Origin of the sequence: Methylorubrum extorquens, assembly GCF_024169925.1 — a bacterium.
GTDB lineage: Bacteria > Pseudomonadota > Alphaproteobacteria > Rhizobiales > Beijerinckiaceae > Methylobacterium > Methylobacterium extorquens_A.
The window spans coordinates 440,001-496,107 of record NZ_JALJXF010000001.1 but is presented as its reverse complement, the minus strand read 5'-3'; the positions used below and the strand labels follow the sequence as shown (position 1 = coordinate 496,107).

50 protein-coding genes, 1 tRNA gene and 2 pseudogenes are annotated in these 56,107 nt (G+C 68.4%); 34 read left to right on the top strand and 19 right to left on the bottom strand.

The genetic code is table 11. From position 1 onward, the window contains the following. The first annotated feature begins 54 nt into the window (after window positions 1-54). The 5 genes from fabA (at window position 55) to J2W78_RS02410 (ending at window position 4,573) form a co-directional block, all read left to right on the top strand. Entirely contained in the window at window positions 55-594 is a 540-nt protein-coding gene (gene fabA / locus J2W78_RS02430) for a bifunctional 3-hydroxydecanoyl-ACP dehydratase/trans-2-decenoyl-ACP isomerase (RefSeq protein WP_003604006.1), read from the top strand. 173 nt (window positions 595-767) lie between these two features. Continuing rightward, a complete protein-coding gene (fabB, locus tag J2W78_RS02425; RefSeq protein ID WP_253367713.1) occupies window positions 768-1,994 on the top strand; it encodes a beta-ketoacyl-ACP synthase I in 1,227 nt (408 codons plus the stop codon). A gap of 461 nt (window positions 1,995-2,455) precedes the next feature. Then, entirely contained in the window at window positions 2,456-3,286 is an 831-nt protein-coding gene (fabI, locus tag J2W78_RS02420; RefSeq protein ID WP_253367712.1) for an enoyl-ACP reductase FabI, read from the top strand. A 67-nt stretch (window positions 3,287-3,353) separates the two neighbouring features. Then, window positions 3,354-4,115 carry a flagellar type III secretion system pore protein FliP gene (gene fliP / locus J2W78_RS02415; RefSeq protein ID WP_253367711.1) on the top strand — a complete coding sequence of 254 codons (762 nt, stop codon included), beginning with the start codon at window positions 3,354-3,356 and terminating at the stop codon, window positions 4,113-4,115. A 56-nt stretch (window positions 4,116-4,171) separates the two neighbouring features. Next, a complete protein-coding gene (locus J2W78_RS02410) occupies window positions 4,172-4,573 on the top strand; it encodes a DoxX family protein (RefSeq protein ID WP_253367710.1) in 402 nt (133 codons plus the stop codon). Window positions 4,574-4,576: 3 nt separating this feature from the next. Here the strand turns inward: J2W78_RS02410 and J2W78_RS02405 are convergent, their stop codons facing one another. The 3 genes from J2W78_RS02405 to J2W78_RS02395 all read right to left on the bottom strand — a co-directional run bounded on the left by J2W78_RS02405 (window position 4,577) and on the right by J2W78_RS02395 (window position 10,790). After that, entirely contained in the window at window positions 4,577-7,951 is a 3,375-nt protein-coding gene (locus J2W78_RS02405) for a hypothetical protein (protein WP_253367709.1), read from the bottom strand. A 115-nt stretch (window positions 7,952-8,066) separates the two neighbouring features. Continuing rightward, window positions 8,067-8,489 carry a hypothetical protein gene (locus J2W78_RS02400; RefSeq protein ID WP_253367708.1) on the bottom strand — a complete coding sequence of 141 codons (423 nt, stop codon included), beginning with the start codon at window positions 8,487-8,489 and terminating at the stop codon, window positions 8,067-8,069. A gap of 153 nt (window positions 8,490-8,642) precedes the next feature. Further along, window positions 8,643-10,790: a S9 family peptidase gene (locus tag J2W78_RS02395; RefSeq protein WP_253367707.1), complete on the bottom strand. Its 2,148-nt coding sequence runs from the start codon at window positions 10,788-10,790 to the stop codon at window positions 8,643-8,645. A 438-nt stretch (window positions 10,791-11,228) separates the two neighbouring features. Between J2W78_RS02395 and J2W78_RS02390 the strand changes: the two genes are divergently transcribed. From J2W78_RS02390 to J2W78_RS02380, 3 genes are all read left to right on the top strand, one after another. Beyond that, on the top strand, window positions 11,229-11,666 hold the full coding sequence (locus J2W78_RS02390) for a MucR family transcriptional regulator (RefSeq protein WP_253367706.1): 438 nt from the start codon (window positions 11,229-11,231) through the stop codon (window positions 11,664-11,666). Between the two features lie 148 nt (window positions 11,667-11,814). Next, entirely contained in the window at window positions 11,815-12,009 is a 195-nt protein-coding gene (locus tag J2W78_RS02385; protein ID WP_003606491.1) for a hypothetical protein, read from the top strand. Between the two features lie 118 nt (window positions 12,010-12,127). Continuing rightward, complete coding sequence (locus J2W78_RS02380; protein ID WP_253367705.1) at window positions 12,128-12,970, top strand: DUF6456 domain-containing protein; 843 nt, start codon at window positions 12,128-12,130, stop codon at window positions 12,968-12,970. A gap of 38 nt (window positions 12,971-13,008) precedes the next feature. Here J2W78_RS02380 and J2W78_RS02375 read toward each other — a convergent pair whose 3' ends face one another. The 3 genes from J2W78_RS02375 to J2W78_RS02365 all read right to left on the bottom strand — a co-directional run bounded on the left by J2W78_RS02375 (window position 13,009) and on the right by J2W78_RS02365 (window position 18,434). Continuing rightward, on the bottom strand, window positions 13,009-13,437 hold the full coding sequence (locus tag J2W78_RS02375) for a SufE family protein (RefSeq protein ID WP_253367704.1): 429 nt from the start codon (window positions 13,435-13,437) through the stop codon (window positions 13,009-13,011). A gap of 88 nt (window positions 13,438-13,525) precedes the next feature. After that, window positions 13,526-14,605: a sensor histidine kinase gene (locus tag J2W78_RS02370; RefSeq protein ID WP_253367703.1), complete on the bottom strand. Its 1,080-nt coding sequence runs from the start codon at window positions 14,603-14,605 to the stop codon at window positions 13,526-13,528. Between the two features lie 151 nt (window positions 14,606-14,756). Beyond that, entirely contained in the window at window positions 14,757-18,434 is a 3,678-nt protein-coding gene (locus tag J2W78_RS02365; protein ID WP_253367702.1) for a PAS domain S-box protein, read from the bottom strand. 677 nt (window positions 18,435-19,111) lie between these two features. On the opposite strand from J2W78_RS02365, the gene J2W78_RS02360 reads away from it, so the two are divergent. Together J2W78_RS02360 and J2W78_RS02355 are read left to right on the top strand one after the other, a co-directional pair. Further along, window positions 19,112-19,621 carry a hypothetical protein gene (locus J2W78_RS02360; RefSeq protein WP_253367701.1) on the top strand — a complete coding sequence of 170 codons (510 nt, stop codon included), beginning with the start codon at window positions 19,112-19,114 and terminating at the stop codon, window positions 19,619-19,621. Window positions 19,622-19,720: 99 nt separating this feature from the next. Continuing rightward, window positions 19,721-19,885, top strand: coding sequence for a hypothetical protein (locus J2W78_RS02355; protein ID WP_253367699.1), 165 nt, complete (start codon window positions 19,721-19,723; stop codon window positions 19,883-19,885). A 45-nt stretch (window positions 19,886-19,930) separates the two neighbouring features. Here the strand turns inward: J2W78_RS02355 and J2W78_RS02350 are convergent, their stop codons facing one another. Next, window positions 19,931-20,371 carry a VOC family protein gene (locus J2W78_RS02350; protein ID WP_253367698.1) on the bottom strand — a complete coding sequence of 147 codons (441 nt, stop codon included), beginning with the start codon at window positions 20,369-20,371 and terminating at the stop codon, window positions 19,931-19,933. Between the two features lie 393 nt (window positions 20,372-20,764). Here J2W78_RS02350 and J2W78_RS02345 point away from each other — a divergent pair, with 393 nt between their 5' ends. From J2W78_RS02345 to J2W78_RS02335, 3 genes are all read left to right on the top strand, one after another. Beyond that, window positions 20,765-21,673 carry a hypothetical protein gene (locus J2W78_RS02345; RefSeq protein WP_253367697.1) on the top strand — a complete coding sequence of 303 codons (909 nt, stop codon included), beginning with the start codon at window positions 20,765-20,767 and terminating at the stop codon, window positions 21,671-21,673. 79 nt (window positions 21,674-21,752) lie between these two features. Then, the gene (gene pepN / locus J2W78_RS02340) at window positions 21,753-24,389 is read left to right on the top strand and encodes an aminopeptidase N (RefSeq protein ID WP_253367696.1); all 2,637 of its coding nucleotides are present in this window, start codon (window positions 21,753-21,755) and stop codon (window positions 24,387-24,389) included. Between the two features lie 185 nt (window positions 24,390-24,574). After that, window positions 24,575-26,935, top strand: a complete 2,361-nt coding sequence (locus J2W78_RS02335; RefSeq protein WP_253367694.1) for a PAS domain-containing sensor histidine kinase — start codon at window positions 24,575-24,577, stop codon at window positions 26,933-26,935. A gap of 205 nt (window positions 26,936-27,140) precedes the next feature. Here J2W78_RS02335 and zwf read toward each other — a convergent pair whose 3' ends face one another. Both zwf and J2W78_RS02325 read right to left on the bottom strand, forming a co-directional pair. After that, on the bottom strand, window positions 27,141-28,619 hold the full coding sequence (gene zwf, locus J2W78_RS02330; protein WP_253367692.1) for a glucose-6-phosphate dehydrogenase: 1,479 nt from the start codon (window positions 28,617-28,619) through the stop codon (window positions 27,141-27,143). 265 nt (window positions 28,620-28,884) lie between these two features. Next, window positions 28,885-29,430 carry a PilZ domain-containing protein gene (locus J2W78_RS02325; RefSeq protein ID WP_253367690.1) on the bottom strand — a complete coding sequence of 182 codons (546 nt, stop codon included), beginning with the start codon at window positions 29,428-29,430 and terminating at the stop codon, window positions 28,885-28,887. A 275-nt stretch (window positions 29,431-29,705) separates the two neighbouring features. Here J2W78_RS02325 and J2W78_RS02320 point away from each other — a divergent pair, with 275 nt between their 5' ends. After that, complete coding sequence (locus tag J2W78_RS02320; RefSeq protein WP_253367688.1) at window positions 29,706-29,867, top strand: hypothetical protein; 162 nt, start codon at window positions 29,706-29,708, stop codon at window positions 29,865-29,867. 79 nt (window positions 29,868-29,946) lie between these two features. Here J2W78_RS02320 and cutA read toward each other — a convergent pair whose 3' ends face one another. Then, entirely contained in the window at window positions 29,947-30,270 is a 324-nt protein-coding gene (gene cutA / locus J2W78_RS02315; RefSeq protein WP_253367686.1) for a divalent-cation tolerance protein CutA, read from the bottom strand. Window positions 30,271-30,375: 105 nt separating this feature from the next. Between cutA and J2W78_RS02310 the strand changes: the two genes are divergently transcribed. Beyond that, window positions 30,376-31,146, top strand: a complete 771-nt coding sequence (locus tag J2W78_RS02310; protein WP_003604954.1) for an NAD kinase — start codon at window positions 30,376-30,378, stop codon at window positions 31,144-31,146. Window positions 31,147-31,202: 56 nt separating this feature from the next. Here the strand turns inward: J2W78_RS02310 and J2W78_RS02305 are convergent, their stop codons facing one another. Beyond that, entirely contained in the window at window positions 31,203-31,430 is a 228-nt protein-coding gene (locus J2W78_RS02305; RefSeq protein ID WP_253367684.1) for a DUF1674 domain-containing protein, read from the bottom strand. A gap of 89 nt (window positions 31,431-31,519) precedes the next feature. Here J2W78_RS02305 and J2W78_RS02300 point away from each other — a divergent pair, with 89 nt between their 5' ends. Further along, the gene (locus J2W78_RS02300; protein ID WP_253367682.1) at window positions 31,520-32,884 is read left to right on the top strand and encodes an RsmB/NOP family class I SAM-dependent RNA methyltransferase; all 1,365 of its coding nucleotides are present in this window, start codon (window positions 31,520-31,522) and stop codon (window positions 32,882-32,884) included. 203 nt (window positions 32,885-33,087) lie between these two features. Here J2W78_RS02300 and J2W78_RS02295 read toward each other — a convergent pair whose 3' ends face one another. After that, window positions 33,088-33,252: a hypothetical protein gene (locus tag J2W78_RS02295; protein WP_253367681.1), complete on the bottom strand. Its 165-nt coding sequence runs from the start codon at window positions 33,250-33,252 to the stop codon at window positions 33,088-33,090. Between the two features lie 346 nt (window positions 33,253-33,598). Here J2W78_RS02295 and J2W78_RS02290 point away from each other — a divergent pair, with 346 nt between their 5' ends. Both J2W78_RS02290 and J2W78_RS02285 read left to right on the top strand, forming a co-directional pair. Further along, window positions 33,599-34,633 (top strand): hypothetical protein, encoded by a 1,035-nt coding sequence (locus J2W78_RS02290; protein WP_253367680.1) that lies wholly within the window; start codon window positions 33,599-33,601, stop codon window positions 34,631-34,633. 365 nt (window positions 34,634-34,998) lie between these two features. Next, a complete protein-coding gene (locus tag J2W78_RS02285) occupies window positions 34,999-36,192 on the top strand; it encodes an aminotransferase class I/II-fold pyridoxal phosphate-dependent enzyme (protein ID WP_253367679.1) in 1,194 nt (397 codons plus the stop codon). Window positions 36,193-36,253: 61 nt separating this feature from the next. On the opposite strand, the gene J2W78_RS02280 is transcribed toward J2W78_RS02285, so the two are convergent. Next, window positions 36,254-36,583: a hypothetical protein gene (locus J2W78_RS02280; protein WP_253367678.1), complete on the bottom strand. Its 330-nt coding sequence runs from the start codon at window positions 36,581-36,583 to the stop codon at window positions 36,254-36,256. 346 nt (window positions 36,584-36,929) lie between these two features. Here J2W78_RS02280 and fabD point away from each other — a divergent pair, with 346 nt between their 5' ends. The 5 genes from fabD to mltG all read left to right on the top strand — a co-directional run bounded on the left by fabD (window position 36,930) and on the right by mltG (window position 42,237). Further along, the gene (fabD, locus tag J2W78_RS02275) at window positions 36,930-37,862 is read left to right on the top strand and encodes an ACP S-malonyltransferase (RefSeq protein WP_253367677.1); all 933 of its coding nucleotides are present in this window, start codon (window positions 36,930-36,932) and stop codon (window positions 37,860-37,862) included. Window positions 37,863-37,974: 112 nt separating this feature from the next. Next, complete coding sequence (gene fabG / locus J2W78_RS02270; protein ID WP_012252330.1) at window positions 37,975-38,715, top strand: 3-oxoacyl-[acyl-carrier-protein] reductase; 741 nt, start codon at window positions 37,975-37,977, stop codon at window positions 38,713-38,715. A 263-nt stretch (window positions 38,716-38,978) separates the two neighbouring features. Beyond that, window positions 38,979-39,215 (top strand): acyl carrier protein, encoded by a 237-nt coding sequence (locus J2W78_RS02265; RefSeq protein ID WP_003599981.1) that lies wholly within the window; start codon window positions 38,979-38,981, stop codon window positions 39,213-39,215. Between the two features lie 137 nt (window positions 39,216-39,352). Beyond that, window positions 39,353-40,615: a beta-ketoacyl-ACP synthase II gene (gene fabF / locus J2W78_RS02260; protein ID WP_253367675.1), complete on the top strand. Its 1,263-nt coding sequence runs from the start codon at window positions 39,353-39,355 to the stop codon at window positions 40,613-40,615. Window positions 40,616-40,833: 218 nt separating this feature from the next. Beyond that, window positions 40,834-42,237: an endolytic transglycosylase MltG gene (gene mltG, locus J2W78_RS02255; protein ID WP_253367673.1), complete on the top strand. Its 1,404-nt coding sequence runs from the start codon at window positions 40,834-40,836 to the stop codon at window positions 42,235-42,237. Window positions 42,238-42,279: 42 nt separating this feature from the next. Here mltG and J2W78_RS02250 read toward each other — a convergent pair. After that, a pseudogene (locus J2W78_RS02250) lies at window positions 42,280-42,677 on the bottom strand (HAD family hydrolase); the annotation flags it as partial. Window positions 42,678-42,792: 115 nt separating this feature from the next. Here J2W78_RS02250 and J2W78_RS02245 point away from each other — a divergent pair. Continuing rightward, a pseudogene (locus J2W78_RS02245) lies at window positions 42,793-43,008 on the top strand (hypothetical protein); the annotation flags it as partial. A gap of 121 nt (window positions 43,009-43,129) precedes the next feature. Continuing rightward, on the top strand, window positions 43,130-44,260 hold the full coding sequence (locus J2W78_RS02240; RefSeq protein ID WP_253367671.1) for an FAD-dependent monooxygenase: 1,131 nt from the start codon (window positions 43,130-43,132) through the stop codon (window positions 44,258-44,260). 77 nt (window positions 44,261-44,337) lie between these two features. Here J2W78_RS02240 and J2W78_RS02235 read toward each other — a convergent pair. From J2W78_RS02235 to J2W78_RS02225, 3 genes are all read right to left on the bottom strand, one after another. Continuing rightward, a tRNA-Gly gene (locus J2W78_RS02235) sits at window positions 44,338-44,411 on the bottom strand. Window positions 44,412-45,170: 759 nt separating this feature from the next. Continuing rightward, entirely contained in the window at window positions 45,171-45,425 is a 255-nt protein-coding gene (locus J2W78_RS02230; RefSeq protein ID WP_253367669.1) for a hypothetical protein, read from the bottom strand. A gap of 261 nt (window positions 45,426-45,686) precedes the next feature. After that, a complete protein-coding gene (locus J2W78_RS02225) occupies window positions 45,687-46,412 on the bottom strand; it encodes a sulfate transporter family protein (RefSeq protein WP_253367667.1) in 726 nt (241 codons plus the stop codon). Window positions 46,413-46,590: 178 nt separating this feature from the next. Between J2W78_RS02225 and J2W78_RS02220 the strand changes: the two genes are divergently transcribed. From J2W78_RS02220 to J2W78_RS02210, 3 genes are all read left to right on the top strand, one after another. Continuing rightward, a complete protein-coding gene (locus J2W78_RS02220) occupies window positions 46,591-47,556 on the top strand; it encodes a Kelch repeat-containing protein (RefSeq protein ID WP_253367665.1) in 966 nt (321 codons plus the stop codon). Window positions 47,557-47,662: 106 nt separating this feature from the next. Beyond that, a complete protein-coding gene (locus tag J2W78_RS02215; protein ID WP_253367663.1) occupies window positions 47,663-48,991 on the top strand; it encodes a flavin monoamine oxidase family protein in 1,329 nt (442 codons plus the stop codon). Window positions 48,992-49,097: 106 nt separating this feature from the next. Next, on the top strand, window positions 49,098-49,733 hold the full coding sequence (locus J2W78_RS02210) for a cyclic nucleotide-binding domain-containing protein (RefSeq protein WP_253367661.1): 636 nt from the start codon (window positions 49,098-49,100) through the stop codon (window positions 49,731-49,733). Window positions 49,734-49,736: 3 nt separating this feature from the next. On the opposite strand, the gene J2W78_RS02205 is transcribed toward J2W78_RS02210, so the two are convergent. Beyond that, the gene (locus tag J2W78_RS02205) at window positions 49,737-50,156 is read right to left on the bottom strand and encodes a cupin domain-containing protein (protein WP_253367659.1); all 420 of its coding nucleotides are present in this window, start codon (window positions 50,154-50,156) and stop codon (window positions 49,737-49,739) included. 120 nt (window positions 50,157-50,276) lie between these two features. Here J2W78_RS02205 and J2W78_RS02200 point away from each other — a divergent pair, with 120 nt between their 5' ends. Continuing rightward, window positions 50,277-50,567: a hypothetical protein gene (locus tag J2W78_RS02200; RefSeq protein WP_253367657.1), complete on the top strand. Its 291-nt coding sequence runs from the start codon at window positions 50,277-50,279 to the stop codon at window positions 50,565-50,567. A gap of 509 nt (window positions 50,568-51,076) precedes the next feature. Here J2W78_RS02200 and J2W78_RS02195 read toward each other — a convergent pair. After that, entirely contained in the window at window positions 51,077-51,367 is a 291-nt protein-coding gene (locus J2W78_RS02195; protein ID WP_253367655.1) for a hypothetical protein, read from the bottom strand. A gap of 277 nt (window positions 51,368-51,644) precedes the next feature. On the opposite strand from J2W78_RS02195, the gene J2W78_RS02190 reads away from it, so the two are divergent. The 5 genes from J2W78_RS02190 to J2W78_RS02170 all read left to right on the top strand — a co-directional run bounded on the left by J2W78_RS02190 (window position 51,645) and on the right by J2W78_RS02170 (window position 55,873). After that, complete coding sequence (locus J2W78_RS02190) at window positions 51,645-51,791, top strand: hypothetical protein (protein ID WP_253367654.1); 147 nt, start codon at window positions 51,645-51,647, stop codon at window positions 51,789-51,791. Window positions 51,792-52,021: 230 nt separating this feature from the next. After that, a complete protein-coding gene (locus tag J2W78_RS02185; RefSeq protein WP_253367653.1) occupies window positions 52,022-53,071 on the top strand; it encodes a sulfate ABC transporter substrate-binding protein in 1,050 nt (349 codons plus the stop codon). Window positions 53,072-53,075: 4 nt separating this feature from the next. After that, on the top strand, window positions 53,076-53,930 hold the full coding sequence (gene cysT, locus J2W78_RS02180; protein WP_253367651.1) for a sulfate ABC transporter permease subunit CysT: 855 nt from the start codon (window positions 53,076-53,078) through the stop codon (window positions 53,928-53,930). After that, entirely contained in the window at window positions 53,923-54,825 is a 903-nt protein-coding gene (cysW, locus tag J2W78_RS02175) for a sulfate ABC transporter permease subunit CysW (RefSeq protein WP_253367649.1), read from the top strand. The genes cysT and cysW overlap by 8 nt, the downstream gene beginning before the upstream one ends. Before the next feature lies 1 nt (window position 54,826). Next, entirely contained in the window at window positions 54,827-55,873 is a 1,047-nt protein-coding gene (locus J2W78_RS02170) for a sulfate/molybdate ABC transporter ATP-binding protein (protein ID WP_301288667.1), read from the top strand. The last annotated feature ends 234 nt before the right edge of the window (window positions 55,874-56,107 follow it).

The following is a 56,107-nucleotide window of genomic DNA, read 5'->3' as shown; positions in this document are numbered from 1 at the left end:
TCGTCCGTTCGCACGCATCGGACCCGTCCGTCACCGAGGACCCGTACGTCATCCATGGCCTCTCTCGACCAGCAATCCGACGGCGCTTCTCCGCAGCGCGCTTCGAGCTTCTCCTACGAGGATCTCCTGGCCTGCGGGCGCGGTGAGCTGTTCGGGGCGGGTAATGCCCAGCTTCCGCTTCCGCCGATGCTGATGTTCGACCGGATCACCTCGATCGGCACCGAGGGCGGCGCCCACGGCAAGGGTCACGTGCTGGCCGAGTTCGATATCCGGCCGGACCTCTGGTTCTTCCCCTGCCACTTCAAGGACGATCCGGTGATGCCCGGCTGCCTCGGGCTCGACGCCCTGTGGCAGCTCGTCGGCTTCCACCTCGGCTGGCTCGGCGCATTGGGCCGCGGCCGGGCGCTGGGCGTCGGCGAGGTGAAGTTCACCGATCAGGTGCTGCCGACCGTCAAGCAGGTCGTCTACGGCATCGACATCAAGCGCGTGCGTCAAGGCAAGCTCGTGCTCGGGATCGCCGACGGGTGGCTCGAGGCCGATGGCCGGCGCATCTACGAGGCGAACGACCTGCGCGTGGCGCTCTTCCGCGCCTGAAACCGGCTCAGCTGGCTCGATCCTGCCCCTCGGTTCGGAGGGTATTTTGCGCCGAACCGGCCGCCGGTTCGGCGCCGAGTGCGTGAAGCGCGGTTGAGATTGGCCGCGCATCATCCTAACTGACCCCCCGAGGAAACGCCGCACCAGCCGCGGCGTCAGCAGCACGAGCCATCATGCGGCGTGTCGTCATCAGCGGGATGGGCATCGTCTCGTCCATCGGCAACAATACCGGGGAGGTTCTGGACTCCCTGCGCGAGGCCCGTTCCGGGATCGCCCGCTCCGAGGCGCAGGCCGCACACGGCTTCCGCAGCCAAGTGGCGGGTGCGCCGACGATCGATCCCGAGGGCGTCGTCGATCGCCGCGCCATGCGCTTCCACGGCGGCGGCACCGCCTGGAACCACATCGCCATGGATCAGGCGATCCGCGATGCGGGCCTGGAGGAACGCGAGGTCTCCAACGACCGCACCGGCATCATCATGGGCTCGGGCGGTCCCTCGACCCGGACCATCGTCGAATCCGCCGCCATCGCCCGCGAGAAGGGGCCGAAGCGCGTCGGCCCGTTCGCGGTGCCAAAAGCGATGTCCTCGACCGCCTCGGCCACGCTGGCGACGTGGTTCAAGATCCGCGGCGTCAACTATTCGATCTCCTCGGCCTGCGCGACCTCGAATCACTGCATCGGCAACGCCGCCGAGATCATCCGCGGCGGCCGGCAGGACATCATCTTCGCGGGTGGCTGCGAGGAGCTGGACTGGACGCTCTCCGTCCTGTTCGACGCCATGGGTGCGATGTCCTCGCGCTACAACGAGACCCCGGCCCGCGCCTCGCGCGCCTATGACGTGAATCGTGACGGCTTCGTCATCGCGGGCGGCGCCGGCGTGCTGGTGCTGGAGGAGTACGAGCACGCCAAGGCCCGCGGCGCGCGGATCTACGGCGAGGTCGCCGGCTACGGCGCCACCTCCGACGGGCACGACATGGTTGCCCCCTCCGGCGAGGGCGCGGTGCGCTGCATGCGCCAAGCCATGGAAGACCTGAAGGGCGTCAAGATCGACTACATCAACCCGCACGCCACCTCGACGCCGGTCGGCGACGACAAGGAGATCGAGGCGATCCGCGCAGTGTTCGGTGCCGGCGACGCCTGCCCGCCGATCTCGGCCACCAAGTCGCTCACCGGGCATTCGCTGGGCGCGACCGGCGTGCAGGAGGCGATCTACGCGCTCCTGATGATGAACAACGGCTTCATCTGCGAGAGCGCGCATATCGAGGAACTCGACCCGGCCTTCGCCGATATGCCGATCCTGCGCCAGCGCCGGGACGGGGCCCAACTCGGGCACGTGATGTCGAACTCCTTCGGCTTCGGCGGCACCAACGCGACGCTCGTGCTCAAACATCCGGATGCGTGACCGATCCCGCTGCACGGCATCGCGCCGTGCGGCACCAGCTCCTTCGCACCTGCGAAATAAAAGCGAAGCATAAGCCGGACCTTAGTCTGATGGACCGGCGGAACCCACCCGTTGCACGCACGTTCCTGCTTCGATATGCAGGTTAAATCATGATCGCTCTCCTCGCTCTGCTAACAGTCTCCGGCATCGCCATCGCCGCGAGCGTGGCGGTGCGCGCCAAGCAGACCCTGATCGATGACGCGCAGTCGGGAACCCGCGGCTACTTCTGACGACTGCCCGCGAACGATCCATGGTTCGGCCCCGCCGCCTCCGCGCCGGGGCCTTTTTCATGACTGGCCTCCGGTGCCGCTCCGGGATGCCCGTGCGCAATCCGGCGCCACGCGTGGACAGGCCCTCGCCCGGCGGGCTAAGCCTCGCAGGGGGCGCCGCGGCGCCGGGCCGAACGCGTACGGGTTGGTGGAATGACGGGTTTGATGGCGGGCAAGCGCGGCCTCATCATGGGGGTCGCCAACGATCATTCGATCGCGTGGGGCATCGCCAAGACCCTGCACCGGCACGGTGCCGAACTGGCCTTCACCTATCAGGGCGAGGCTTTGGGCCGCCGGGTGACACCGCTCGCAGCCTCCGTCGGCTCCGACATCGTGTTGCCCTGCGACGTCGAGGATCTCGCCACCGTCGATGCCGCCTTCGCCACCCTCGACGCGCGCTTCCCCGACGGGATCGACTTCATCGTCCACGCCATCGGCTTTTCCGACAAGGCGCAGCTCAAGGGCCGCTACGTCGATGTCACGACCCGCGCGAACTTTTCGCGGACCATGACGATCTCCTGCTTCTCCTTCACCGAGATCGCCCAGCGTGCCGCCGCCCGGATGCCGCGGGGCGGCGCGCTGTTGACGCTGACCTATGCCGGCTCGACCCGGGTGATGCCGAACTACAACGTGATGGGTGTGGCCAAGGCCGCGCTCGAAGCGTCCGTCCGCTATCTCGCCAGCGACCTCGGCCCCGACGGGATCCGCGTCAACGCGCTCTCGGCCGGCCCGATGCGCACGCTGGCCGGCGCCGGCATCGCCGACGCGCGGCTGATGTACAACCACCAGAAGGCGCACGCGCCGCTGCGGCGTACGGTGACGCTCGACGATGTCGGCAACTCCGCCCTCTACCTGCTGTCCGACCTGTCGGGCGGCGTGACCGGCGAGATCCACTTCGTCGATTCGGGCTACAACATCATCTCGATGCCACGCCCGGCAGTGCTCCAGGCCCAGGACGAGGCGGGCGTCGTCGGCGATCTGTGATCCCACCGGCAGCGTGTCGTCGCGTCGCTTGTGCACGACCGCGTCACGCCGCAGGGTGCGGCCCGCGATGATCCCCTCCCCCCGCCGACTCGTGCCGAGATCCCTTTCCCTGACGCTGGTCCTGGCTTCCCTCCTGCTCGTGGGCGGCGCGGGCGCAGCGTGGGCGCAGAGTGTCACCCTCGATCTCGGCGCGGGCGGCACCACGGAACGGGCGCTACAGCTCGTCGCACTGATCACGGTGCTCGCGCTCGCGCCCTCCGTGCTGGTGATGGCGACTTCGTTCACCCGGATCGTCGTCGTGCTGTCGATCCTGCGCTCGGCGCTTGGCACGCAGACCGCCCCGCCCAATACGGTGATGGTCAGCTTGGCCCTGTTCCTGACCGCCTTCGTGATGGCGCCGACGGCACGGGAGGCCTACCGGACCGGCGTCGAGCCGTTGATGGCGGGCCAGATCAGCCAGTCCCAGGCGTTCGAGCGCGCCTCGGCGCCGTTCAAGACCTTCATGCTGCGCAACGTGCGCGAGAAGGACCTCAAGCTGTTCCTCGACATGGCACGCCAGCCGGCCCCGGCGGGCCCGGAGGCGATCGGCCTGGAGATCGTCACCCCGGCCTTCATGATCTCCGAGCTGCGGCGCGCCTTCGAGATCGGCTTCCTCCTGTTCATCCCCTTCCTCATCATCGACCTCGTCGTCGCCTCGGTGCTGATGGCGATGGGCATGATGATGCTGCCGCCGGCCACCGTCGCGCTCCCGTTCAAGCTGATCTTCTTCGTTCTGGTCGACGGTTGGACGCTGGTGGCGGGCTCCTTGATTCAGAGCTACGGAGGCTAAGGCCCGCCACGATACGATTCGAGGTTGTGGCGGCCGCGTAAAGAGGACGCCGACACATGGATCTGACGACCACCACCACTCATTGGGCCCCGCGGATGCTGAGCATCCTGCGCATCGTCTCGGCGCTGGTCTTCATGGCGCACGGCACGCAGAAGATCCTCGGCTTTCCGGCAAGCTCGATGAACCCGCCGCTGATGTCGCTGTCGGGCATCGCAGGCCTGCTCGAACTCATCGGCGGCGCGCTGCTCGTGGTTGGGCTGTTCAGCCGGCCGGTGGCCTTCATCCTCTCCGGTCAGATGGCCTTTGCCTACTTCATCGCCCACGCTCCCAAGAGCTTCTTCCCGGCGCTGAACGGCGGCGATGCGGCGATCCTGTTCTGCTTCGTCTTCCTCTACATCGCCTTCGCGGGCCCCGGCCCGTGGAGCATCGACGCGCAGCGCGGTCGCGGCCGGTACTGAGCCTCACCCCGGCGGCGGGGACGGCGCCTCGGCGCGGTTGCCCGTCGCGGCGCTGCCGGGTTCCGGTACGGCGCTCTCGGGGTAACGCTTGCGGTACTCCGAGAGGAAGGCGGCGAGCGTCTCCGCCTTGGTTGCCCGCAGGGCCGCGTCGCGGAAGGCGGCGGAGCGGGGCGCGTCCGGCCGCGTCAGCATGGCGAAGGTGCGGGCATCCGCGCTCTCGGCCATCGGCCCCGCGAACTTCGCCTTCAGCCGTTCGAGCCCGAGAGACTCGCCCGCGAGACCGTAGGCGATGCCCGCCCGGATCACGTCGGCCCGCGCGGTGTCGTCGAGGGGTTTTCCGGAGCGCCAAGCCGGCCCGAGGATCATCTCGTGCGCCTCACCCGCCTCGCGCCAGCGCCGGGCCGCCCACAGGATGTCGGCCCGCAGACGCTCGGCGTCGGCCCCGGTTTCGCCCTCCACGGTCTCGAGCGCGAGATCGGTGCGCGAGAGGTCCGACAGGGCGCGGGCACGCAGCATCGCGCGGGCGCGGCGTACGTCGTCGGGCAGTTCGGGCAGATGCGTGGCGTCGAGCGTCTGGAGCGCCTGGAGCGGCTTGCCCTCCATCAGCCGGATCGTGGCGAGACGCGCCGAAACCGACGAGCGAGCCGTGCCCTCCAGCCGGTGATCGATTTGGTATTGCAGCAATTCGTCGGCGGAATCGAGCAGGTCGAGGGCAACGAGGCGGTCGGCCAACCGCCGCACGATCTCGTCGGCACGCCGGCCGGCGGGCGCGAAGTCCTTGAAGTCGAAGTAGAGCGCCAGCGCCTCGACGCCGCCGAGCCGCTCGCCGCGGGCACCCAGGAACAGATCCTCGAACACGGCCAGGGCCCGGTCGTGCAGGGCGCGGGCAATCGGCGCCTCGGGGCTCAGGGCGTTGGCGCGGCGGGCGGTGGTGAAGATCTTGCGCCAGCGCCCGGCTTCCTCATAGAGGCCGCCGAGCGCGCCGAGCGTTCCGATCTCGGTCGGGCCGCCGTGCCAAGTCAGGGCCAGAACTTCCAACTGGTCGATCGCCTCGGGCAGAGGCGTCTTGCCAAGGGTGTGGCCGAGGGAGGCGGCGCGCAGGGTCGCTTCCGCCGCCAGCGGCCATGGCGCCTGGCCCCGCAGCGTCTCGTAGGCCGCCAGCGCCGCCGCGCTGCGGCCGGTCGCCTCGTCCATCTTCGCCCGCAGCAGCGTCAGCCGGTCTCGGGTGTACTCGGTCGCGGCGCGGGTGGCGGCAATCGATTCGCGGGTGACCGCCTCCCAATCGCCGGTTTCGACCGCGGCCTCGGCGGCAGCGGCATGGAACAGCGAGGCGAGCGGCTCGGGGTAGCGCTCCAGGACTGACTCACCGGCACGCAGAGCGACGGCCGCCTCGCTCCAACGGCCGGCCAGGGCGTCGGCGTAGCCGCGCCAGAGCCGGGCCTCCGGATTGGTGGCGAGCCGCTCGTCGGAGAGGAGCTTGCGCGCCTCCTCCGCCCGTCCGATCCGGGCGAGCAGGATACCGCGCATCAGCGCCGTCTGCCGGTCACCGTCGATGACCACATCCTCGGCGGCGGCGGAGGTCAGCGCGCCCAGCGCCTCCACGTCAAGGTCGTTGGCCATCATCGCCCGGGCGAGACCGAGGCGGGCGCCGCCGCGGTCGCGGCGATGGGCCTCGACGGCGACGGTCAGACCCTCCCGCAGGGTCGCGCGCACGTCGCCGCGCTGTGCCCGTTCCCAGGCGTCGCGATCGACCGCCAGTTCCGTGACGGCGCCCACGGGCGGATCGGCGGGGCGGGAAATGCCCGACACCGAGAGCCCGCCGTCGCGGCCTTCCCGTGCGCCCTCTCTTGCCCCCTCACGGCCGATCGTCACGCCGTCGAGATCCGGCCGCACGATGAGATCGTCGGCGTTGGCGAGAACGGCGAGGCCGAGCCGGCTCGGAATCAGCTCGAACTCGACGAAGCGCTGCGCCTTGACGACGCCGGCCGGGCGGCTGCCGTCGGTGGTGACGACGGCGATGCGCTCGCCATCGAGATTGAGCCAACCGGCCGGGCCGGCCTCGGGCAGTCGCACGGTGACGCCGAGCCGGCCCTGAGCCATCGGCGCGCGCTGGGCGGTCAGGCTCTCGCTCGGCGAAAGACCGTCGCCGGTCGCCAGTTCCCATCCGGCCGGCTCGGTGACGGGCAGCAGGTCCACGAGCCGGCCCGCGGGTGCGGTGAAGCGAAGGATGGTGAAGCCGCCGCTGCGCAGCGGCGGCGCGAGCGCGACGAGCCCGGTGGCACCGGGCGGCGGCACGGTGACCGGCTCGGTCGTGGCGAAGACGAGGGTGACGATGCCGCCGCGCTCGAACAATGCTGCCGGCACGCGCTTAGCGAAGGGGAAGACGAGTCCGGAGCCCGCCTTGCGCGACACCGGGGCCGGCGCGGCGTGGCGCGGCGATGCGGCGGCGCCCGATGCGGCGGGCCGCGCGGACTCTTTCGGTGCCTCCTTCGCCCCGCGCTTCGCCTCCGCGACCGGCGCTCCGGCCGGCGGAACGGGTGAGTTCGGGGTCTCGGTCGCGGTTTCCGTTACCTTGGGCTTTGTGACGAAATCGATCGCCACGACATCCTCGTCGCGCAGGGTGGCGAGTGTCACCCCCTCGGCTGGGCTCGCCACGATCCGTGTCTCGCCGGCCTCCGTCTCGACCGTGACACGGCCGAGATTCGGATCGAGGCGGCCGCGCAGGGCGTGGTCGTCGATACGCCAGGCTCCCGGCAGCGTCAGGCGCGTGCCGGTGCCGTTCGGGGCGAAGGCAGCCTCGGAGCCTTCCGGCAGGCGCAGGGAGAGCCGGGTGCGCGCATCGGTGCGGGCGAGTTCGAGGGCGAGCGGACGCGGCACCGGGGCCGGATTGCGCGCCTTCAGGCTGGCCTCGGCGGCGGCCGCCCGGCGGGCGAGGTCAGCGACGACTTCGGTGGGTAGTGGCGGCAGGAAGCCGTTCCAGCTCTCCGGCAGGAGATCGATGAAAACCTGTTCGCCGGCATCCTGCACGTTGACGCGGTAGGGCCGCTGCAGGGCGAGGCGCAGGGCCGAGCCGTCGGGGTCGCGCCGCACCACGGTGACGTAGTCCGGCATCCCCGCCGCGATGCGCTCGGGACCGGCCCCCACCGCTCCGCCGAAATTGAGTACGAGGATCGCGCCCGACACCCGCGCCTTGACGGAGACCGGCTCATCGAAGGTCAGGACGATGCGGCCGAAGCCCTCCGGCGGCTGCGCGCCCTTGGCCGAGACGAGCCGGGCCGCCTCCGCCGCCGAGGCCGCGGCGCAGAGGCCGACAGCGAAGCCGGCGCGCAGGAGAACCCTGCCCGGACGCCGCTTTGCCTGACCGGCCCCTCCCCCCATCGCCCGAAACGCCCGCCCTCACCGGCGGCCGGCCCTCGACGGCCGGGCGCCGAACGCCACTCGTGCCGGCACTCTCGCCCAGCGCAGTGAACGGGCACTTAAGGACGACGCTCGGTTACGAGGCCTTTCGCAGGACGAGGCCGGGGATCGCCTTGCCTTTCTCGCCGAACATCTCCTGCGCCTTGCGGCAGCTCTCATCGACGTCTTTCCGGTAGGCTTCGGTGTAGCCCATGCTGCGCATGAGCAATTCGCCCTTCGAGATCGCGTCGATGTCGACGCCCATGGCGGAAACCACCGCCTTGAACCGCTCGTAATCGGGCTGCGACTCCTTGCAGGATTCGCCGACGAAGCGGACGAGCCCTGCGAGCTTGGCCGCATTCGCCTCCTGGCGCTCCTGCGCGGTCTGGGGCGCCTTCGGGGCAGCGTCCGGAGCAGCCTCGGGCGCAGTCTTGGCGATGTCAGGCGCGGCGGGTGCCTCGGCCGCAGCGGCGAGCGGCCATGCGAACAGAATCGCGGCTGCGATCGCGAAATGCTTCATCGTGTTTCTCCCTGGGCCTTTTGCATAATCATTATTTTGATCTTATTTTTCGTCGCCTGAGCATAGCAAAGGCGCGGGCGTTGTTCTGCCCTCTTCGCGAAGCTTTGTCGAAGCGCCGGCCGCGCAGCATGTCGCGACCGGCCCCGATCGGGGTCAGACCGATTTCGCCGCGCGCCCCGCTGCCATCAGCGCGAAGGCGTAGATCAGGCCAACCTCCTCCAGGCGGTCGAACCGGCCGGCGGCGCCGCCGTGCCCGGCTTCCATGTTGATCTTCATGAGAACCGGGCCGCCGCCGGTCATGGTAGCGCGCAGACGCGCCACCCATTTGGCCGGCTCCCAATAGGTCACGCGCGGATCGGTGAGGCCGCCGAGCGCAAGGATCGCCGGATAGGTCTTGGCGGCGACGTTGTCGTAGGGCGAGTAGGCCAGGATCGTCTTGAAGGCCTCCTCGCTCTCGCCCGGGTTGCCCCATTCGGGCCATTCCGGCGGCGTCAGCGGCAGATCCGCATCGAGCATGGTGTTGAGCACATCGACGAAGGGCACGTCGGCGACGATGCCGGCGAACAGCTCCGGCGCGAGGTTGGCGGCCGCCCCCATCAGCATGCCGCCCGCGCTGCCGCCATGGGCGACGATCCGGCCCTGGGCGGTGTAGCCCGCCTCGATCAGCGCCCGGCCGCAGGCCACGAAATCGGTGAAGGTGTTGGGCTTCTTCTCGCGCTTGCCGTCGAGATACCAGTTCCAGCCCTTCTCGGTACCGCCGCGGACATGGGCGATGGCATAGACGAAGCCGCGATCGACGAGGCTGAGCAGGTTGGTGCGAAAGCCCGCCGGCATCAGCGTGCCGTAGGAGCCGTAGCCGTAGAGCAGCAGCGGCGCCGAGCCATCGAGGCTGAGCCCGCGGCGGTGCAGGAGCGAGATCGGCACGCTCTCGCCGTCGGGTGCGGTCGCGAACAGGCGCCGGGTCACGTAGTCGGCGGGCTCGTGGCCGCTCGGCACGCTCTGGCGCTTGCGCAGGATGCGGGCGCGGGTGACGCAATCGTAGTCGTAGGTCTCGGCGGGCGTCGTCATCGACGAATAGCTGAAGCGGATCCGCGCCGTCTCGAACTCGTAACCCGGAAGCAACCCGAGCGAGTAGGCTTCCTCGGCAAAGGAGACGGTGTGCTCCTCGCCCTTCATGTCGCGCACGACGATGCGCGGCAGGGCGTTCTCCAGTTCGAGTCGCACGAGGTGATTGCCGAGCACGTGCAGGTGCCGGATCATCACGCCGGGCCGATACGGCACCGCGTCGCGCCAGTTCTCGCGCGCGGTGGCGTCGAGGGGGCAGGTGACAATCTTGAAGTCCACCGCGCCGTCGGCATTCGTCAGGATGACGAGGTACGAGCCCCAATGCTCGACCGAATAGATCAGCCGCTCCTCGCGCGGCGCGACACAGGCCAGCGCGCCCTCGTCGTCGCCGCGGTCGAGCAGGTAGACCTCCGATGTCTCGTGGTCGCTCGCCGTGACCGTGAGGTAGGTGCCAGACTGGGTGCGGCCGATGTTCACGAAGAAACCCGGATCGGATTCCTCGTAGACGGTCGTGTCTTCCGCCTGATCGGTGCCGAGGCGGTGGCGCATGACGCGGGCCGGACGGTGGTTCTCGTCCAGCGCCACGTAGAAGAAGGCGGTGCCGGAAGCGTTCCACACCGCGTCGCCGGCAGTCGACTCGACCCGCTCGGCGCGGTCCTCGCCGGTGTCGAGATCGCGCACGCGGATGGTGTGGAGTTCCGAGCCCTTGGTGTCGACGCCCCAGGCGAGCAGGCGGTGGTCGTCGGAATGGGCTGCTCCGGCGATCTCGAAGAAGGCGAGGCCCTCCCCCTCCCGGTCGCCGTCGAGCAGGATCTGCTCGCCGATCTCGCCGTCCTCCGGCTCCTCGGCGATGCGGTGGACGGTGCGCGGCCGGCGGCAGACCAGCGGATGCTGTCCGCCCTCGCGGTGGCGGGAATAATAGGCAAAAGGTCCGTCGGGCTCGGGCACCGAGGCATCGTCCTCGCGGATGCGCCCGCGCATCTCGGCGACCAGAGTTTTGCGCAGGTCGGCCGCGCCACTGAGCGCAGCCTCGGCATAGGTATTCTCGGCTTCGAGATAGGCGCGGATGTCGGGGGCCAGCGCCGACGGGTCCTTCAGCACCGCACGCCAGTTCTCGGCCTTGAGCCATGCGAACGGGTCTTCGACGCGCTGGCCGAAGAGGTCGAAGGCGTGCGGGCGTGTCTCGGCAACGGGTGCCTCGGGCGGCAAGGCGAAGGGGGGTGGCTCGAAGGTCATCGCCGGACTCCGGTGGGAACGCTGAATGGGACGCTTGAGAAAAAACGCGTGAGATATCAGGCGGTGTGCCGCGCGGCGGCCGTGGCCGCAAGGCTGGCAAATGCGCCGCCCCCTTGCCACGCCTCTGCTGCTCCACGCCGCGGCGCGGGTGCGAACGCAGCGGATGGACCGTCCCGGTCTCAGAGATGTCGAGCATTCACGACAAATTGTGCACGTCCCAGATGGCGAAGGGTCCGTTCAGTTGTGCATACCCGTCCTGTCTTGCAGGTCTAATTTGGATGTTCTAGGTAGAACCCGTGACTGCGGGGGCGTCACGCCAAACCGAAATCAAGCGGCATCATTGCACAGGCCGATAGGTACCTGTCCGTTTCCATCTTCAAGCCGGATGACGGGCCGGATCGATTGCGCGCGATGCACCGCCAAGGGACAGCCAAGAACATGAACGAAACCGAGACGCCGGTCGATTACGTCGCTCTCACGGCCGATATCGTCGCCGCCTATGTGAGCAATAACCCGGTGCCGGCCGCCGAACTCGCCGGTCTGATCGGCAGCATCCACGGCGCCCTGATCCAGGTCGGAACCGGCCGCACCGGCGCTCCGCAGCCCGTGGCCCAGGAGGCGCTCCAGCCGGCCGTTTCGATCAAGAAGTCGATCCAGCCGGACTATCTCGTCTGCCTGGAAGACGGGCGGACCTTCAAGTCGCTGAAGCGGCACCTGCGCGCCAAATACAACCTTTCCCCCGAGCAGTATCGCGCCAAGTGGGGCCTGTCGCCCGACTACCCGATGGTAGCGCCGAACTATGCCAAGGCTCGCTCCGACCTCGCCAAGGCGATCGGCCTCGGTCAGGTGCGGCCGGGCTACGAGGCAGCCGCCTGAGGTTTCTTCCGCCGCCCCCCACGAAACGCAGGCTGCGCCGCCCTTTTCAGGCTTGGCGCAGCGGCGGTTCGTGCGGGGGGCGATTGGCGAATCAGGTTATCAACAATAAAATCGTGGAACGGCGCAACCTCTGCTGCATTGCCTTCACATGAGCGACGACAGCCCCTCCGAACAACTTGCCAAGACCAATGAAGCGCTCGCCGAGTGGGCGGCCCGCTCGGCCTGCGACAGTGACCGTCTGATCGATCGCTTCGAGCAGATGGGATACGCGGTGCGCGGCAAGTCCGAGGACGAGATCGCAGAGATCCTGAAAAAGCCACCAACCAAGCCGTCTCAGGCCTGAAAGCGCCCGGCACCGGCAGCGTGACGGTGCAACCTGAGGCAGCACCAAAGTCTGTCAAGACTTGTATTAGGACGATTTTCCCTTAGCCTCCCGTCGCGGTTCCGGTTCGGGTGGTGCGATGTTGAAAGAACAAAACACGAACATTATGGGTGGTCTCGGACGCGATGCCGAACGCCTGCTGGCGGCGCTGGCGCCCGAGGGCGCCTACGCCTTCCCTGATCCAAGTGCGCCGGAAACGCTGATCGTGCGCAGCGGCGGACAAGGGGTATCGCTGGGCGCGGGGCGTTTTCCGGTACGGGCCGGCGAAGCGCTGGTGGCGGCGGATCTCGCATCGCGCGATGACGGGCGGCGCAACCGGCTGGTCATCGTTGCAGCCGGTCGCGCCCGTCTGCGGCGAGCGGAAATCAGCGGGCCGGACAGCTTCCGAATGCAGCACCTCGCCGTGGTCCGGGAGCGCACGGGCGATGGGGAACGGGTGCGGGACACGGCGGAGAGCCCTCTGGCCTGGATGGCGCGGCGGCGCGGACGCGACGGAGAGCCGATGATCGATGCGGCCGCCTTCGCGGCGGGCGAGCGGCTGCGTCACGACCTCGCCTCGGCACAGACGATGCCGCAACTCTCGACCGATTGGACCGCCCCGCGCGTCGATGGCGGCGGCCCGCGCGATCCGAGTTCGGGCTCCGACCGGGTCATTGCCGCGCGCCAGCGGGTGGATCTCGCGCTGGCGGCGGTGGGCTCGGATTTGTCGGGGCTTCTGATCGACCTGTGCGGCTTCCTCAAGGGCCTCGAACGGATCGAGGCGGAGCGGCGCTGGCCGGCGCGATCCGCCAAGGTGGTGGCCCGGATCGCCCTCGGCCGGCTCGCCGAGCATTACGGCATCGCGCGCGAGGCGACAGGACCGGAGCGGGCCCGCACCCGCGCATGGCGCCTCAAGACGGACCGGCCGCCGGCCTCGTCCTGAGATCCCCTGGCCCGCCGCATTAGAGGTCTCGCGGCGGATCAGTTCAGTGTCTGAAGGCGGCCCGCATCCTTCCGGATGCGGTCCACCATCGCGCGCACGCCGTTCGAGCGCTTCGATGTGATGTGCGCGCCGAAATCGAGACGCTTGAGCAGATCGAAGCCGTCGGCCTTGATCGCCTCGTCCGGCGTCTTCCCCTCGTAAAGCGCCACCATCAGCGCCACGAAGCCCTTCACGATATGGGAGTCGCTGTCCCCTTCGAGCTTCAGCGCCGGGTGACCCGTGTCGTCCTTTAGAGAGACGTCGATCCACACCTGGCTTTCGCAGCCGGAAACGCGGTTGTCCTCGACCTTCGCCGCTTCCGGCATTTTAGGCATCAGCTTACCGAGCTCGATCACATACTCGTAGCGATCCATGGGGTCGTCGAGGATCTCGAAGTTCTCGATGATGGTGTCGAGGTCGGGGAGCATGGCACTCGCGTTCAGGCGCATCGGTCAATCGATTCCGATATAGCGATCGTTAGCCCAGGCAGCGAGGCACCCGCCTGCACCCTTTGCGTCAGCTCAGGGAAGGCGAGAGTGTCGGCGGCACGTAGGCGCGGGCCTCAGGCAATTGCAGGTGAAGCGGGTCGGCCGCCGTCGCCGTGCCGCTGACCGCGATCTCGGCCTGTGCGGCATAGGCGGCGATGAGGCGGGGACCGAGTTTCGGCACGCCCTCCCGCCCCTCCGCAGCGGCCTCTCCGGACCCGGAGACGACCGAGAGGCGCACCGGAGCGCCGGCCCCTGCCTCAATGCGGATGCTGATGCCGCAGGTCACCGTCTCCGTCGTGGCATCGAGGCATTCCGCGACGACCTCCGCCACGATCATGCCAAGGGCGTTGGCGGTGCGCGGCTCGACCAGACTCGTCCCGTCTCCGTCGACCGTCACGCCGATCCTCCCGGCCCGGCGCAACTGTCCGAGCCCGGAGGCGAGCCGCCGCAGATAATCGCGCAGGTCGATCGAGGCGATGTGTGGCGCCTCGTGCAGATGCTGCTGCACCAGGGCGATCGCCCGCACCCGCTGGCCCAGGGCATCGAAGCTGCCGCGGCAGGCATCCGGTGCGGCGCGGCCGTAGAGGCCGATCAGGCTCACCATCACTTGGAGGTTGTTGCGCACCCGGTGGTAGATTTCGGCAAGCAGCGTCTCCTTCTCGACCAGGGCGCGCTCGGCATGCTCCTCGGCGTTCTTCCGGTCGGTGATGTCGAAGCACGAGCCGAGATAGCCGTGGAAGACGCCGTTCTCCTCGAGCGGACGGCCGGTATCAAGGAGCCAGCGATAGGCGCCGTCGTGACGGCGCAGGCGAAACTCCACGGTGAAGGGAAGGCGCGACTCAATTGATTTCGCGACGATCTCGGCGTGGCGGTCGAAATCGTCCGGATGCAACCCGTTGCGCCAGCCATTGCCGATCTCGTCGGCCAGGGCACGTCCCGTGAACTGGAGCCAGCACTCGTTGTGATAGGTGGAGCGGCCGGAGTCATCCGTCCGCCACATCATCAGCGGCACGTGGTCAGCGAAGCGGCGAAAGCCGTCGCTGAGGTCGAACGCGGTGTCCGTCCCGCCATTCCCCGAAAGGCCGCCCTGTGGCGTGTCAGCACCCATACCGCTCGTCTATTCGCTTGCTGCAGCCTGAAACGACTTCCTCTTCGCGCCGGTCAACGTGCGCGGTGTTGGGCCGTTCCGGGCCGTCCCTAAGTCGATGTGTGCTGTCGGGCGGAAAAGCCCCCGTTTCAAGCCACGATCAGGCCGGTTTTCACGAAAGCTCCATCATCTCACGGATGCGTGCAGCGAGCCGTTCGACCGGAAACGGCTTGGTGATCATCTGCATGTCCGGATCGAGCCGGCCGCCGCCGAAGGTCGCATCCTCGGCGTATCCGGTCATGAACAGCACCCGCAGCCCCGGCCGCTGGGCGCGGGCGTGGTCGGCAAGTTGGCGTCCGTTGAGACCCGGCAGGCCGACATCTGTGACCAGGAGATCGATCCGGGCGGACGATCGCACGATCTCCAGGCCGGAGGGCCCGTCCGGTGCCTCGATGGCGCGGTAGCCGAGTTCACGCAGCACCTCGACGACGAGGTTGCGCACCACCGGCTCGTCCTCGACGACGAGCACCGTCTCGCTCAGCTCCGTGCGCGCCGGCTCGTGCGATGCGGCCGACGCTTGTTCGGACGGCAACGCGCCGTGGTAGCGGGGCAGGTAGATCGTCACCGTCGTACCCCGGCCGGGCTCGGAGACGATCCGGGCATGCCCCTCCGACTGACGGGCAAAACCGTAGATCATCGACAGGCCGAGACCGGTCCCCATGCCGAGGGGCTTGGTCGTGAAGAACGGCTCGAAGGCCCGGGCGGCGACCTCCGGCGGCATGCCGTGGCCCGTATCGGTGACGCTGATGGAGACATAGGCACCCTCGCGGGCGCCCGGATGCAGGCTCAAATCGGCGGGCTCGATTTGGATATTGCCGGTCTCGACAACGAGCCGGCCGCCCTCCGGCATGGCGTCGCGCGCATTGATGACGAGGTTGAGCACCGCGTTTTCGAGCTGGTGCGGATCGCAGAGCGTGGGCCAGAGCCCGTCCGTGGCGACGATGTCGAGCGGCACCTGCTCGGGGAGCGCACGCCGGAGCATCTCCTCCATGCCGGCCAGCAGCGCATTCACATCGACGGGCTTCTGTTCGAGCGGCTGGCGCCGGGCGAAGGCGAGCAGGCGATGGGTCAGCGACGCGGCACGGTGAGCCGAGGTGAGGGCCGCCCCGGCATAGCGTTCCAGGGTCTCGACGCGGCCCTGGGAGATACGGGTCTGCATCAGGTCGAGCGAACCGATGATGCCAGTGAGGAGGTTGTTGAAATCGTGGGCGATGCCGCCGGTCAACTGGCCGACCGCCTCCATTTTCTGCGCCTGCCGCAACTGCTCCTCGGCGAGACGCTGGTCGGTGATGTCGCGGCCGACGAAGTGGAAGCAGCCGCCCTCGGGCACCGCCGTCCACATCACCGTGCGCCGGCGCCCGTCCTTGCTGAGGATGCGGTCGACGAAATCGGTGATCTGCTCGCTCCCGGCGAGCCGTGCCAGCACCGCGCCGGTGCCGGCATGGTCCTCGGGGTCGATGAAATCGAGGAACGGACGTTCGAGCAACTCCCGCTCGCTCCAGCCGAGCAGGCGCCCCCAGGCCGGATTAACGCTGCGGAGGTGGCCATCGAGGCCGGCCGTTCCCATCAGGTCGTTGGTGGTCTGCCAGAGGCGGTCGCGCTCGCGGGTGCGCTCGCCGACCTCGCGCTCCAGCATCGCCTCGATACGCTTGGCATCCGAGATGTCGGTAACGAACAGGTAGGCTCCGTCGCTCGAGCCGTCCGGCATTGGTCGCGGCAGGTAGCGGATGTCGGCGATGCGCGAGCTGCCGTCCCGACGCGGCCAGGCCCGCTCGGCGCGAACATCGTGGCCGGCGCGGGCGCTCTCGAAGCGTGGCCGCGCCTCGGCGAAATCCGCCGGCCCGATCAGCGCGGCAAGCGTCTGCCCGACCGACTCCGTCGGAGGGATGCCGAACCAGTCGGCGCTGGCGGCATTGGCGAAGCGGCAGACGCCGTCCGCATCGAACAGGGCGATGAGGACCGGCAGCGAATCGGCGACCAAGCGCAGTTCGCGGGCGTTCGCGCGCTCGGCCTGTTCGGCGCGGGCGCGCTCGGCGGCATGTCCCACGCGCTGGGCGACATCCTCGACCAGCCCGATCTCCTCGGGGCGCCAGACCCGCGGCTGCGGCTCGTGCAGGTAGAGGATCGCCCGCAGCCGCCCCTCGCGGATCAGCGGCACGACGACGAGCGACCGGCACCCGACGGAATCCCAGGTCGCCGCGTAATCGCGCCCGGCCCGGGGGTCGGCGTAGCAATCCTCCACCACGAGGGTCAGCCCGGCCCGTAGCTCCGCGATCGCCGCCGGGCCGAACCCGTCGAGGATGCGCGATACGCCCGCGAGGCTCGGCGCCGACGGGTCGCGGGTCCAGTCGCGCTCGACCCGCACGATCTCGCCGGCCTCGTCGATCTCGCCATAGCCGGCCCGAGACGCGCCGACATGGGCACCGAGCGTCGCGGCCGCGGCCTGCGTCACCGCCTGCGGGTCGTCCGCCTCCCTCAGCCGGTCGTTCAGGCCCAGCAGGAAGGCTTGGCGCTCCTCCGCGAGCTTGCGGTCGTGGATATCGGTGCAGGTGCCGAACCAGCGCACGATCCGCTCGTCCGCATCGCGCACCGGCTGGGCTCGGCCGAGCACCCAGCGGTAGAGGCCCGAGCGGTGCCGCAGGCGATACTCGATCTGGTAGTTTTCCCCCGTGGCCAGGGCATGCTGCCAAACGGCCCAAGCCCGCTCACGGTCATCGGGATGGATCATCCCGCTCCAGGCCTCGCCGTCGGTCGTGCCGGCGGGGACGCCGGTGAACGCGTACCAACGCTCGTTGTAGAAGTCGTGGTAGCCGTCCGCCCGCGTCGACCAGATCATCTGATCGACCGAGTTGATGATGCCGCGGAAGCGGTCCTGGCTGTCGCGGAGCGCCTGCTCGATGCGCTTGCGCTCGGTGATGTCGAAGCTGACGCCGGGGAAATGGCGCGGCGTCCCATCCTCAGCCATTGTGCAGCGACCCTGCGCCGCGACCCAGCGGATGCTCCCGTCCCCCTGGACAAGACGGTACTCCGCATCGAATTGCCCCCCCGTGCCGAGCACCGCTTCAATGCTCGATCTCAGGCGCGGCAGGTCGTCGGGATGGACTCCGGAAAAGAAGGCGCTGACGGGCGCCCCGGCCGCCGCCATCTCCGGATCGACGCCGTAGAGCGCGGCAAAGCGCGGATCGGCGGTGACGCGATCGGCCGTTACGTCCCAGTCCCAGATGCCGATGCTGCCTCCAGCCGAGAGCGCCATCTCCAGGCGCTCGTCGCTGCGGCGGCGCGCGCGGTCGGCCAGCACCTCGGCCGTCGTTTCCGCGGTCACGCAGATCATGCCGTTGATGTGGCCCGCATCGTCGCGCACCGGCGAGTAGGTGAAGCTCCACCAGCTCTGCTCGGGCACTCCGTAGCGATCCATGAGAAGCGGCAGGTTGTGCTGGGCGACGCTTTCGCCGCGCAGAGCGGCATCGGCCAGCGGGCCGATATCCGCCCACAGGTCGGCCCAGATCTCGCGAAAGCGCGCACCGAGCGCCCGGGACAAGCGGTCGCCGAAGACCGGCCGGTAGGCATCGTTGAAGAAGGAAATCCCCTCGGGGCCCCAGGCGAGGAACATGGCGGCCGGGCAGGCCAGCATCGTCGCCAGCGTCGTGCGCAGGGAGACCGGCCAATCCTCCAGCGGCCCGAGCGACGTGTCCGACCAGGGATGGGCCAGGATCTCACGGCCCGTCTGCCCGCCCTCCGCAAGGAAACGCAGAGACGCCGGCACGCTCTCGCCAGCGGAAAGTCGGGTCATCGAACGAAGCTCCGCCGGCCGTGGATGCGATCCGGACCGCGGACGGGAGCGGCGCTTGCGGACCGATGGGACAGTGAAGGCTCCTCGGCGGCGGCGTCCCCTGCGATGGGCCGATGCATGGAAGGCTCGTGACGGGTGTGCATCGAATCATTGCGGCGGATCAATGCAGGTCCCGCCGAGAACCGCTTCGTGACGTTTCGATCGGAAACGGTCACGCGGCAGCCGGTCCCGGCATGATGGACGTGACATACAACAAATGTGGTATTCAGCGCATTGCCGAAGATAGAACCTGCATCATCCCGCACGAAACTCAGTCCTTTTTTGCATTGCAATAAGTTCAATCGATCCAAATCTGGCGTCCGGTTCGTGAAATGCCATCGAGGCGCTTGCCTCATGTGGCGAGACGTGCATTCTACCCCTCGTCCGTATCAGACCCGGCGAGAGAGCCCAGTTCGGCCCAATATGCCGTTCATGGCGTCGAGGAGCGACCGCCCCCGGAAGCTTCGAGGCACAATCCCGCAAGGGTTGGACGATCTGGAGGGTGGCGCTCCGGCACCGCTCCGAAGGACCTTCCAAACCGGCCGAGGCGCCGGGAGGTCCCCAGGAACCCATGACAGAGGGGGGCACGAAGTGCTGGCAGCGGGCATTTCGAATGCCCGGACGTCCTGGGGAGCCTGATGAACACGGACGATTTCACCTACGATTTCGACGCGCCCGATTCTGACTGGAACTACGAGCCGTCGCGGGCCGATCTGTTTCGGCAGATCGATGCGCCACTCTATACGACCGATTCCAACGGCTGGCTGACCTACTACAACGAAGCCGCCGCGCATCTTTGGGGATTCCGCCCCGTGATCGGCAAGGCGCGCTGGTGCGGGGCTTGGCGGCTGTTCGAGGCGGACGGCACGCCGCTGCCGCACGACCTGTCGCCGTTGGCGCTCACCCTCAGAGGCGCGCGCGCGGTGCGCGGCATCCAGATCGGTCTCGAACGGCCGGATGGGAGCCGAATGGCGTTCCTGCCTTACCCGACGGCGTTGCGCGACGGGATGGGCGCCGTTGTGGGGGGATGCAACATCCTCCTCGCCGTGGAGCGTTCGAGCCTACACGTCCCGCTCCGTGGGGCGTTCCAGGGTCGGCCGACGCTTCGCGCCGCCCAACTCGCGAGCGTGCACAGATGTTCGGCGTGAGGTTGCCGCGCCTGCCCCTGCGATCCACCTCGTTCCGGGGAAGCAATCCGCAGGATGTCTCACCGGATCGCTTTGCCGCCTGAGAAACAGGAGGAAGCCATGTCGGTCGATACCAACTGGAGCCTCGACGCCGTCCAGAGCCTGCGCAGCATGGCCCGCGAGGGCATACCCGTCTCCGTCATCAGCCTCCGGCTCAAGCGGCCGGTCGATGCGGTCTGCGCCAAGCTCGCCGAACTCGGCATCACGCCCAAGCTCGACGCCTGACCGGACGGGCGCCGGGGCATCGAGCCCGGGCGCCCACCCGCCGGACTACCAGGTTCCGGTGTTCTCCATGGAGGCCCACGGCTCCTGCGGCGGCTTGGCGCCGCCCTTCTGCAGGATCTCGATGGAAATGCCGTCGGGTGAGCGCACGAAGGCCATGTACCCGTCGCGCGGCGGCCGGTTGATGGTCACGCCCGCATCCTTCAGCCGCTGGCAGAAGGCGTAGATGTCATCGACCTGATAGGCGAGGTGCCCGAAGTTGCGCCCGCCGGAATAGGTCTCCGGATCCCAATTGTAGGTCAGCTCGATCAGCGGCGACTTCGTCGTCTCCGCACGCTCGACATCCCCCGGAGCCGCGAGAAAGACGAGGGTGAAACGGCCCTTCTCGTTCTCGACCCGCCGGACCTCCTTGAGCCCGAAGGAATCGACATAGAAGGCGAGTGCGCGGTCGAGGTCCGCCACGCGAACCATCGTGTGCAAGTATTCCATGACCACACCGGATGATGACAGGGATGGCCGGCTATCTGGCCCGGCTCACACGCCCGTCAACGGGGCGGCCGATCAGGATCCCGCGCGGCCTGTCGGCCAGCGCCCGCCGGAGAGCAGCGGGCCGTCGGCCAATAACATGATTTTGATAAAGCGCCACACTTGGTGCAATTGATCGGTCCGACCACGTTCGCTATCGAACATCTGCAGGATTGTTGGCATATTAAATCAAAATTACACTGAACAATTCGAAATTGCCATTCGTGGATGAGTTGGCGTCATGCACATTGCCGCGTCTGAGAGCTTTCATTTCCGCAAATTGCATCGGGCCAGCGTCGCTTCGTTCCATCCTGCGATGATGATCCGATCAGGCAAACCGCGACCGGGAGACGGCGCATGAGCGCCGGCTCGGTCATCCGGGGAATCGGCGAGGTCGAACACGCGACGCCTGAGCAGATCCTGGCCCATCCCGACTTTGCCGAGGCACGCCGCGTCTTCGTCTCGGAGCATGCCAAGGTCTACGAAGCCGGCGTGTTTCCCGCCCAGTTCGGCGCCGATGCCGGGCGGGTGACCACCCTGGCCATCATCGTCTGCCAGCATGCCAATTACGATCCGGCGGACAGGGCGAGCTGGCCGACGCTGAGCCTGCTCAAGGAGACGGTCGCCCGCTTCGGCTTCGCCAGCCCGAGGCTGATCGACAGCTTCGTCGCGCGCCTCGTGCAGACCAACTACCTCGAACTCCGGCAGCAGCCGGAGGACAGCCGCGTGCGCCTCCTGTTTCCGACCGAGCGCCTCCTCGCCTGGGATCGCGAATGGAAGGCCGCCCACTACGCACCGCTCGACAGGCTCTATCCCGATCCGGGTTTCGAACCGGCGCGGCGGCGCGACTTGGGATTCCAGGCGGCCCACGCCCGGTCCGCCGTCGCCGCCTTCGATGCGATCATCGCCATGATGTGGAGCAACCTCGAGATCATCGTCTTTCTCAGCAGCACGAGCGCGCTGATCATCCTGCTGGCGCTTTCGGAGATGGGCGGAAGCGACCCGGAGAGCCGCATCCGAGGATCGGACCTCGTCCATCTCGCGCCGCGCTTCGCCGTCTCGCGCAGCCATGTGCGCAACATTCTGACCGTTGCGCAGGAGCGGAACTTCCTCGTCCGCTCGGGACCGCGCAACGCCTATATCCACCTCACCCCGCACTGGGTCGCCGCGTTCGATCGCTTCATCGCGGGCAGTCTGGCGCAGAGCGATCTGACCTACCGCCTCGCCCTCCGGCATCAGGCGAAACAGGCGGTCTCGGCGGGCTGATCGATCCACGACGGATTCCGCTCGGCAGGGATCGCCTCTAGAAGACGGGACGCTTTTCCCGACGGCGAGCCCGAGACCGATGCGCACCGAGACGCCCCCGACCGTTCGCCTCGAAGACTACCGCCCGAGCGACCACCTCATCGACCGGGTCGAACTCGACGTGCGCCTCGACCCGCACGACACCCGCGTGACCGCAACCCTGGCGCTGCGCCCGAATCCAGCGGGCCGTGCGGGCGCACCTCTCGTTCTCGACGGCGACGACCTCACGCTCCTGGCGCTCGAACTCGACGGGCAGACGCTGGCGCCGGACGCCGTCCGGGCCGATGCCTCAGGCCTGACGCTGCACACCCCGCCGCAGCGTCCGTTCACCCTTCGGATCGAAACCCGGATCGACCCCACCGCCAACACCCGGCTGATGGGCCTTTACCGCTCCAACGGCGTCTACTGCACCCAGTGCGAGGCCGACGGATTCCGGCGGATCACCTACTTCCTCGACCGGCCGGACGTGCTGTCGGTCTACACCACCCGCATCGAGGCGGAGCGGGAGGCCGCCCCGGTGCTGCTCGGCAACGGCAATCCGGTCGAGGCGGGCACGGTGCCGGGGACGGGCCGGCATTACGCGGTCTGGCACGACCCGCTGCCCAAACCCGCCTACCTGTTCGCCCTGGTAGGCGGTCGGCTCGACCGGGTGGCCAAGCCCTTCACCACCATGGAGGGCCGCGCGGTCGAGATCGCGGTCTATGTCGAGCCGGGAAAAGCGGACCGGGCCGCCTACGCGCTCGACGCGGTGGAACGCTCCATGGCCTGGGACGAGACGGCGTTCGGCCGCGCCTACGACCTCGACGTGTTCAACGTCGTCGCCGTCTCCGACTTCAACATGGGGGCGATGGAGAACAAGGGCCTCAACATCTTCAACGACAAATACGTCCTTGCCAGCCCGGAGACCGCGACCGACGGCGACTATGCCGCGATCGAGGCGATCATCGCCCACGAGTACTTCCACAACTGGTCGGGCAACCGCGTCACCTGCCGCGACTGGTTCCAGCTCTGCCTCAAGGAGGGCCTGACCGTCTTCCGCGATCAGGAGTTCTCCTCCGACATGCGCTCGCGCGCGGTCCATCGGATCGCCGAGGTGCGCAACCTGCGCGCCCGCCAGTTTCCGGAGGATGCCGGACCGCTCGCCCATCCGGTGCGGCCTAAGCAATATGCCGAGATCAACAACTTCTACACGGCGACCGTCTACGAGAAGGGCGCCGAGATCGTGCGGATGCTGCGCACCCTGATCGGCGACACCGCGTTCCGCGCCGGCATGGACCGCTATTTCGCCGACAACGACGGCACGGCCGCCACCGTCGAGGACTTTCTGAACGCCTTCGCGGCGGTGACGGGCCGCGACCTCTCGCGCTTTGCTGAATGGTACGAGCGGCCGGGCACGCCGCGGGTCGCCGTCTCCGGCACCTACGACCCCGTCGCCCGGACCTATCGCCTCGCCTTCCGCCAGACGCGCCCCGGCGCCGGGGCGGATGCGCCGCCCCTCGTCATCCCGATCGGCCTTGGCCTCGTCGGCCCGAATGGCCCCCTCGACGGCCCCCGCGCCGAGCGGGTCGAGGACGGCGTGTTCGTGCTCGCCACCGCCGAGGATACCCTGACCTTCGAGAATGTCGGCGCGGCACCCGTGCCGTCGCTGTTTCGCGCGTTCTCCGCGCCGGTCCGCGTCGAGACCACCCTTGACGACGCGGCCCGCCTAACCCTGCTGCGCCACGACCCGGACAGCTTCAACCGCTGGGAGGCGGCCCAGCGCATCGCCCTCGGGCTCATGACGGCGCAGGTGCGCGGCGAGATGGCCGGGGACGCGGGTGCCGACGACTTCGTCGCCGCGCTCGGCGCGTTCCTCGATGCGGAGGCCCTGCGCGACCCGGCCTTCGCCGCGCAGGTTCTGGCCCTGCCGAGCGAGGGCGACCTCGCCGACGAGATCGGAACGGAGATCGATCCGGACACGATTTACTCCGCGCGCCGCGATCTGCGCCGCCGCCTCGGCAAAGGCTTGGCGGACCGGCTCTTGAGCCTGCGCGAGGCTCTGGCGGAGTCGGCGGGCACCCCGTTCTCGCCCGATGCGGCCGCGGCCGGGCGCCGGGCCCTGCGCAACGTCGCCCTCGACCTGATCGCCGCCGCCGACCCAGAGGCCGGCACGGCTCTAGCGCAGGCGCAGATCGCGGGGGCGACGAACATGACCGACCGCCTCGCCGGGCTTGCCGCCCTCGCTCTTCTGCCGGGCGAGGCGCGTGAGGCGGCGCTGTCGGCCTTCGCCGAGCGCTACGCGAGCGAGCCGCTGGTGCTCGACAAGTGGTTCGCGATCCAGGCGATGATCCCCGAGGACGGGACGGTGGCGCGCATCCGCCGCCTTCAGGGCCACCCGGCCTTCGCCATGACGAACCCGAATCGCGTGCGCTCCCTCGTCGGCAGCTTCAGCCTCGCCAACCCGACCCAGTTCAACCGCGCGGACGGGGCCGGCTACGCTCTGGTGGCCGAGACCGTGCTGGCGCTCGACGGCACCAACCCGCAGGTCGCCGCGCGCCTGATGACCGCCTTCGGCCCGTGGCGCCGCCTCGAATCGGGGCGACGGGCGGCCGCCGAGACGGCCCTGCGTCGCATCACGGCCACGCCCGGTCTTTCTCGTGATGTGACCGATATCGGGACACGGAGTTTGGCCGGCTAGTTAAGGGCTTGGTGAGGAAAGCGTTTCGGTGGCCCGCGGCGGCTGCCGGCCGCGCCGTGTCAATTCTCCGTCCCAAAAACGGCGTGGACAAACGCCGGTCCGCGATGTCCATTGTGAATACGATTCGAAGCAGCCGGCGCGGCCCAGGCCAAGGCGCCGTTTCCAAACAGTGCAGAGGTGTCGATATGTCGGGGGCGGTGTCCGCGTCCCTGTCCGCGCGCGCACGCGCGGACACGATCCTCGGGATCCAACGTACGACCGGCACTGCCCAGGCCCGCCTCATCCGGGCGGAGACGTGGCTTCGCTACGCGCTTCCGGCTTTGCTCGTCGCCTTCATGCTCACGCTGCTGGGCGTGGCGGCCGTGCAGATGCGCGGGCGCCACGACGAGGCGATGCGCGTGGCCACCCGTGAGGTCGAAGCCTTCGCGCGCCTCTCCGCGCTCGCTCTGTCGAGCCCGTCCTCCGCCACCGAGACGCGGCTCGAGCGCGTGCTGCCGGTCCATCTCCTGCCGGCCGGGCGCGAGGTTCTGGTGATCGGCCCCGGCGGCCGGATTCGCGCCGCCTATCCCGCGCCCGCCCCGGCCGAAACCTTCGCCGGGTATCTCGCCGAGGGTGAGCCCATCGCCATCCTCGGGGAGAGCGCCGGGGCGATGACGGTGAACCTCCAGGGCGGCGGGCAGGCGGTCGTCGCGGCACGCCGCTTGTCCGACGGGATGGGCGAAGTCGCGGTCGTCCAGAGGTTCGAGCCGCTGGCCGACAACTGGTGGCGAATGTTCGGCCACCACGCGGTCTCCCTCTCGGCCATCGGCCTGGTTCTGGCGGGCATGGCGACCGCCTACATCCTGCAGACGCAGCGGGCGCAGGCGGCGGACGAGGTCTGCGATCTCGTCAAGCAGCGCCTCGACACGGCGCTCGGGCGCGGACGCTGCGGCCTCTGGGATTGGGATATCGCTCGCGGCACGATCTTCTGGTCCGACTCGATGTACGCCCTGCTCGGCTACACGCCGGAAAAGGATCTTCTTTCCTTCGGCGACGTGAACGCCCTGCTGCACACCGAGGACGGCGATCTCTACAGCCTTGCCCGCCACCTCGCCGCGAGCCACGCCACCGTCGATCACGAGTTTCGCATCCGCGACGCGTCCGGCGCGTGGATCTGGTTGCGCACCCGCGCGGAGATCGTCGAGGATGCAGTCGACGGCAGCCGCCATCTCGTCGGCATCGCCATGGACGTCACCGAGCAACGCCGGCTCGCCGAGTTCACCGCCACCGCCGACATGCGCCTGCGCGACGCGGTGGAAGCGGTCTCCGAAGCCTTCGTGCTGTGGGACGCCAGCAACCGGCTGGTGCTGTGCAATTCGAAGTTCCGCGACCTGCACGCCCTGGCCAGCGAGGATGCGGTGCCCGGCCGCCGCTACGACGAGATCATGGGACGAGGCGCCCTCCCCCCCGTGCGCCGGGGCATTCCGGGCTCGGAACGCGGCCCGTCGCGCACCTTCGAGGTGGAATTGACGGACGGACGCTGGCTCCAGGTCAGCGAGCGGCGGACCAAGGACGGGGGTTACGTCTCGGTCGGCACCGACATCACCAGCCTCAAGCGCCACCAGGAGCAGCTCGTCACCTCGGAACGCGAGCTGATCGAGACGGTCAAGGATCTCAAGCGGTCCCGCCGCACCCTCGAAACCCAGACGCAGCAGCTCGCCGACCTCGCCGAACGTCATCTCGACCAGAAGGCCCGCGCCGAGATCGCCAATCAGGCTAAGTCCGAGTTCCTGGCCAATATGAGCCACGAGCTGCGCACGCCGCTCAACGCCATCATGGGTTTTGCCGAGCTGATGGAGAGCCAGGTTTACGGATCGCTCGGCTCGCCCCGCTACGCCGATTATTGCCGCGACATCCAGCAGAGCGGCACCTACCTGCTCTCGGTCATCGACGACATCCTGCACATGTCGCGCATCGAGGCGAAGCGGGTGCGGCTCGTGCGCCGCGACATCAGCCTTGACACGGCCCTCGGCTCGGCGGTGATGCTGGTGGCCAAGGAGGCGGCGAGCAAATCCGTCTCCATCGATCTCGAACTCGCCGGTGCCCTGCACGTTCTGGCCGACGAGCGGGCGCTCCAGCAGATCCTTCTCAACATCATCCAGAACGCGGTGAAGTTCACGCCAGAGGGCGGGCGCGTCGCCCTGCGCGGCCGCTCCTGCAACGGCTTCGTCCACCTGTTCATCGGCGATACCGGCATCGGCATCCCGAAGGCGGCGATCTCCAAGCTCGGCCGGCCGTTCGAGCAGGTCGAGACCAACCTGACCCGCAGCTACAAGGGCTCCGGCCTCGGCCTTGCCATCGCCCGCTCCACCGCGGAGCTGCATGGCGGGTCGCTGCGCATCCGCTCGGAGGAAGGGATCGGCACCCTGGTGTTGGTACGCCTGCCGATGCCGACGCCCGAGCGCCTCGCCGAGGTCGCACGGGATGCCGAGCGGGACACGCTGGCAGCGATCGGCGAGATGACCGGCGTGCCCCGGGCCGGAGGCGACAGGATCGTCGCCCTCTGAGGATCAGCCCGGCGGGTGTGTCGCGCCCCCGTGATGGGCGATGTCGATGCGGCGCGTCACCCCGAGCACCGGGCTCCGCGCTGCTAAGAAAGCCGCCACAGGCGCCGACGCCGGCGTGAGCGGCCTAAAGCATCGTCCCGAAAGGTGGCTGCCGGCTTTCGGAAAAAGACGATGCTCTAGGCCGATCGCCCCATGCTCCGAAGCGTCAGCCGATTTCCTCATGCCACGTGCGGCCGTCGCGCTCGATCAGGGCGATCGAGGCGGTCGGTCCCCAGCTTCCGGCGGCGTAGGGGCGCGGTGGGTCCGGGCGGTCGGCCCAGGCCTTGAGCAGGGTGTCGGCCCAGGCCCAGGCCACCTCAACCTCGTCGCGGCGCATGAACAGGGTGGCATTGCCACGCACCACATCCATCAGAAGCCGCTCGTAGGCGTCGGGATAGCGCTGCTTGAACGTCTCCTCGAACGAAATGTCGAGATTGGTCGGGCGCAGGCGCATGCCGCCGGGGCCTGGATCCTTGGTCATCACTTCGAGCTTCATCCCCTCCTCCGGCTGGAGCCGGATGACGAGGCGGTTCGGCTCGCGTCCGAAGGCGTCCGTCGGAAAGATCGAGAAGGGCGAGGCGCGGAACTGCACCACGATCTCGGACAACTTCTTCGGCAGGCGCTTGCCGGTGCGCACGTAGAACGGCACGCCCGCCCAGCGCCCGCTGCGCACTTCGAGCTTGAGGGCGACGAAGGTCTCGGTGCGGCTCGCGGCATTGTTGCCGAGGTCGGTGTGGTAGCCCTCCACCGGCCTGCCGCTGACCGCGCCCGCCACGTACTGCCCCCGCACGGTCACGCTCTGCACGTCGGCGGCGGTGATGGGCTTGAGGGCGCGCAGCACCTTCAGCTTCTCGTCGCGCACGGAGTTCGCTTCGAGCGAGATCGGGCTCTCCATCGCCGTGAGGCAGAGGAGCTGGAGGATATGGTTCTGCACCATGTCGCGCAGGGCGCCGGAAGTGTCGTAATAGCCGCCGCGCCCCTCGACGCCGACCGTCTCGCCCACCGTGATCTGCACGTGGTCGATCACGTCGGCGTTCCAGAGCCGCTCGAAGATCGTGTTGGCAAAGCGCAGAGCCAGCAGGTTCTGCACCGTCTCCTTGCCGAGATAATGGTCGATGCGGAAGATCTGGCTCTCGGGAAACACCGCGCCGACGGCGTCGTTGATGGCGCGGGCCGACTTCAGATCCTTGCCGATCGGCTTTTCGAGCACGACGCGGCTGTTCTCGCCGATCAGCCCGTAGCGGTCGAGGTTGCGGCAGATCGAGCCGTAGAGATCGGGCGAAGTGGCGAGATAGTAGGGCCGGATCCGGTCGGGCCGCTCGTCGAGCAGGCTCTTGAGATCGTCCCAGCCCTCGTCGCCCAGGGCATCGACAGCCACGTAGAACAGGTGATCGAGGAAGCCGGCGAGGCGCGCATCGTCGATCTCGGCCGGCGGCACGAAGCTCTTCAGGGCGTCGCGGGCGTGCTCCCGGAACTCCTCCATGCTCATGTGGCTGCGCGAGGCGCCGATGATGCGGCTCGTCTCGGGGATCTGGGCGTCACGGTAGCGCTGGTAGAGGGCCGGCAGGAGCTTGCGCTGCGTCAGGTCGCCGGTTGCGCCGAACACGACGTAATCGAAGGGCGAGACGGGGATGATGGTGGCCAAGCACGGCTCCCATGTTTCGCGCAAGATTGTTTCGCGCAGGATTCGAGGTGCCGGTCGGCGGCCGAAAACGGCTCCTGCGGCCCCGCGGCTCGTACCCGAGCGGTTACCGAAGCTCGGAAGCGTCCGGCACGGTGGGTTATCGGTTCACGGCGACGCCTTGCAAGTGCGCTGCCGAACAAACAAGCCAAGACGACCGAACCGGAACGGCGCGTCGCTCACGTTCGGCGGAGGGCGACGACCAACCCCCGCTCGCGGGTCCGTCGCTTCACTCGGCCGAGGTGCGGCTGCGGCGCGAGCCGATGGAGCTGTAGTTCGGGTTCGGCTTCGAGCCCGGCTCGACGGCTACGGCTTTCTTCTCGTCTGCGACCGGCAGCTTGGCGATGCGTTCGATGCGCACGCCCGCGTAATTGCCTCGCCGCCAAGCGAGATTGACCCGCAGCACGAAGTCCCGGCCAATGATTCGAATCATGAAGGCGGATGGCAATTCATAGGCCGCCGGCACGCCGAGTTTGGCGCCGGATTTGGAGATATCCTTGACGTTGCAAGGAATCTCGGTGCCGTCGAACAGCCGGATCAGCGCGATCCAGTTCGTCGAAGTCCGTTCCTCTCGCCGCGCGACAAGCGAGGCCTCGACCTGTGCCGCAGCGTCTTCGGTGATGAACTCGAAGGGAAAGTCGGCGACCTGGGGCTGGGAGTCCGGCATGGGTGCCCATGGCATAAGGCTTCTCGGATCGGACGATACCGGCAAAGTGTTGATGCAAAATGTGCATTGCGACAGACTCCCGTCCCCCGCGTGCATCTCGTTGCGCAAAAACTTGGCATTCGTCGAACACGTTTTCGGCACCAAGCGCGCGCAGAGCGTCGCCGATAAAGGCCTGCGCGGCCGAGCCTGAGCCGATATTCAAGAGAAATCGATCTCAATTCTCGTGATCGCAGCCGCACTGCGAAACAAGCCGGCTCTTCTTGCGGTGCAGCATAAATAGTCTGTGACGCAAAGCTCAAACCGGCTTGCAAGACATGAACAACCGATTAACCTGTCGCCATCGTAACGCGTTCGAAGTTTGACCCCTGGCAGGGAGAGGTCCCATGTCCGAGCTCATTCGCGTGAAACCGACCCAGGATGGCACCTACACCGTCTATCGCGGGTCGATGGCCCTGGTCTCAGGCCTGACGAGGCTGCAGGCCGAGCGCTACGAGGCGAGCATCGCCCACCGGCAGCGCCTGTTCCCACCCCTCCTCGGCGCCTGAAGCGCCAGAGAGACGTCTCGAGGGCGCGGCGCCGGTGACGGGGTCCGCGCCCTTCGCATGTCGGCCGAGATGGGTTCGATCAGCCGAGGCCGGTTTCCGAACAGATCCAGGCCACGGTGTCCGGGTCGGCCCCCGAGACCGGGAGATGCAGGATGATCGGGGTCTCGTAGGGATGCCGCCGCTTCAGCTCCGCCGCCAGGGCGTCGGCCAGTCCCTCTCGGCTCTTGAGGATCGCGACGACCTCCGTGCCGCGCTCGACCGCGCCCTTCCAGGCATAGACCGACTGCATTCCCGGAAGAACGTTCACGCAGGCCGCGAGGCGGGCGCGCACGAGCGCCTCCCCGATGTCGAGCGCGGTCGGGGCATCGGGAAAGGTCGTGTAGACGAGGAGCGGTCGCTCCATGCTATGGCTCTCCCTCGGCAGGCCGGCGCCCGTTCGCGGGTGGCCGGTTCGGACCCCGAGTGAGACCGGCTCGGCCTCTTCCCGTCAACAGGGCTGACAGCACGGATGCCGCGTCGCTTCTCACGGATCGCCTTCGTGGCGAGCCCCACGGCCGACGCGCGGGAGGCGGCGGACCTGCTGATGCGCCGCTACGACCATGTCTCGCCCGAAGAGGCGGATGTTGTCGTCGCACTCGGCGGCGACGGCCTGATGTTGCAGGTGCTGCACCGCTTCATGGACGCGCCCAAGCCGATCTACGGCATGAACCGCGGCACGGTCGGCTTCCTGATGAACGAGTTCCGGGAAGAAGGCCTGCTCGAACGGCTGGAGGCGACCAAGCGGTCGACGATCCACCCGATGACGATGATCGCCACCGATACCGAGGGGAACAGCCACACGGCGCGGGCGATCAACGAAGTCTACATGCTGCGCCAGACCCACCAGACCGCGAAGCTGCGGGTCTCGGTGGACGACCATGTGCGCTTGCCCGAACTCATCGCCGACGGCATCCTCGCTGCGACCCCCGCCGGCTCGACCGCTTACAACCTCTCGGTCGGCGGACCGATCCTGCCGCTCAACGCGCATCTCCTGGCGCTGACGCCGATCTCCGCCTTCCGGCCCCGGCGCTGGCGCGGCGCCTTGCTGCCGAACCACGCGCGCATCCGCATCGACGTGATCGACGCCGAACACCGCCCCGTCGCGGCGGTGGCCGACCACACCGAGTTCCGCCGGGTCTGTACGGTGGAGACATGGCTCGACCACGCCACCGATCTCGTGCTGCTGCACGACCCCGGTCACAGCCTGGAAGAGCGCATCCTGCGCGAGCAGTTCGGCTGATTCGCTTCCGAGGCCGACGCCGGATGCCCTTCGAGGGGGTCAGGGTCGGCGTCCGGTCAGAAGTCGCTGGCAAGGCCCTTCACTTCCCAATCCGCGTAGCGGACCGGCTCCAGCCCGCCGCGCCCGAGTCTTTCGGGCCGCTCGGCGATCTTGGCCGCGCGGGCGTCGATCGCTGCCCGCCGCTCGGCCGCTTCCGCCAGCGCGCGCTGCGCCGCCGGGGAAAGCGCGCGCGAGGCCGCGTCCGGCTCCTTGGCATCCGCCTGCGTCATGCCGATCTCCTTCATGGCTTGCATACCTTGCCGACAGATGTGACTGCGTCGGCTCCGGGGCGAGACCCCGCCGATCCCTTTTAGCCCAGAACGGCCCTTTACGCGTGCCACCGCCCCCCAACCGCCGCCCGCCGCCCCCCTTCGACCCGTCGGTCCCCGGCCTCGCGGCGCGCCACGCGGCGCGGGAAGCGGTGGCGACCCTGCTCGGGCCAGCCCGCGGCCTCGCGCTCGAGGACGCACTCGCCCAGGCCGCCCGCGGCGCGGGGCTGGATGCGGGAGAAGCCGCACTCGCCCGGGCAATCGCCACGGCGAGCTTCCGCCGCCTCGGCTTCATTAAGGCAGCGCTCGCCGCCCGCCTGCGGGACGGCTTGCCGGAGGATCGTCCCCACCTCCTCGCCCTGCTGATAACGGGCGCCGCGCAGATCCTCGATCTGGCAGTCGCCGACCACGCCGCCGTCGATCTCTCGGTGCGCCTCGCGAAAGCCGATCCGCAGCTCCAGCACCTCGCGCCCCTCGTCAACGCCGTCCTGCGCCGGATCGTGCGCGAGCGTGACGCGATCCGGGCTCAGGAGAGCGATCCGCTCGCGCGCAACACCCCGGACTGGCTCGCCCGGCGCTGGCAGGCTGCCTACGGTGAGGAGGCGGCGCGTCGGATCGCCGTCGCGCATCTCGACGGCGCGGCCGTCGATCTCACGGTTCCGCACGATCCGGAGATCTGGGCCGAGCGGCTCGGGGGCATCCGGCTCGATCTCGGTTCGGTGCGGCTCGCCGAGGTGCGGCAGGCGGTGGCCGAGCTTCCCGGTTACGCCGAGGGTGCATGGTGGGTGCAGGATGCCGCCGCCGCCCTGCCGGTGCGGCTGCTGGCACCTGTCTCGGGCGAGCGCGTCATCGATCTCTGCGCGGCCCCTGGCGGCAAGACGGCCCAGATCGCCGCCGCAGGTGCGGCGGTGACGGCGGTGGACCGTTCGGCCGTGCGGCTGGAACGCCTCGGTCGGAACCTCGAACGTCTCGGCCTCTCCGCCGAGGTGGTCACCGCCGATGCCCTCGCCTTGCCGGAGGACGCGCCCTTCGATGCGGTGCTGCTCGATGCGCCCTGCTCGGCGACCGGCACGATCCGCCGCCATCCCGATGTCGTCTGGACGAAGAGCGAGGCGGACGTGATCCGCCTGGCCGGCCTTCAGCGCCGCCTGCTCGACAAGGCCGCACGGCTGACGCGCCCCGGTGGGCGCTTGGTCTACTGCACCTGCTCCCTCGAGCCCGAGGAAGGCAGCGCGCAGGTGGCGGCGTTCCTGGACCGCAATCCGGACTTCGAGCGGATCGCGATCACGCCCGATCGGTTGTTCGGCCATGCCGAGCTGATCGACGCCTCGGGCGATCTGCGCACCTTACCCAGTCACGTGGTGGGCAGCACCGGGCGGGCGGGCGGCCTCGACGGGTTCTTCGCGAGCCTTCTGCGGCGGCGCGATTGAACCCGGACCTTTGATACGGTTTCCGCTCGATCCAAGCGGGGACCGGATCAGCAAGCCCGCGCGGCGCCTGAGGACGGTACTCCATCGCGCCAGCGCGATGGGATCCCGCCGAAGCCCAAATCCGCCATCCCGAAAGGATCAGACGGATTTAGTATGATCCTTTGATCCCGGTTTCCCGTGGTCCGGGCGCAGCACACGCGTGCTCACCCGCAATAGGCCCCAATGCCAGCCCCGACCGTGGCGAGACCCGTCACGAGCGAGAGACCGCCAGCCATCTCCATCCGGGCTGTCCAGCCGGGAAAGCGCGGCGCCTGTCCGGCGAGAGCGAGGCCGCAGGTCAGACTGACGAGGCTGAGCAGTGCAATCATTCCTTGTCCCGATCGAGCGACCCACACGGCGCCGGTCCAGCCGTCGTCAACACGGCCTTCCAAGGCGTTAACGCGCCTGCCGCGCTGTCGGGCATCCCCGCTACCCCCGTTCTCCACAGGTTAGCCGATCACCCCGAAAAGACGACGCGTCGACGAAGCAGATCGAGCGCCTAAAGGTTGCATAACCTTTGTTACACAATCCCCGTTAACCAATCGTTCAAGTGGGTAAACAAAGCCTTAGCAAGGCCCATCAGATTGCGTTAAGTTTTTCCTGCACAACGAACTTCCCTCCCGTTTCGGCGGCTCCATGTCTCACGTGTCCAGCTTCTGGGTGCGCTCTCCTCTCATGCTTGCAGGCGCAGCAGGCTTCCTGATTTTCGGAACGGGGGCGGCCAGCGCCCACGTCAAATGGTTTTGTGCGTTCGACGTCGCCGGGCAGCCCCGCGGCCTCGAACAGGTCCTCTGCGCCGACTTCGAGCTTCTCACCGGATTGGCGCTCGGCTGCCTGATGTTCGGCTGCCTGATGGAGGGCACGCCGCTCGGCACCGCGCTCCTCAACGCGCTGGATCGCGTCACTGCCTTCGCTCGGGTCAACAGCGGCCTGATCGTACGGGCGGTGGTCGGCTTCTTCCTCGTCTCACTCTGGAACCTCGGCGGCATCATCCTCACGCCGGAACTGAAGACCGATGTCGCCTGGATCCCGTGGCTCCAGCTCGCCATGGCCGCCGGTCTGCTCTGGAAGCGCACCCTGCCCTTCACCGCCGCCGGCATCGTGTTCCTGTTCGGCTTCGCCGTCTGGAACTACGGCGTCTTCCACCTCGCCGACTATCCGGTGTTCCTCGGCGTCGCCGCCTTCCTCGCCCTGACCGCCCTCGACCGCGACCTGTTCGGCCAGCGCCCGATCGACGTGGTGCGCATCGCCGCCGCGATCACCCTGATGTGGGCCTCGGTCGAGAAGTGGGCCTACCCGCACTGGACCGATCCGCTCATCGCGGCCAAGCCCGCCATGACGATGGGTGCCTCCCCGGAACTCTTCATGCAGGCCGCCGGCATCATCGAGTTCACGCTGGCCTTCGCCCTGATCTGGACGCCCCTGGTGCGCCGCGCCTCGGCGATCATCCTGACGGCGGTCTTCATCTCGGCCATCGTCGAGTTCGGCAAGATCGACGCCATCGGGCACTCGGGCATCATCGCGGTCCTGATCGCCATCGCCGCCGACGACGCCCGGGTCCCCGCCACCCGCCGGGACGTGGTTCTGGCGCCGGTCTACTATGCCAGCGCCCTGATGCTGTTCCTCGGTGTCTACTACTTCGCGCACGAGGCCCTCTTCGGCGACGGCTACGGAATCGGCGCGAGTATGACGGGTATCCCGGTGATCTGATCCGACGCCAAACCCGATCGCGCACGATGCTGGGGCGCCGCCTGGACAAGGGGGCGCCCCGAACCGTTTGGAAGCGCAGCATCCATCAGCGGCAGGGGACGGCAGCCGATCCCAACCGCACGAAAATGGTTTGCGAAAGATTTCCAGTCATCTCGATTCACGTTTCGATAAGTTTAGCCGAGCCGGCGCCCCTCTCATCTCGGCACCAAAGGGGAAAATCGGCGATCAGTTCAAAATGCCGGAAGAAGCATTTCGTTAAATACGCGCCGATGCATTTTCCCTGGACCGTTGCCGTTTAACCCGATGGCAAGCCGCCCCCGCCGAAAGTCGGGTCTCAAGATCGACGCGGCATCGGACGGGATGGCATGAGACATCGTGAACAGACCGACGCGACGGACCGGGATCGCACGGATGGCGTCCGCCTTCTGCCGAAGGCCGCCTCGTTCAGCGACCGCCCTCTCCGTGGGCTCGACTTCGCTTCGCAGGATTGCCTCGGCCTCTCGACCCACCCTGAGATCGTGGCCACCGCCGCCGACACCCTTCGCCGCTTCGGCGTGCGCAGCGTCTGCGCCGCGGCCGAAGCCGGCGATCCCGGTCTCTCGGTGGCTTTGGAGCGCCGGATCGCCGACTTCCTTCAGATGGAGGAGGCTCTGCTCTGCGCGACCGGCCGCGCCGCGGCCCGCGCCGTGATCCGCGGCCTCGTGCACCCAACCGACCACGTGGTGATCGATGCCGCCATCCGGAACGGCCTCCGGGAGAGTGCCGAGGCCGCGACCGCAAACCTTCAGCCGTTCCGCCATCTCGATGCCGGGCATTGCCGCGCCCGGCTTCGGGCCATCCGGACGCGCGACACCGAGAACGGCATCCTCGTCGTGACCGAGAGCCTGTCTCCGCTCGATTCCGGCACGCCGGACCTCGCCGCCCTGCGCACGCTCTGTGACGAGTACGGCGCGACCCTCCTCGTGGACGTAACCCAGGACCTGGGTTGTCTCGGCGAGGACGGGCGCGGCCATCTCGGCCTTCAGGACATGCTGGGCAAGGCCGACCTGGTCATCGGCAGCTTCTCGAAGTGCTTCGCCTCGAACGGCGGCTTCGTCGCCGCCCGCACCCGCGCGGTGACGGCCTGCCTGCGGACCACCGAGGCCGACGCGCAGGCCCTCTCGCCGATCCAGATCGCGGTGATCCTCAAGGCCTTCGCCATCCTCGACGAGGCCGACGGGTGCGAGCGCCGCGCCCGGCTGATGCGCAACGTGTTGAACCTGCGCACGGCCCTGCGCGAGCAGGGGCTCGCGGTCTGCGGCGAGCCCTGCACCAGCGTCTCCGTCGCGATCGGCTCCGGCGAACTCGCTCGCCTGGCCGCACCGCACCTGATCGAACTCGGCCTGCTGGTCGATCTCACCGCGTCGGACGAGACCAGCCGCCTGCGGATGCACGTCACCGCCGAGCATTCCGACGCGGAGATCGAACGGGCCGCCATCGGGGTCGCCGCGGCGCTGGACCGGGCACGCGCCGATCTCGCAGAGCGTTCGCGCCGGCCGAGCCTACGCGTCGCCGCTTAAGTCTCGGCACCGGGAGCGCCGTCCCCTGGAAGCCGGCGATCGAGGCTTCGAGAGGTATGCCTCAGAGAATCATTCCGCGAGCGTCGGCCTCACTCTCGACGGCGTCGAGCAGCGCACGGGACGCGATCAAGCGGCGATCGATCATCGGGTCGGTAAGCCGGTCGATCCAGAGCGGCCATGTCGCCCGCGCCTCCACGGTGCGACCTTCGAGGTCGCTGCGGACGGCCCGCAGATAGGGCGCCGCGCCGGGACCGAGCCGATCGAGTGTGACACACAGGTCGCGTCGGAACTCGTGAGAGATCCGGGCGAGCCCGGCATGGGCGGTCTCATAGGCACCGATCAGGGCATGCGCGTGCCCGACCGCCTCCTGGGGATGCATCGTGCGGAACATGGCGTGTGTCTCGCAGGGCCCATCCAAGCGAGGGCCTCTCGATCAATGCGCGGAAATGAACCCGGTTCTGATCGCAATATCGATAATGTTCGAGGGTGCAGGCCAAGCTCGGCCGTGATCGCCGGCCTGAATCCCTGGTCGATCTTGGCTTTTCCGTCGCTCTGATCTTGTGCAGCGCATTGTTGACACCCGCCGCACGTGATGCGACTGCGCCGCACCTTAAACGGGGTTCCCGACGATCCCCGTACTGCCGGTCCCGCTTGGTGACTGCGACGGTACGGCGTGACATCGGACGGGACACCGATCCGCCGGTGCATCCGTTCCGGCGCCGAGGCGACAGGACGACATGACGCGAGCGTTCATTTTTCCGGGACAGGGCAGCCAAGCCGTCGGCATGGGCAAGGCGCTGAGCGAAGCGTTCCCGGCCGCCCGGCAGGTCTTCGAGGAAGTGGATGCCGCGCTCGGCCAGAATCTCTCGCGCCTGATGTTCGAGGGACCGTCCGAAGAGCTGACGCTGACGGCCAACGCTCAGCCCGCGCTGATGGCGACGAGCTTGGCCGTGCTGCGCACGCTGGAGGCCGAGCGCGGTCTCGATCTGGCGCGCGATGCGGCCTTCGTCGCCGGTCATTCTCTCGGTGAATACGCGGCGCTCGCTGCCGCCGGCACCTTCTCGATTTCCGATACGGCCCGCCTGCTGCGGATTCGCGGCGAGGCGATGCAGCGGGCGGTCGCGCCGGGCATCGGTGCCATGGCCGCCCTGCTCGGACCCGATCTCGCCACCGCACGCGACATCGCCGGCGAGGCGGCGCAGGGCTTGGTCTGCGATGTCGCCAACGACAACGGCGCGGGGCAGGTCGTGCTCTCCGGCCACCGGGAGGCGGTGGAGCGGGCGATGGCGTTGGCCCAGAGCCGCGGCGTGCGCCGCGCGGTGCTCCTCAACGTCTCCGCCCCGTTCCATTGCGCGCTGATGGCGCCCGCCGCCGAAGCGATGCGCCGGGCGCTGGCCGAGGTATCGATGCACGCCCCCGTCGTGCCGGTCTATGCCAACGTCACGGCCGGCCCGCTCACCGAGCCGGACGCGATCCGCAATGCGCTGATCACCCAGGTCACCGGCACCGTACGCTGGAGCGAGAGCATCGCGGCCATGGCCGAGGCGGGCGTCGACCGCTTCTTCGAACTCGGCAGCGGCAAGGTGCTGACCGGCCTCGTCAAGCGGATTACGCCGAGCGCGACCACGAGTGCGGTCGGCACCCCCGACGACGTCGCCGCCTACGCCTGAGTGTCTCTCTCGGAACCCCCGCCGCACCATCGTACCCGGAGGGGCGACGATCGGTGATCGGGCGTTCTATGAGGCACTCCGAATTTCCACGACGACCAGAAGAGCCGCCACCATGTTCGACCTCACCGGCCGGAAGGCCCTCGTCACCGGCGCAACCGGCGGGCTCGGCGGGGCGATCGCCCGGGCGCTGCACGCGCAGGGCGCCCACGTCGCGCTGTCCGGCACCCGCCGTGCGGTGCTCGACGAGCTGGCGGCGGAACTCGGCGGCGAGCGCGTCGCGGTGGTCGAAGCCAACCTCGCCGACAAGGAGGCGGTGGAAGCCCTGCTTCCTGCCGCCGAATCGGCCCTCGGCGGCCTCGACATCCTGATCAACAATGCCGGCATCACCCGCGACAACCTCTTCATGCGGATGAAGGACGAGGAATGGGAGGCGGTGCTCAACGTCAACCTCACCGCCGCCTTCCGGCTGTCGCGCGCCGCGCTCAGGGGGATGATGAAGCGCCGTCACGGCCGCATCATCGGCATCGGTTCGGTCGTCGGCGCCACCGGTAATCCGGGCCAGGGCAACTACGCCGCGGCCAAGGCAGGTCTTGTGGGCATGACCAAGGCGCTCGCAGCCGAGGTCGCGACACGCGGGATCACGGTGAACTGCATTGCGCCCGGCTTCATCAGCTCGGCGATGACCGATGCGCTGAACGAGAAGCAACGCGAGACGATTCTCACCCGCGTGCCCGCCGGACGACTCGGCACGGGCGCCGAAATCGGTGCCGCCGCAGTCTATCTCGCCTCGGAAGAAGCGGGTTACGTGACGGGCCAAACGCTGCACGTCAATGGCGGCATGGCGATGTACTGAGAATGTCCACAAAGAGGTGTTCCAACCGGAAAACCACGGCGATGAACGCTTTCTGAACCGCCACTCGCCAGAGCGGAAACCCTGTGTTAACACCCGGCTCAGCCGTGCAGGGGAGTTGACGGTTCAGCGGGTTGCGGCTTTTTCCAAACCACGCGCGATCGAACACCGGCCGTCCAGAACAAGCCCCGAAGTGGGTGAGGCGGCCACGGCGCTTTCGTCAGAAGCACACACCATCACGATCGAGAAGACGAGGACCAACAACGATGAGCGATATCGCCGAGCGCGTGAAGAAGATCGTCGTCGAGCACCTGGGCGTCGAGCCTGAGAAGGTCACCGAGGCCTCCAACTTCATCGACGATCTCGGCGCCGACAGCCTCGACACCGTCGAGCTGGTGATGGCGTTCGAGGAGGAGTTCAACGTCGAGATTCCGGACGACGCGGCCGAGACCATTCAGACGGTCGGTGACGCGATCAAGTTCCTGGAAAAGAACTCCGCCTGAGGCGGTGGGCTCGTGCGGGCGGGGTCGATGAGGCCCCGCGCGCCGTCACGTTTTGAACCAAGCGCCCTGCGGGACGGAACGGTCCTTCAGGGCAAAAGCGTCCTTTAGGGACTCAGCGGGTCGGTTGGGATCGGGCTATGCGGCGGGTGGTGATCACGGGGCTGGGGATGGTTTCGCCGCTGGGTGGCAGCGTCGAGCATACCTGGAGCCGCCTCATCGCCGGCGACAGCGGCGCCTCCGCGGTCACCGCGTTCCAGACCGACGACCTCGCGTGCCGGATCGCCTGCACGCTGCCCTTCGGCGACGGCTCCAACGGCACCTTCAATCCCGATCTGTGGATGGAGGCCAAGGAGCAGCGCAAGGTCGATCCTTTCATCGTCTATGCCATGGCCGCGGCCGGCCAAGCGCTCGACGATGCCGACTGGCACCCGAAATCCGACGCGGATCAGGAGGCCAGCGGCGTCCTGATCGGTTCGGGCATCGGCGGCATCGGCACGATCTACGACGCCTCCGTGACCCTCCACGAGAAGGGTCCGCGGCGCATCTCGCCCTTCTTCATTCCCGGCCGAATCATCAACCTCGCCTCGGGGCAGGTTTCGATCCAGCACGGGCTGAAGGGCCCGAATCACGCGGTCGTCACCGCCTGCTCCACCGGCGCACACGCCATCGGCGACGCCTCGCGGCTGATCGCGCTGGGCGACGCCGACGTGATGGTGGCCGGCGGCACCGAGGCGCCGGTCAACCGGCTGTCGCTGGCGGGCTTCGCCGCCTGCCGCGCGCTCTCGACCGGCTTTAACGACGATCCGACCAAGGCCTCCCGGCCCTACGACCGCGACCGCGACGGCTTCGTCATGGGCGAAGGCGCGGGCATCGTCGTGCTGGAGGAGTACGAGCACGCCAAGGCGCGCGGCGCCAAGATCTACGCCGAGGTGATCGGCTACGGCCTGTCGGGGGACGCCTACCACATCACCTCGCCGGCCCCGGACGGCGACGGCGGCTACCGCTGCATGAAGGCGGCGGTGAAGCGGGCCGGGATCGATCCGTCCGAGATCGACTACATCAACGCGCACGGCACCTCGACGCCGCTCGGCGACGAGTTGGAGTTGAAGGCGGTGGAGCGTCTGCTCGGTGATGCCGCCGCCAAGGCGTCGATGTCGTCCACCAAGTCGGCCATCGGCCACCTGCTCGGCGCGGCCGGGGCGGTGGAGGCGATCTTCTCCGTGCTCGCCATCCGCGACGGCGTGATGCCGCCGACGCTGAACCTCGACAATCCGTCGGTCGAGACCGCGATCGACCTCATCCCGCACGAGGCCAAGCGCAAGCGCGTCGATACGGTGCTCTCGAACTCGTTCGGCTTCGGCGGCACCAATGCCTCGCTGCTGATGCGCCGGGTCGCATGACGGCGACCATGGCCGCTTTCGCCTGAAGGCGCGCCGGGTGCGGCGGCTCTGCCGCAGACAACGCCATTTCGCCACAAAACTGCTTACACTGCCTCACAAAACGCCCGGTCCACGAGCGAGCGTTTCGTGAGAGACACTCGAGGTTCGGCCCTCGGGTCGAGCGACCGGCGCGGAACGCCTTGGGCGGACCTTCACGCCGGGCCACAGCAGGATTCCGGATGTTTCGCAGACGACAAGAGCCGCCGTCTCCGCCGCCCGCTTCCGAGGAGCCGTCGCTGCCGAACCGGCCGTCGCCGCGCAGCCCGAGCGAGGCCATCAAGCCCACCGTCGCCCCGCCCCCGCCCGAGAAGCCCGAGCGCCGCCGCGGCGGCCTTCTCGCCACCATCAGCGGGTTCCTCACCCTCGGCGTCGTCCTCGCGCTCGGCGCCCTGATCGGCCTGACCCTGCTCAATCGCCAGACCTCCGAACCGGGGCCGCTCTCCGCCGACAAGGTCGTGGTGATTCCCAGCCGCAGTGGAACCTCGGAGATTGCCAGCATCCTCGCCCGTGAAGGCGTGATCGAGCATCCGAGCCTGTTCGAGATGTCCGCCCGATTCGGAGGCAAGGGGCCGCTCAAGCATGGCGAGTACATGTTCAAGGCCCATGCGAGCGTGAAGGACACGATCGAGACGCTGACCAACGGGCGTCAGGTCCAGCACGCCATCACCTTCCCCGAGGGACTGACCTCGGAGCAGATCGTGGCTCGGCTCGGGGAGAACGACATCCTTTCGGGCGAGATCGCCGAGACGCCGCCCGAGGGCTCGCTTCTCCCCGATACCTACAAGTTCGAGCGCGGCGCCACCCGCCAGCAGATCCTCAACCTGATGCGCGCCAAGCAGCGCGAGGTGCTGAACCAGATCTGGCAGCGCCGCAGCCCCGAAGTGCCGGTCAAGACGCCGGCCGAGATGGTGACGCTGGCCTCCATCGTCGAGAAGGAGACCGGCCGGGCCGACGAGCGCCCGCGGGTCGCGGGCGTCTTCGTCAACCGGCTGCAGAAGCGCATGAAGCTGCAATCCGATCCGACCATCGTCTACGGTCTCGTCGGCGGGCGCGGCACCCTCGGGCGCGGCATCATGCGCTCGGAGATCGAGCGGGCGACCCCCTACAACACCTACGTGATCGAGGGGCTGCCGCCCGGCCCGATCGCCAATCCCGGTCGCGCGGCTCTGGAAGCGGTCGCCAACCCGTCGCGCACGAAGGATCTCTTCTTCGTCGCAGACGGCACCGGCGGCCACGCCTTCGCCGACACGCTGGAGGGTCACCAGCGCAATGTCACCCGCTGGCGGCAGGTCGAGCGCTCCCGCCAGCAATCGCAGCCGGCGGATCCGGGCGCGGTCGACAAGGTCGATCCGAACACCGCCGAGCCCAATGCCGCGCAGCCCGGCGCCGCTCCCGGCCGCGCCTCGGCCTACGCGCCGGGCTCGAACTCGGCATTCGCGCTCGACGGTGCCACCGATGGCGGCGCGGGCGGCCCGCGCCCGAAGGCCTTCGACGCCTCCGAGGGGACCCGCCTCGATCCCCTGCGCAACAAGAGCTACGACCTCGGCTCGCCCAAGACGGTGCCGGCACTCCGCAACCCCTAACGGCAACGGCGGCGTGTACCGGGCGCCGCTCATGGGTCGCGCGCCGCTTCGACGGATCGGCTGCGAAGGCGGCCGCGACCAAGGCGCCGCGCGGATCCCCGCCGGCGCATCCTCCACGACGAGGCGCCGGGCCGGCGGCACGTTCACGGCCTTGGCGGCGAGCTGAAACAGGGCCGGGTCAGGCTTGCCGCGCGGGACGTCGCGCCCGCCCACGTCCGCTTCGAACAGCGACAGCAGCGTACGCTCGTCGGGCAGGATTACACGGGCCAGCATCGCGTCGGCGTTCTGCGAGGACGAGGCGAGCACGGTGTGCAGCCCGGTATCCCGCAGCGCGATTGCGAGGCGAATTGCATCCGGAAAGGCTTTGAAGCGATCCTCGGCGATGAGGCGGTCATCACCGCCTGCTTCTTCTCGGCTAACGCAGCGGCATGGGCAACCGCGGCAAGGAGCTGGTTGGCAAGGGTCTACATGACCAAGCAGATCTTCGACCAGCGCAAGGCCAAGGCGGAGGCGGCCAAGGCGGCGCTCGACGCCGCCAAGGCGCGGGAGAGCGAGGTGGTGCTGAACGAACTCGACCAGTTCCACCTCGCCATCGAGGCGATCGATCGGGTGCCGGGGCTGGTGACGCGGGCGGCAAGAGCCAAGCAGGCGTTCCGAGACCGCCTAACCGCGCACAAGCTCTGCATCCGCGAACACGGCGAGGACATGCCCGAGATCCAGGGCTGGAGGTGGCCCTGCGAGATGCGCGACGAAAGCGGAGATCCGCACTGAGCCGGCGCCGATCGCTCCGGGCTTGCGTCGATGCGCCCTGCCGGGTCTACCCGGTTCTCGTCAGCAGACGGCGCCGTACGGCACGACGCGGGCAATGGTGCGGGGACGGGTGCGAGGACACATGGACACGCAACAGGCTGGCCGCGTGCTCGTTGCCGGGGGCGGCATCGCCGGTCTCGCCGTCAGGCGCGCCCTGCACCAGCGGGGCATCCCCTCGCTCACGCTGGAACGGCGCGGCGAGCAGGCGGATGCGGGACTGGCGATCAATCTGCCCGGCAATGCGGTGCGCGCGCTGAGCCAGTTCGGCTTGCTGGATTTACTCCGCGCGGTCGGCGCGCCGGTGCGGCGTCGCGAATACCGCACCGAGCGCGGACGCCTTCTCTTCGCCGTGGACGAGACCGCGTTCTGGGGCACGGAAGCGGGGCCGCATTGCTTGCGCCGCGCCGACCTGCTGCGCCTGTTGCAGGACGATCTTGCACCGGACGACATCCGCCGGGGCATCGCGATCGCCACCGTTCGGCAGGATCCGCAGGGCGTGACGGCCGAACTCGCCGATGGCTCGACGGAAAAGGGCGGGTTGCTCGTGGGGGCGGACGGCGTTCACTCGGCGGTCCGCCGCAGCCTGTTTGGGGAACAGGCCCTCGGGGCGGCGATGCTGGCGAGCCAGAGCTGGCGTTTCATGACGCCCAATCCTGGCGTCGAAGCCTGGACGCTATGGGCCGGGGCCGGGGCCTTGTTTCTGCTCATACCGGTCGATCGCGGCGAAGCCTATGGCTGGGCCTCGGTGAGCGCAGGACGGGAGCGTGGCTCTGACCCGGCCGCGATCCGCGGCGCGTTCGCGCCCTTTCCCCGTGTGGTGCGCGACACGCTCGATGCGGTCCTGTCGCGAGCGGATGCGGTCTATCACTCGCCGCTCGAAGAGGTTCGCATCCCGACATGGACCCGCGACCGCGTCGTCCTGCTGGGCGATGCGGCGCACGCCACCGCACCGGTCTGGGCCCAAGGTGCTGCGCTCGCGCTGGAGGATGCCCAGGTTCTGGCCCGCCTGCTGGCGGAACGCACGGATTGGAATCACGTCGGGCCGGACTTTGAACGGCTACGGCGCCCCCGCGTCGCGCATGTCCAGAGCATGACCGACCGTCTGTCGCGCACGGCGCGGCTGCCGGACTGGGCGAGGAACGTCCTGCTGCCCGTCATCGGCCCGCGCAGCTACCACGCCACCTATGGCCCGCTCCGTACGCCGACGGGCTGAGGCCGATCGCAGCAAAGCCGCAGCGATGCGTACCAACAGGGGCAGAACGGCTTCGGCGACGGATCGGGGAAGGAAGTTGGAGCGGGTACCGGGAATCGAACCCGGGTATTCAGCTTGGAAGGCTGCTGCTCTACCATTGAGCTACACCCGCCGATGGCATCTCAGGCAGACGACCGGCTTGCCGGCACGCCTCCGCTGGAGCGGCATCGTGTTGGGGGCGATAGCATGACCCGGCGGCTTTGAGAAGCGCGGACACCGTCCCGATGCCGTCTCACGGATGCGTCAACCGATCCGGTCTGCGGCGCAGTTGCCTGCCCCTGCCGATGCGTCGATGTCGCCCCCCGCTTCCACGCCCGCGACCATCGGGCGACGGGCGATCTCGCCCCGGAAACGCGGTCCGAGGCACCGGGGAGTCCGGTGCCGCGATTGTCTACGGCTCAGGAGAGACGGGCTTTGTGCCCGTTCTATTGCAGCAGTGCCGGTTGGCGTCCTGCCAATCACATGCCGCCGAGCAGTACGTTCATCGAGCCGACGACGGTCATCACGAGGCAGCAGGCGAACACGGCGATCATGGCGTAGGAGACGGGCTTCAGTTGCATGCTCAATCAACTCCTTGCGGTCGGTGGCTCCGATCGGCGGCGTCGGCCCCGCGTGGTCGCGGTATGGCCAAAGGCCGGCTGGCGGAGGGAGAGGCAGAAACCGGGCCATTGAGGTCCAGTCATTCCATCAACGACAGAAACGCTCAGTCATTCCGTCGAGGGAGCAAGAAAAATGCGCCGAGACGATGAAGTGCACCGTGACTCGCGAAGACGTGAGGCCGTCATGGCCAATATTGTCGTTAAAATTCCATTTGGAATGGCAACGTGCACGATATCACATTCTCGCGGCGCCAGCGCTCGGCGCTTTAGGCTCAGCAGCGCGTGCCGCCGGACGTCTGACCATATTGCTTGACCGGGAAGTTCTGCTGGTTCGCATTGCCCTCGGCCGCCGAGCTCATCGGGCAGGCGGTGTGCGCAGCGCTGTCGTGGACACCGAGCGAACCCGTGACCGATACGTCGGAGGGGGTGGTCGGGCGAGCGTTCGGGTCAAAGGCCATCACGGAAGAGGCCGGAGCGGTAACGCCGATGATGACGGCGGCAACGACGGCGGCAACGCGGGTCTTCATGTGATGTTCACTTTCTTTCGTTCGACGCCTTCTCTTGAAAGCGCGATCTTTTCCTCTGGTTTTACTGATATAGGCGATCGAACTCCTGCATGAGGTGCCGAGGCACACGCACCGTCAGGGATTAAACCCGGACCGTGGTTTGCCCCTCAGCCCACGCCACGAGACAGGCTGCGCCACACTGCGGACGTGCTTCGACGAGACCGCGCCCGGCCTCGCTCAAAGAAGCGCGCCGTGCGTCCTGTCGTCCGTGAACGCGGCGTGTCAGCGCCGGTTCGGCAGGCGGGGATTGGTCTCGGCCGGGCCGGGAAGCGCCCTGCGTTCGAGACCCTTGTGGAGATGGACCATCAGCGCCACGCCGAAGAGCGGCGTCACGAGGTTGACGATCGGCACGATCATCAGGCCTGCGAGCAGGCAGCCGGCGGCGATCACCGTGAAGCCGTGATGCTCGCGCATCGCCCGCGCCTCCGGCAGGGAGCGGAAACGGCCGGCGGCCAGCTCGAAATACTCGCGGCCGAGGAGGTAGGCGTTGGCGCCGAAGAAAGCGAAGAGGTTCACCCCCGGCACGAAGACGAGGATCAACGCCACGAGGTTCACGAGCAGGGCGAGGCCGGCGAAGCGAACCACCGAGCCGAGCGCCTGCCCCCACGGGAGGGCACGCCCCGGGGCGTCGGCGGGAAAATCGCTGTGCTCGACCACTTCGGCGACGTCGTCGAGGAAGAAGCCGGCCACGAGGATCGACACCGCGGGCATGATGTAGGCCAGAGCCACGAACAGCCCGGCACCGGCCAGGAAGAAGGCCATGGTGTCGAGGAACGGGTAGTCGGCCGAGATGTGGTGGCTCGCCTGAAAGGCCTGGATCAGGCGGGTCAGGCCGAACCACACGGCGACCAGAAGCCCGATCGTGAGCGCCAGCGATTTGAACAGGATGCCGCGCAGGGCGGGGGAGAATACCTGCCGCATGGCGGCGGCAGCGGCCTTGATGAGCATCCCGCCCTTCGATCCTCTCGATGATCCGCACCCACCCAAGGCAGGTTCTCGCCACTCCGCGGGGATGGCGCAAGCCCCACCTTTGCGGAAACCCTGACGAAGCGCGGCTCCTGAGCGCGGTTGAAGCGTTGCCCGCAAAGACAGTTAGCCCACCAAGGCATCCGCCGGAGACCCGCCCATGGCCCGCCCTGCCCTCGCCCGTCTCGTTCTGCTCGGTTCCCTGCTCGCCGCCGCTCCCGCCACCCTGCCTGCCGCCGCCCACGAGGTCGGGGCCTGGGCGGGAGCCAGCTCCGCCCCGGCGGAGCGCTCCGAAGTCGCGGTCGCGGCGCTCGACGGCAAGGCCTACGTCATCGGCGATTACAACGGCGCGACCGAACTGCTGATCTACGATCTCGCCGCCGACCGCTGGAGCAAGGGCGCGCCCTTCCCCTACCCCGTCCACCACACCATGGCCGCCGAACAGGGCGGGCGGATCTACGTGTTCGGCGGCTACGTCAACGGTTGGGAGGCGACCGACAAGGTTTGGGCGTACGATCCGAAGGCGAATGTCTGGGAGGCCCGCGCGCCGATGCCGACCGCACGGGCCGCGGGCGGGGCGGCACCGCTCGGCGACAAGATCCATGTGGTCGGCGGCAGCGGGTCGGGACGCGGCAACGTCCGCTCCCACGAGGCCTACGATCCGGCGAGTAACACGTGGAGCAGCGCCGCCGATCTGCCGACACCCCGCGACCATCTGGCGGTTCAGACGGTGGAGGGTCGCCTCGTCGCCAGCGGAGGCCGGATCGACGGCGATTCGAGCAAGAACCTCTCGGCCAATCAGGTCTACGATCCGGCGCGTGACGCCTGGAGCGAGGCGGCGCCCCTGCCGACCGCGCGCAGCGGTGTCGCCTCGGCCGTGCTCGGCCGCGAGGTCTTCGTCATTGGCGGCGAGTCGAACCGCAAGACCTATGACGAGGTCGAGGCGTTCGATCTGCCGGGCAATCTCTGGCGCGCCCTGGCCCGGCTTCCCACCGCCCGCCACGGCTTCGGCGCGGTGACCTACAAGGGCCGCATCTTCACCCTCACCGGAAGCCCGCGGCCGGGCGGCGACCGATCCGGAACGGTCGAGGTACTCGATCCGAACGGCGCCGCGCCGGCCCGCTGAGCGACTGCAGGCCGCCGCAGGCGCTTGTTGCGGCCGCAACCGCTTGCCGCGGCCGGGTGAGCGGACGAGATGAGGGCCGCCGCCCTTCCGGATCCGCGTCGAGACCATGCGCCCTCCCGCCGAGCACGCCCGCTTCCGCCCGACCGTCGCGCCCCGCGTCTCGCCGGTTCCGGCCGCGCCCGACGTGATCGTGATCGGCGCGGGCGCCGCCGGGATCGCGTCGGCCCGGCGGCTGATCGCGCGCGGCCTGTCGGTGGCGGTTCTCGAGGCACGCGACCGGGTCGGCGGGCGCGCGGTGACGACGCGGCTGCGTGGCCACGCGATCGATCTCGGGGCGCACTGGCTGCATGCCGGGCCGATCAACCCCCTCGTCGCCCTGGCCCGGACCCGCGGCGAGCCGCTGCGGCGGGCCGCGCAGGAACAGCATCTCTGGATCGGCCAGCGTCCGGCGCGTGCGGCTGAGGAAGCCGCTTTCTCCCGCGCCTTCGACGTCGCCGACCGGGCGATCACGGGCGCAGCCTCCCGCTCGCAGGACGGTCCGGCCTCCGGCGCCCTGCCCTGCCATCTCGGACCCTGGCGCCAGCGCATCGCCGGCGTTCACGCGCTGGTCTCGGGACGACCGCTCGAGGAGGTGTCGCTGCACGACTGGCCGAGCATGGAATACGGCGACAACTTCTTCATCGCGGGCGGCTACGGCGCCTATCTGGCGCGGCTGGCGCTTGGACTGCCGATCCGGCTCGGATGCCCCGTGGCCGGCCTCGACTGGTCGGGGCCGAGCGTGCGCGTAGAACTCGCCGACGGTGGGCGGCTCGCCGCGCGGGCCGTCATCGTCACGGCCCCGATGCCCGTGCTGCAGGCGGCCTTCCGCTTCGATCCGCCGCTGCCCGAACGGACGCGCACGGCCATCGACGGCTTCCTGTCGGGCATCTACGAGCACGTCGTCCTGCACTGGCCCTCGGCGCCGTTCCGCGGCCGCGACCGGCTCGCCAGCGTGGTCGGCGGACGCCACAAGCCGCCGGGGATGCTGACCCGGATCGACGACACGCCGTTCCACTACCTCGAACTGGACACGGCCCTCGCCCGCGTCCTCGACGCCGCCGGGGCCGGCCCTGATGGCGCGCGCCGCCTCGCCCGCGCGGTTCTGGCCGAACATTTCGGCCGCGCGGCCCTCGCCGACCTCGCGATCCCGGCCGTGACCGCTTGGCGGCACGATCCCTGGTCGCGGGGCTCCTGGGCCGTGGTTCCCCCCGGACACGCGGCGGCCCGGACGACGCTCCAGGAGCCGGTCGGCGAACGGATCTGGTTTGCCGGCGAGGCGAACTCCCGTGCGCAATGGGGCACGGCGGGTGGCGCCTACGAGGAAGGGCAACGCGCGGCCGATCGCGTCGCCGACACCCTCGCCGATGATCGTGCCCTGCTACGCGCGAGCGCCTGAGCGCTCCCGCACTTGCATCCCCCATTCGGATGGGCGAACCGCCGCTGCGACGAACGCGCATGAGCGCCCGCGGGAGCGAGGGCCGGCCGAACGTCGGGGGGACGCGATGAATTGGGTCGAAGCCATCGGCTATCTCGGGACGGCGCTCACCGTCGCCTCCTCGGCGATGGGAACGATGATCCCGCTGCGGATCGTGGCGTTGTGCGCGAGCTGCGCCGTCATCACCTACGGCTACTTGATCGGCAGCGTGCCGGTGATGCTCACCGAGGCGATCCAGATCCCGTTCAACGCATGGCGGCTCTACGAGATGGTCCGCCTCGTGCGCGAGACCGAGCGGGCGGCCTCCGGAGACCTCTCCCTCGACTGGCTGAAATCCTTCGGCACCTCGCGCCGCTTCAGGGCCGGCGAAGTTCTGTTCCTGAAGGGCGACCCGGCCCACGAAATGTACCTGATCGAGAGCGGGCGCTTCCGCATCGCCGAGCACGGCCTCGATATCCGGCCGGGCCAGATCGTCGGTGAACTCGGCATGCTCTCACCCGGCAATCGCCGCACCGGCTCGCTCGCCTGCGTCGAGGCCGGAACCGCGCGCTGCCTGTCCTATTCCGAGGTCAAGCAGCTCTACTATCAGAATCCGGAATTCGGCTTCTTCTTCCTGAAGCTGACCAGCGAGCGTCTGTTCCAAAGCACGGCCGAGGTGACGGGCGTCCAACGCACCGCGCCGGCCGGCAGCGACGTGCTGTGATCGTCAGTCGGTCTGCCGCATGAAGCCGTCGGGCGTACCCCTTCCGGCTTCGACGAACTGGATGTCGCGCGGCCCGCGCCGGGGCGTGTCGACGGAGAGGAACACCACCGGCTCCTCCAGGATCTCCGGCACGGAATGCACCACCCCGCGCTTGAAGAACACGAGCATGCCCGGCCCGACCTCGACCGGCACCGCGTCGCCGAACTGCATCCGGCAGCGGCCGGAGAGGGCGTAGAGATACTCGTCGCAGGTCGTGTGGTAGTGCGGCGGCGTCGGCCGGTAGACTCGGAAGACGCGGGCGCTGGCCGTCTCGTCGTCGGTAAAGCGGTGGTCGGCCACCATGGTCGCCGCGGTTTCGGGAAGGCGGCGCACGCCCGCGGCCACGTCGAACACCGCGTGGCCGGCTGATCCCCGCTCGTCCATTCTGCGCTGCTCCCGTTTCGTCCTACGACGATTATGCCTACGCGGGTGGCCGGTGCACAGGGGCTCGCGGCCCACGCGTTTCATCAACCGGGCGAAAATGTTAGGGATGGGGTATCGTCCTTGGCGGTGATCGCCGGCTTTCGGGACGACGCGAAGTTTTCGCAGCGCCGCACGGTTTGCGGCCCGGACATTGATGGCCCGGAGATGATGCGCGGATACGAGGGAAACGCCCAGGTCATGGCGGATGTCGCTACCGTGATCGATCAGGCGCGGCGTGAAGGTCGCGACCTCGCGACGGCTCTGCGAATTGCCCGGGTGACGCTCGCCTATGTCAGCGGCCCCGAGCCCGAGCCCGATCAGGCTCGCGCGCTGGAAGCGCTCGACCAGCAGATCCGCGCGCTCTCGGACTGAGCCTGCCTCAGGAACTTCCCGATCATACCGCTTCCGGTCGACGGGTCCGGTCTGGTTCCCCGGGTACGGATCCGCTTCGTCGCTTCCAACTCGTCACTGTCCCTGCGAGAGGAAGCCGTGGCAATCCAGGGCTCCGCTCGATCCGGAGGGGGCCTACCCTGGATCGCTTCGGCTTCGCCGCGTGATGATGGCGGGGAGCAAAACCCGACGCGATCGACCGGGAACCGTATCAGCGGCCATCTTGGCTCCGGGCACGACGGCAGCGGAGTTTCTCGCAAGGCGCCGAGTCGCGACACGCGCCGCTTGTATTGCGGGACGCGCATCGATCCGTCAGCCGCAGTTGCTCATCCCGCGGCCTGCACGATCAGCGTCACGGCTCCGAACAGCAGCACGGCGAGCACCGCCACGCCCATCAGGATGAGGGCCGCCCGCGATTCGCGTAGCTCGTGATTCTCCATGGGCCGAGCTTAGGGGATGCAACGCGCGGCGCATAGCGCGGCGGTGACGCCTCAAGAGCGCCGGGTGTGCCGACATGGCCCCAGGATCACGATGTCCTCCGGGCACACACCGCGATCCATCCGCGTCGCGTCCCGCTGCAGGCTACCGTGCAGGGGCTGCACCGCCCAGCGGCCGTACCAGTCGCGGGAGGGCGAGAACCGGGCTGCCTCCGACGATGGGCCGACGAGCGCGAACGGCGTACCGGCGAAGCGTGCCTCGCCGGACCCGTCCGCGAGCAATCCGAACAGGATCGGCTGCACGTCGCGGTCCGAGGGGCTCTTCGCGAGGGTGGGCAACGGCATTTCCAAAAGCTTTCTCGAGGTCTGATCGAAGCGTCCGAAATCGGGACGGTCATTCGCAGCGCTGCAAATCCGAAGCCCGGCGCGATGGTCCCGCGGCGGCACGCTCGGTCGAGACGGTGGGGGCGGTGCAACGCTGGTTCGTCACTTGCCACGGCCGGGGCGGAATCACCCGACACGGCACCGATTGTTTCGCGATGGCACGCCGTCACAAGCAACGCGGCACGGCGGGCATCCCTTTCGAGACCGAAACACCAACGCGATGAGAAGAAGTCCCGCGATGAAGAGCGCTTTCGAAACCGTCCTGCGCCCGTTCAAGCTGCGCTTCGCGGCCCTCGGACTTCTCGGCGCCTTAGGTGTCACGGTGACATGGTGGTTCATCATCGCCCGCGGCGTCTGGCTGGCGGTCGAATGGGCCTCGGCCTGACGACGGCATCATCCTCGAAAACGTTCTTTCAAAAGAACGTCACGTGATAGAACTTCTCTCTACCTTATCAGCTCAAAGAAGAAGTTTTATCTTATTCCGTCTGAGAATGGCGCCAGCATCGGACTTTGTGTGGCGCTCCGAACGTAGCCCCGAGCTTGACATCGTTCTTTAAAACGAACACTCCGTCAGCATAGACGGGCTGACGGCCTGCACTGTGGAGGCGAGACGACGTGTTCGACGGATATCCGATCAAGCCCGGCGCGGCACCCTATCGGCGCGCGGTCCTTCTCGGTCTCGCCATGGCCGCCTGCCTTGCATCCGCCGGGAGCGCCCAGGCGCAGAGCGAGATCCTCAACGTCTCCTACGACCCGACGCGTGAACTCTACCGAGAGATCAACGCGGCCTTCGCCGAGGAGTGGAAGGCCAAGACCGGTGAGGCGATCACCGTGCGCGCCGCCCATGGGGGATCGGGCGCGCAGGCTCGCACGGTCATCGACGGCATCCCGGCGGATGTCGTGACCCTCGGCATCCCCTCCGATATCGACGCCATCGCCAAGCTCTCGAAAAAGATCCCGGCGGATTGGCGCACCAAGCTTCCGAACGAAGGCCTGCCCTACACCTCGACCGTCGTGTTCCTCGTCCGCAAGGGCAACCCGAAGGGCGTGAAGGATTGGGACGACCTGGCCAAGCCGGACGTGAAGGTCATCACCCCGAACCCGAAGACGTCGGCGGGCGGGCGCTGGAACTTCCTCGCAGCCTGGGGCTACGCCTACGAGCGGGATGGCCGGGACAAGGAGAAGGCCAATACCTTCGTCGGCTCGCTCTACAAGAACGTGCCGGTGCTCGACACCGGCGCCCGCGGCTCGACGGTCACCTTCGCTCAGCGGGGCCTCGGCGACGTGCTGCCGACCTGGGAGAACGAGGCCTTCCTCGTGCTGGAGGAGTTCGGCAAGGACAAGTTCGACATCGTCGTGCCGCCGACCTCGATCTACGCCGAGCCGCCGGTCGCCCTGGTCGACGCCAATGTCGACAAGAAAGGCACGCGTAAGCAGGCCGAGGCCTACCTGCAATTCCTCTACGGCGACCGGGCGCAGGCGATCTTCGCCAAGCACCACTACCGCCCGATCAAGCGCGAGGCCGCCAAGCCCGAGGATCTCGCGCAGCTCCCCGAGATCAAGCTGTTCAAGATCGAAGATCTGCAAGGCTCCTGGGACGACATCCAGAAGGCCAACTTCGACAATGGCGGCCTGTTCGACCAACTGAGCCGGGCCGGGCGCTGACCGCATGGGCGAGCCCGTTAAACCCCGGCGGCGCTTCCGCCAGAGGAGCGTGATTCCCGGCTTCGGGCTCACGCTCGGTTACACGCTGACCTGTCTGAGCCTGATCGTGCTGCTGCCGCTCGCGGCCCTCGTGGTGAAGGCGTCGAGCCTTGGTTTCTCCGGGATCTGGGACGTCGCCTCCGATCCGCGCGTGGCCAGCGCGCTTCGGGTGAGCTTCGGCGTGTCGCTGCTCGCCGCGCTCACGGCCTCGATCTTCGGCGGCATCGTCGCCTGGGTGCTGACCCGCTACGACTTTCCCGGCCGCAAGCTCGCCGACGCGGTGGTCGATCTCCCCTTCGCCCTGCCGACGGCGGTGGCGGGTATCGCGCTCGCCTCGCTCTACGCCCCCAACGGTCTCGTCGGTGAACAACTCGCCAAGGTCGGCATCGAGGCGGCCTACACGCCGGTCGGCATCTTCATCGCCATGGTGTTCATCGGCCTGCCGTTCGCTGTGCGCACGGTGCAGCCGCTGATCGCGGAGATTGACAAGGAGGTCGAAGAAGCTTCCGCCATCCTCGGCGCATCGCGGATCACCACGCTGACGCGGGTCGTGCTGCCACCGCTGGTCCCGGCGGTGCTGACCGGCTTCGCCCTCGCCTTCGCCCGAGGCGTCGGCGAGTACGGCTCGATCATCTTCATCGCCGGCAACCTTCCCTACGTCTCCGAGATCGCGCCACTGCTCATCGTCATCAAGCTCTCGGAGTTCGACTATGCGGGCGCGAGCGCCATCGCCGTGATCATGCTGGCGATTTCCTTCGTGACCCTGCTCGCGATCAACCTGATCCAGGCCTGGAGCCGGCGGAGGTTCGGTTATGTCTGAGGCGCTGGCTCAAAGCCCCGGCAGACCGCCGCGGGATGAGACGCTGCGGCTTCCCGCCAGCGTCGTGACCGAGCGGCGGGTCGTGCGCTGGCTGCTGATTGCGGTCGCGCTGAGCTTCCTCGGCCTCTTCCTGGTGCTGCCGCTGCTCACGGTGTTCGCGCAAGCTTTGGCCAAGGGCTGGGGCGCTTATCTCGCTGCTTTCTTCGAGCCCGACGCCCTGTCCGCCATCCGTCTGACTCTGATCGTCGCGGCGATCGCCGTGCCGTTCAACCTCGTCTTCGGCGTCGCGGCCTCCTGGGCCGTCGCCAAGTTCGAGTTCACCGGCAAGAACCTGCTCGTCACGCTGATCGACCTGCCGTTCTCGGTCTCGCCGGTGGTGTCCGGCTTGATCTACGTGCTGGTGTTCGGCTCGCGCGGCCTGTTCGGCCCGTTCCTCGTCGAGCACGACATCCAGATCATCTTCGCGGTGCCCGGCATCGTGCTCGCGACGATCTTCGTCACCTTTCCCTTCGTCGCCCGCCAGCTCATCCCGCTGATGCAGGAGCAAGGCACGGCGGAGGAAGAGGCGGCGCTTACCCTCGGCGCCTCCGGATGGCACGCCTTCCGGACGGTGACGTTACCCAACATCCGCTGGGGCCTGCTCTACAGCGTCCTGCTCTGCAACGCCCGCGCGATGGGCGAGTTCGGCGCGGTCTCGGTCGTCTCCGGCCATATTCGCGGACTCACCAATACGCTGCCGCTGCACGTGGAGATCCTCTACAATGAGTACAACTTCGTTGCCGCGTTCGCCGTCGCCTCTCTCCTTGCCGGGCTCGCTCTTGTCACCCTCGCCGTCAAATCCGTCCTCGAATGGCGCTACGCCGACGACATCGCGGCGGGGGCACGCCGCCACTGATCTGGCGGGAGCAGCGACGGCGATCCGCATCGAGGACGTCTCGAAGACCTTCGAAACGGCGGCGGTGCTGCATGACTTCACCCTCGACGTGCGGGCGGGCGAATTGCTGGCGCTGCTCGGGCCCTCGGGCTCGGGCAAGACGACATTGCTGCGCATCATCGCCGGGCTCGACTTCCCCGATCGCGGCCGGATCATCTTCGGCGGCGACGACGCCACGCAGGTGCCGGTGCAGCGCCGCGCGGTCGGCTTCGTGTTCCAGCACTACGCCCTGTTCAAACACATGACGGTGGCACAGAACATCGCCTACGGTCTCAACGCCCGGAAACGCTCCGAGCGGCCGGACAAGGCCGAGATCAAGCGCCGCGTGGGCAACCTGCTCGACCTGATCAAGCTCTCTGGGTTTGCCGACCGTTATCCGAGCCAGCTCTCCGGCGGCCAGCGCCAGCGCATCGCGCTTGCCCGCGCACTCGCAGTCGAGCCGCGTGTGCTTCTGCTCGACGAACCGTTCGGCGCGCTTGATGCGCAGGTGCGAAAGGATCTGCGCCGCTGGCTCCGGGAGATCCACGATCGTACCGGGCAGACGACGATCTTCGTCACCCACGACCAGGACGAAGCGCTCGAACTCTCCGACCGCGTGGCAGTGCTCGACCGCGGCCGCCTGGAACAGGTCGGCACGCCGGACGAGGTGCAGGAAAACCCTGTCTCGCCGACGGTGCTCAAGTTTCTCGGCGATACGATCGAGGTCGAAGCGATCGCCCAGAACGGGCATGTTCTGGTGAACGGACTGCCGACGCCGCTGACCGCCCCGGAGGGGCTGGTCGGACCGGTCAAGCTTTATGCTCGCCCCTGGCAACTCCAGTTCGCCGAAGCGGACACCGCCCATCTCACCGGCACGGTGCGCTCCTCGTACCGGACGCAAGGACGTCAGCGGATCGAGATCGATCGCCCCGGCGCGAAGGTCGTTGTGGTGGAAGCGGCCGACACCGCCCGTCTCGCCGCCGGCCGCGAAGTCGGCCTGCGGATCGTCGGCGGATATGTGTTTCCGTAAGTCAGCCGCCGGAGAGTCTTTCTTCTCTGGCGATCGATCTTGCCGGCCCGCGTCTCGCTCTGCTGTCGAGACGCGGGCCTTTTGCGATCACGGATGTCCCAAAGTGAGACGGCGCACGAAAGGAGGTTGGGGCTGCTTGAACCGAGGCCCCCTCCCCTGCCGGAGGGGACACGGCGCGGGGTGACTCATTGGTGTTCGGCGATCGGGCGACCGTCATGCTGCATCGGCGCGGTC

Bases quoted from the DNA above. Each gene is read 5' to 3' on its own strand.
- fabA (WP_003604006.1), top strand. From the start codon at position 55: ATGGCCTCTCTCGACCAGCAATCCGACGGCGCTTCTCCGCAGCGCGCT.
- fabB (WP_253367713.1), top strand. From the start codon at position 768: ATGCGGCGTGTCGTCATCAGCGGGATGGGCATCGTCTCGTCCATCGGC.
- fabI (WP_253367712.1), top strand. From the start codon at position 2,456: ATGACGGGTTTGATGGCGGGCAAGCGCGGCCTCATCATGGGGGTCGCC.
- fliP (WP_253367711.1), top strand. From the start codon at position 3,354: ATGATCCCCTCCCCCCGCCGACTCGTGCCGAGATCCCTTTCCCTGACG.
- J2W78_RS02410 (WP_253367710.1), top strand. From the start codon at position 4,172: ATGGATCTGACGACCACCACCACTCATTGGGCCCCGCGGATGCTGAGC.
- J2W78_RS02405 (WP_253367709.1), bottom strand. From the start codon at position 7,951: ATGGGGGGAGGGGCCGGTCAGGCAAAGCGGCGTCCGGGCAGGGTTCTC.
- J2W78_RS02400 (WP_253367708.1), bottom strand. From the start codon at position 8,489: ATGAAGCATTTCGCGATCGCAGCCGCGATTCTGTTCGCATGGCCGCTC.
- J2W78_RS02395 (WP_253367707.1), bottom strand. From the start codon at position 10,790: ATGACCTTCGAGCCACCCCCCTTCGCCTTGCCGCCCGAGGCACCCGTT.
- J2W78_RS02390 (WP_253367706.1), top strand. From the start codon at position 11,229: ATGAACGAAACCGAGACGCCGGTCGATTACGTCGCTCTCACGGCCGAT.
- J2W78_RS02385 (WP_003606491.1), top strand. From the start codon at position 11,815: ATGAGCGACGACAGCCCCTCCGAACAACTTGCCAAGACCAATGAAGCG.
- J2W78_RS02380 (WP_253367705.1), top strand. From the start codon at position 12,128: ATGTTGAAAGAACAAAACACGAACATTATGGGTGGTCTCGGACGCGAT.
- J2W78_RS02375 (WP_253367704.1), bottom strand. From the start codon at position 13,437: ATGCTCCCCGACCTCGACACCATCATCGAGAACTTCGAGATCCTCGAC.
- J2W78_RS02370 (WP_253367703.1), bottom strand. From the start codon at position 14,605: ATGGGTGCTGACACGCCACAGGGCGGCCTTTCGGGGAATGGCGGGACG.
- J2W78_RS02365 (WP_253367702.1), bottom strand. From the start codon at position 18,434: ATGACCCGACTTTCCGCTGGCGAGAGCGTGCCGGCGTCTCTGCGTTTC.
- J2W78_RS02360 (WP_253367701.1), top strand. From the start codon at position 19,112: ATGAACACGGACGATTTCACCTACGATTTCGACGCGCCCGATTCTGAC.
- J2W78_RS02355 (WP_253367699.1), top strand. From the start codon at position 19,721: ATGTCGGTCGATACCAACTGGAGCCTCGACGCCGTCCAGAGCCTGCGC.
- J2W78_RS02350 (WP_253367698.1), bottom strand. From the start codon at position 20,371: ATGGAATACTTGCACACGATGGTTCGCGTGGCGGACCTCGACCGCGCA.
- J2W78_RS02345 (WP_253367697.1), top strand. From the start codon at position 20,765: ATGAGCGCCGGCTCGGTCATCCGGGGAATCGGCGAGGTCGAACACGCG.
- pepN (WP_253367696.1), top strand. From the start codon at position 21,753: ATGCGCACCGAGACGCCCCCGACCGTTCGCCTCGAAGACTACCGCCCG.
- J2W78_RS02335 (WP_253367694.1), top strand. From the start codon at position 24,575: ATGTCGGGGGCGGTGTCCGCGTCCCTGTCCGCGCGCGCACGCGCGGAC.
- J2W78_RS02320 (WP_253367688.1), top strand. From the start codon at position 29,706: ATGTCCGAGCTCATTCGCGTGAAACCGACCCAGGATGGCACCTACACC.
- cutA (WP_253367686.1), bottom strand. From the start codon at position 30,270: ATGGAGCGACCGCTCCTCGTCTACACGACCTTTCCCGATGCCCCGACC.
- J2W78_RS02310 (WP_003604954.1), top strand. From the start codon at position 30,376: ATGCCGCGTCGCTTCTCACGGATCGCCTTCGTGGCGAGCCCCACGGCC.
- J2W78_RS02305 (WP_253367684.1), bottom strand. From the start codon at position 31,430: ATGAAGGAGATCGGCATGACGCAGGCGGATGCCAAGGAGCCGGACGCG.
- J2W78_RS02295 (WP_253367681.1), bottom strand. From the start codon at position 33,252: ATGATTGCACTGCTCAGCCTCGTCAGTCTGACCTGCGGCCTCGCTCTC.
- J2W78_RS02290 (WP_253367680.1), top strand. From the start codon at position 33,599: ATGCTTGCAGGCGCAGCAGGCTTCCTGATTTTCGGAACGGGGGCGGCC.
- J2W78_RS02285 (WP_253367679.1), top strand. From the start codon at position 34,999: ATGAGACATCGTGAACAGACCGACGCGACGGACCGGGATCGCACGGAT.
- J2W78_RS02280 (WP_253367678.1), bottom strand. From the start codon at position 36,583: ATGTTCCGCACGATGCATCCCCAGGAGGCGGTCGGGCACGCGCATGCC.
- fabD (WP_253367677.1), top strand. From the start codon at position 36,930: ATGACGCGAGCGTTCATTTTTCCGGGACAGGGCAGCCAAGCCGTCGGC.
- fabG (WP_012252330.1), top strand. From the start codon at position 37,975: ATGTTCGACCTCACCGGCCGGAAGGCCCTCGTCACCGGCGCAACCGGC.
- J2W78_RS02265 (WP_003599981.1), top strand. From the start codon at position 38,979: ATGAGCGATATCGCCGAGCGCGTGAAGAAGATCGTCGTCGAGCACCTG.
- fabF (WP_253367675.1), top strand. From the start codon at position 39,353: ATGCGGCGGGTGGTGATCACGGGGCTGGGGATGGTTTCGCCGCTGGGT.
- mltG (WP_253367673.1), top strand. From the start codon at position 40,834: ATGTTTCGCAGACGACAAGAGCCGCCGTCTCCGCCGCCCGCTTCCGAG.
- J2W78_RS02240 (WP_253367671.1), top strand. From the start codon at position 43,130: ATGGACACGCAACAGGCTGGCCGCGTGCTCGTTGCCGGGGGCGGCATC.
- J2W78_RS02230 (WP_253367669.1), bottom strand. From the start codon at position 45,425: ATGAAGACCCGCGTTGCCGCCGTCGTTGCCGCCGTCATCATCGGCGTT.
- J2W78_RS02225 (WP_253367667.1), bottom strand. From the start codon at position 46,412: ATGCTCATCAAGGCCGCTGCCGCCGCCATGCGGCAGGTATTCTCCCCC.
- J2W78_RS02220 (WP_253367665.1), top strand. From the start codon at position 46,591: ATGGCCCGCCCTGCCCTCGCCCGTCTCGTTCTGCTCGGTTCCCTGCTC.
- J2W78_RS02215 (WP_253367663.1), top strand. From the start codon at position 47,663: ATGCGCCCTCCCGCCGAGCACGCCCGCTTCCGCCCGACCGTCGCGCCC.
- J2W78_RS02210 (WP_253367661.1), top strand. From the start codon at position 49,098: ATGAATTGGGTCGAAGCCATCGGCTATCTCGGGACGGCGCTCACCGTC.
- J2W78_RS02205 (WP_253367659.1), bottom strand. From the start codon at position 50,156: ATGGACGAGCGGGGATCAGCCGGCCACGCGGTGTTCGACGTGGCCGCG.
- J2W78_RS02195 (WP_253367655.1), bottom strand. From the start codon at position 51,367: ATGCCGTTGCCCACCCTCGCGAAGAGCCCCTCGGACCGCGACGTGCAG.
- J2W78_RS02190 (WP_253367654.1), top strand. From the start codon at position 51,645: ATGAAGAGCGCTTTCGAAACCGTCCTGCGCCCGTTCAAGCTGCGCTTC.
- cysT (WP_253367651.1), top strand. From the start codon at position 53,076: ATGGGCGAGCCCGTTAAACCCCGGCGGCGCTTCCGCCAGAGGAGCGTG.
- cysW (WP_253367649.1), top strand. From the start codon at position 53,923: ATGTCTGAGGCGCTGGCTCAAAGCCCCGGCAGACCGCCGCGGGATGAG.